Here is a 57,671-nt window from a genome sequence, read left to right as displayed (position 1 = left end):
ATTCCTTATGTTCATTAATAAAGTTTATTAATTCCTCTTTATCCAATCAAGGTTCCTCCCTTTTACAATTCACTTTTATCTATTTGCTTACATCTCCAATATTTACTTCTAAAGTTGTCATATTGCTTTTTTAATACAGAATCATTTCTAAAGCTCCCACCATTCTCCACCAAACCATGCAAAATTTTATTATATTCATCATGCATACTTGAAGGAATTTCTACCATTGATCCTGGCTCTCTTTGGATTAAATGATGAAGCTCTATAACCGTTCCATCTTTCCAAATTGGTGCTCTTCCTTTTTTCATTAATTGAAAATTTGTCATGCCAGTATCAGGATCGATTCTCTTATAATCGATATCAATCCTTTGAAAAACCCGTCTACTAATATCTCTTTCTTCTCCATTAACCTTTGTTGTTCCAGTATACTCCACAGCTTTATAGTTTTTATACTCTTTACCCGTACCCTTACCAACCTCATCACCCTTCCCCACCACTATCCTCGAAATCTGTTCCTTCGCTTCCTGGAACGCTTCCCGGACGGTCGTGCGGTAGGCACCGACTCCAGCGAGCTGGACTTGGAGGTTCATCGGGATAGGCACGTCGCCGATCTTCTTGACAACGTTGTCGAACCAGACTTTCGTTGTGGCGAGCGGGCCGACGACGATGTCATCGTAGACTTTCTCGAAGGCCTGGCGGACCTTTCCTGTGTCGAGGACGTTTTTGATCGCCATGAAAACCTTCTGGTCCTTGGCGAGAATCGGGAAATCGAGAAATCGACCTTGGATCCCGCCTTGCCTGCCTTCGCTCCGGCAACGGCGACTTTCCCTCCCACTCCGACTGCTTTTGCCGGTGGAAAAATCGATAGACCCAGCATAATAGCGGCCAGTGTCTTGTCCCCGGCTGAGAGTTTCCCCCCTGTCACCGGATCATATTCGCCAGTGAGCCGCAGAAGGTCGTACCAGCCCAGCATCTCAAGCAGGAAGTTGCCGGCTTTCCCGGACATCTTCCGGTCAGCTTCTGCCATTTTCGCTGCCGTCAGCTTGATCAGCCGCTGGGCATCGTCGAGCTTGCTTTTATATCGCTTAACAGAATACTGGGGTTTTCATTTTCACAATAAGAAACCTTGAAAGGCACTTTGCCAAACAAGGTTTTATAATATTCACATTATATTTTGGGAATATCAACTTCTTCTCCTGGGGATTTATTAATAAGAACATCAGGGAGGTTCGGGTTATTCTTTTTCAACTTATACTTTTGAATTTTTGTTAATTTAGGGTCAAAGGAGATATTCTTTGATTGAAATTCTAATTTGATAAGTTTATTATAAATTTTACTCAAAAAATCTTTCCAATCCTCTAATGACGATCTGGAAACTTCATCTGGGTTTTCCAACAAACGATAACCATCGGCATAATGAAACATTAGTAAACCCGTTCCTAAATCACAAGCCTCGTTTTTTAAAATAACTGTTGGTACATTAAATCCATTATTCCAATTATAATTTGCAGCAAAATAATGGAGTAATAAAGAGTTGTCTGTATTCGTTAACTGGCTTATTATATAATTTTCATCTGAATTGTATAGTGACTGTTCAAGCAAAATAATATCTTTCTTATCCATTAAGAACTTACCTCCCTTGTATATGAGTATCATGCTTAAAAGCATGCTTCTACATTATACATGGAGATTCGACATTATTATTTTCTGGCTCTCTAGCCTGCAATCAGTGGCTCAATCTTATGCATTGTTTAGCTCAAATCTTTGCACAGGTGGTTCATTTTATCTGCAATATTCAGCTTTTTTCGTTCGTCCAAGTATTAAAACGCTACTCCATGATGGTAACACCTTCAAAAGCTATGAATTTAAGTAAAGAATTATCCAATGTCGTCCAAAGTTGAAATTTCCACAAAAAAACAAAAACATCTGTTGCCTAATAAGACAATCAAGTGTTTATAGTTAATTCTGTACCATACTCCCGAATATTACTGAACTGGTCCCATAAATTCAGTAATAATAAGAATATGTTCCTTCAGTTTGACTTTTTTTAGATTCTCTACTTTTTCTGCTCCACCTAAACCTAATAGAGGTGTATAACCGAAGCACTCATCATAATCCAACTCACTATATTGTTTAAGGGCTTCGGGATAAGGTTGCCAAGACAAATCTTCATCTTTAAATTCCAAATCATTAATATTTTGAAAGAAAAATTCAAATGTAAACATAATTGTCTTTACCACACCATACCTGTAATTAAGTAGTCTAACATATCCATCTGACCAAATAACTAGATCACCCATCCCTGTAGCAAACAACACAACTGAATCCTTGTATCTTTGACTACTCTCCCCCAAAATCTCTTTAAATTCCTCTGGATTTACACTTTTAAAATACCCTTGCATAAATGTACCAAATCCATAATTACTCCATAAATCTATAATTTCATTTGGTACCAGTTGCCTATATTTTTCAATGATTTCACTCACAACTTTATTATGCAATTTAAAATCTTTTAAGTATTTTTCCATTTAAACTCCTCCCACTAATATGTTAATTTCACATTCAAATAAGTATTTTTTAGTTGTTCTGGTGTCATACTTTTTGCTAATTCCTTGATTTGTTCATCAACAATATCAATCCTATACCGCCATTGACTACCTATTGATGAATTTATTCTCTTATCTCCCAAACCTCCTATTACTTCTGCTGGATAGGCTACACTTAGTTGGACAGAAAAAATAAGGTCAAGTAGACTACAGATAATACATTTGAGGAGAAACTACTATGACTAAGAAAAAACGCCGGACATTTACTCCGGAATTCAAACAACAGATATTCAACTTTTCACCCTCCCGTTACATAAATTTTAATTTTCGTAACGCTTTTTTGACGAATAGCGAGTATTATACGACCGTTTCTAGTAAAAATACAACCCAAATTTATAAGTCAAAGCAGTATTAGAAACAGTCTTACACATTACCCATTGTTATCGCCACGAGCTTTGTCATTCTCGTTAGTTTGTTAGCTATTCCATGTTATAGCACCCTTGCCATGTAAAATGTCATCTCGCCCATTTCTCGTTCTTGTTCGTTTCTCTAAGTATTAAAACGATACTCCATGACGGTAAAACCATTATGAGCTCTCGATTCTCATACAGGTCATTTTCTTTTTCTCTCACTCAATATCAGCTGATTTAATCTAAAGCAAAGAAAAAAAACTTGAAAGGCATTTAGCCAATCAAGGTTATAGAATTCATTTAAACTTTCTAATATCTTTTAAGAGCATTATGGAAACCTCATTAATCAAACTTTCAATTAGCTGTTACTATCTCTTTCTTCTATGAATTCTAAAAATGATTCTTGCAGTTCTCCTTCTGTATCAATAGAGTCAAGCAGTAATTTAGGTTCTAACGAACAATCATTTAAAGTTGAACTTCCATCAATTACTCCTAGCATGTTTGATATGGTATCAATCATGGTTTGTTCAATAATCCTCATTAATGTATCTTTATTTTCTTCAGTTAAACTGTCGTAAAAACCAATAGCTTTTTTCCAATAATCATCTGTTTTAGGAGTAACATTCATTGTTTCATACAAGTCTTTATATAGTTGAAGGTTTTCTTTAACGATAGACTCATAAAGCGATTTAACAAAAATATCATTCATTTTACTTCCTCATTTCTGGATACATTTTTTTGTTTAATACAATAAGTTCTTTTAAAGCAGAATTCGGTATGTCATTATAGACTCTTCTAAGTTCCCTAATATCTCTTGCCAATAACTGTCTAGGATTATCTATTCCTTTTGTACTTCTAGAAACTATTCCATTAGGTCCTTTAATGGTGTGCCCCACCTTTGGAACATTAATTGCAGGTGCCGTATTTAAATCATAATTATCTACTAATTTCTTCATTGCTGCCTTCTGTCCTGCATGATGGGCATCAAGTCCTTCTACTCCTTTAATATCTTTATATGCTCCAACTTGATATTTACCCGTACCCTTACCAACCTCATCACTCTTCCCCGCCACTATCCCCGAAATCTGTTCCTTCGCTTCCTGGAACGCTTCCCGGACGGTCGTGCGGTAGGCGCCGACTCCGGCGAGCTGGACTTGCAGGTTCATTGGAATTGGCAGGTCGCCGATTCTCTTGACGACCTTGTCAAACCAGACCTTGGTTGCGGCTAACGGGCCGACGACAACATCATCGTAGACCTTCTTGAAGGCCGGGCGGACCTTTCCGGTGTCGAGGACGTTCTTGATCGACATGAAAACCTTCGGGTCTTTGGCGAACATCGGGAAATCGACCTTTGAACCTGCTTTTCCTGCCTTGGTTCCCGCAACAGCGACCTTCCCGCCAACCCCAACGGCTTTTGCTGGCGGGAAAATCGATAGCCCCAGCATAATAGCGGCCAGTGTCTTGTCACCGGCTGAGAGTTTCTCCCCTGTCACCGGGTCGTATTCGCCAGTGAGCCGCAGGAGGTCGTACCAGCCCAGCAGCTCAAGCAGGAAGTTGCCGGCTTTCCCGGACATCTTCCGGTCTGCCTCTGCCATTTTCGCTGCCGTCAGCTTGATCAGCCGCTGGGCATCGTCGAGCTTGCTTTTATATCGCTTAACGGAATACTTGAAATCCGCCTCGAGGTTATGTATATGGTCTGGCACCGCACCAGGGAAATTGGCGAGCAGGGAGTTGAAGTGCAGGTTGATCGCCCGCAGCGCATGGTCGCATTCCTGTTCCGCCTTCACGATTTGCTTAGCGAATGCTTCCAGCTCGTCCACCTTGATCTGAACCCGACTCATCGCAGTGCCTCCGCCTGGTCCTGCAGCCTGCGGATTTCCTGGGTGATCGCATTCATCAGGTCGTTACCTACAGTATAGGACTTGTTCCCCTCTACCTTCAAATCTCCCGCAATCTGTTCATATGCCTGGCGTGTCTCCCCCTGCCAGGTCGGCGCATGGCAGCCATGCGCTGCGCGATAAAGGTTCTTCGCATCCTCCAGCCGCTCCATCGCCTGCCGGACATTCTTCCTGTATCCCTCCAGCACATGGATTTTCATCAGCAGCTTCTGCCTTTTTGCTTTCCGTTCAAGCTCTTCAGCTAACTTCAACTCCAAAATATCCCCTCCCATTCCGACTTTATTCACCCAAAATAGTACCAAATAATGGGTATAGAGTAATCCGACGGAAGTAACAAATTTCCAAGTTCCCTTCGACAAACTTCGAGTCGCAATGAAAAGGTACCAGATTGTTTAAGCAGAATGAAGGATAGTGGGTTAATGTTCCTGCTTTATCACCATTCCAGTTTTATGGGATGAAAGCGTATTTATTGGCTCCTAAATCATGTTGTCTGTGAACCTATTTAAAAGAAACATTCTTCAAACGTTTTCCCTGTAATACAGAATTTAGCATACTAGCGAAATCGTCCCGGAACACCGAAACCTCCACTTGAGACCGGTGAGAAATTGGTCTCTTTTACAAGAGAAGCACGAGAACCGTCCCCTTGCTTCCTAAAAAATTTCTATTAAACAAACGAAGTGGTACGCGATGGCGTACCACTTCGTTTGTTTAAAGGTGATAGCTTTGGCTTATAGTCAAGAGGAATTGGGTGTAAGCAATGGCAGAGAATCGGGTGGTCATCAATATAAATAAATTGCTCAATGAATATAATATCTCTTTACGAGAATTATCCCGGCTTACAGACATCCGCCATGCAACGTTAAGCGAACTGGCGAACAATAAAAGGAAAAGCATCTATTATGATCACATCAAACGAATTAGCGATGCACTAAACATTACAGACATCCGGAAAATCATCGATCTGGAACCCGTACATAATGAAGATGATTGAATTTCCATTAAACCCAAACAAAGGTGAATAGAATGAAAACAGCCGACTACCTCTCCTGGGACGTTATACAATTCAATAACGAATACGGCGATGAAATTGAAATGGACATCATCCGATATCCGAACGAATACCAGATCACCGTAAATATTTGTGACGAGAAACCACCGTACAGAGACATTACCGCCACCGCCACACATCCAAGAAGCAAAAAACATGCTGCCAAGAAGGCTATGTTACAGCTATATAAAACAGCCTATCCAACTTTATTCGAACATAAATAAGCCCGCTATGTTGTTAACAGCGGGCTTATTACCTGTTGTGGAACAATTGCGAAACAAAATTTTTCGGGTGGTGACAGGCACCGTTTTCTAATATATAATTTGGCATTTTAGCGAAGTCATCCCGGAACCTCCACTGAGAAATTGGTCTCTTTTACAAGAAAAGGTGGATTTGATATTGCGGTGGGCCTATGCGGCGGAAGTGCACTGGGCCTGGTCAAGCTGGTCTCAGTGTTGGCCGATCACGAAGGACCGGCTGCCGACTATTTGAAACTGACCGGTACTAAGAAAGTGGAGAAAAAGGGCTTGCCTAAGATTCTCATTCCTACGACATCGAGAACAGGTTCGGAAGTGACCAATATCTCTGTGCTTTCACTAGAAACAAAACTAGAAACAACCAAAGATGTCATCACACATAATCATTTGTTTGCAGATGTCGCCATTGTCGATCCCGAATTGACCTTGTCTGTCTCTCCACGGGTTACAGCCTCCACTAGCATTGATGCACTGACACATGCCGTAGAAGCATACGTATCAGTGAATGCAAGCCCCGCTTCAGATGGGTTTGCCCTTCAGGCAATCCGATTGATTGCAAGATCCCTGCGCAGGGCGGTGGAAGAAGGAGGCGACAAGCAGGCACGGATTGGCACTGAGCAAAGGAAGCTATATCGCCGGGCTAGACTTCTTTAATACTGGAGTCGCCGGGGTGCATGCACTTGCGTACCCTCTTGGCGGCCAATTCCCCTTAACGCATAGCGAATCAAATTCAGGCCTTTTACCATATTTTATGGGCTACATTCGGAACAACTGCCAAACAAGGAGGGCTGACCTCTTAAATGCACTCGGAGGGAATTCAAACTTCCTTTCCGATGAAGAAGCCTCCTATAAGTGTGTGGAAGAACTGGAACGTCTGGTAAAAGACGTAGGAATTCTAGCAACACATTCAGAATTCAACATACCTGAATCAGCTCTTGAAAGCCTGACACAGGATGGAGAAAAACAGAAAAGACTGTTAGCCAGGATTCCACTTTCGTTGGAAAAAGAAGATATGATAGAGATTATTGAGCAGCTTTTGAGGGAAGAGTGACCGAACCTAAAGCAGTAACAACGCATACAACAAATTAGGGTTAAAAAGGGATCATTCCATTTATATTTTATTAGGCTCAAGCTTGATATTTCAGGCTTTATCGCCAACCCATAACACTACAAAAATAAGTGTTATGGTCACTTATTCCAATACCCTTGGCGGCGCAGTTGTTCCAATGGCTACACATGATAGGCACAAGAAATACAAAAAATTCCAATCGCACTAGAGAAAAAAAGCTTTGCCGCATTAAGCAAATTGCCTTTTTTCAGTTTACAGGCAACCCGTTTTTCTTTTGAAGTTCTTTATGCTCCTTTCCCAGTCCACCGGATAATGGCCTTACATTCTCTAAGTTTTTTTCATTATGAAAACACTTGTATACCTAATAATCTCAATGAAAATAATAATTATCACACCCCCAATCAAAAAAGTCATTCCTGAGAAAGAAGTAAATGATATCAATATACCCAGTAATACTAAATAGCTATAGTGGTAAACCGTTTTTGCTTTCGAAAATAGAGTTTCAATAAAATAAATAAAAGTCCCCCACAAAAAGGAAATCACCATAACTCCTAACCAAGAAAAATTAATATAGGCTTCTGTATAGAAATCTGGTGGTGCTGTAAAACCGGTATCATCTTTAAATACTAGTTGATAGAAAGTTACCGGAAAACTGGGAAAAGGGCCAGGTAAATATGCTAATAAATTTTGAATCCACGTCCAACCATAATAATAACTAACTTCAGAAGGAAAAATAGTATAAGATAAGAATGGAACAAGCGCATTACCTAAAAAGATTCTATTATATAAATCAATTACTCCCATCCAAATATTGGTCATTAATGTTTCTCCCTCTACAGTATTCCTACCTAAGAGAACGGAGGTGAAAATTCCAAGACTTACTGTTATTATTATGATTTTTCTTAAAGTTAAATTCAGCTTTTTCTTATCTATTTTTAAATAAGAAAAATAAATAACCAATCCCATTAAAGCATACATTAGTGGCCACCTTTGACCAGATATAATTAAAAGAAATAGAGCAATTACAACCATCAGTTTTGCCACTTTGTATTCTTTTACATAAAACAAGTTTAAACTAATACAAACAGGGAGACCAAAGTACCTTAAAGTTTGAAAGAATCCTTGTAAAGGAATATATGCTGCATCAGGATTTATATATATATTTCTAGAAACACGGTAAGAATTTAAAGTTCCCGTTTGGAAACCATACGTTAACATGTCTTTTATAGCCTTAAATAAAGGTACATAACCTAATAGGACAAAATATAAAGATACAAAAAAATAAACAATCATAGAAATAAGTACTATACTTGAATAGCTATCTTTTTTTAGTTGAGGAGAATATAACATTGTCTTTTTACTTTTCTTCAAAAAAAACACTAGCAAATAAGCTATATTAACTATCAAGAGCCCTATAGAGCTTACCAAAACCGGTATATATGCTTCTGAAATATGTTTTTGTTCTAAATATAATGAATAAAAACCAATATTAATGAATAAAATTGAAATACAAGTAAATAAAAAAACCAAAGTAACTCTACCCATTTTTTTATTTAAATAAAATGAGATAACTAGTGAATATAATAATGTTGTATAGAAAAATAAAGAAACCAAATGAGTTCCTCCCTCTATATGTAAAACTACTTTAGAAATTCATCAAAAAAATTCAACCTTTTTCTCTCTTTATAATCATTAAAAATATATTGTAATCCTTCTTTTCGTACCTTAATATGATGTGACTGTTCAATGAATTTCTTAATAGTATCAATATTATTAATTACATTATTTTCCGTATTAGGTAATTGTAATAAATAGTTTGGTTGTTTGTTCACAAAATCACTATCTATATAACCTATAATTGTTGGAAGTCCATATTTCAGATACTCCCTTGTTTTTAGAGGACAAGCTTCATTCATTTCTTTTCGATGAAGAGCTAAAGTTCCAATTGCTACATCACTTCTTTTTAATATTTTCACATACTCGTCTTTCGTAAGATAACCATACTGCTTTAAATTTGATGGTGGATTTTCAATTTCCTTAGTACCTATTACATGAAAGTCAAAACTTGGAAGATTTTTCGCAATAAAATGTATCTTGTCTAATCCATGCCATGATTGATTAGGAGACCCCATAAAGACCACTTCAAGTCGATCTTTACATTTATTCTCTAATGATCTACCAACAAATGGGGAATCAACGCCATTGGGTATAGTTATAATTTTTTTGTTGTATTTGGAAAACTTCCTTTTTAGCTCTTCAGTTACAGAAACAAACCCCTCAACGTTTCTCAGTAGTAACTCCCTAGTTATCAGATGAAAACACCTTATTGGAAAGGACATTTGAACCTTACTTTCTTTTACATCATCTGAGTTAATTTCAACAATAGTAAGGTGTTTTTTTGCCATCGTGTAAAATTTCCTACTGAAAAGATAAAATCTAAAATAGACTATATCTGGTTTCCAATCCCTTATAGAATCAATTCCATTAGTCGATAATACAAATTGAACTCTATTTTTATACTTAATTACTTTATAATCAATTCTGTTAAACATTGAATTTATTTCTTTATTAGAAAAATAAAATAATTTAACTTTATGTCCTTCATTAATCCAGCACGTTATCTGATTTAATATTTTTTTAGAGACTCCGTGTTCTTTATCTAATCCCTCTGCCACTACATAAGCAATATTCATCTTAACACCTCTAAATCTCCCTTTTCTTTATAACATTTAACTGTTCCTCAACCAAGTAAGAATTGATACAGTTTGCACCATTTTTTATTCCATTAATATACCTCTTAAATTTAACCATGCGCGACCAGTCAAATGGGTGATTAAAATAGTCATATATCATTTTTAATTTAATTATATTATTAAAAATAATTTCATTTTTTATTATATATTTCTTAGGAGCTTCTATTAATTTTTTATTTGTTTGCTTATTATGATTTATATTTTCATTCTCTATATTTGTGAATTCCTTATTGAAATACTCTTTAAAAATAATTTTATTCATTTTATACTCAAGCGGAACATTGATCCATAAATATAGTATTTCTTTTTCCCATAACGGTAGGCACCATTGGTAATTTAAATGCTCATATGCTCTGACTGAATTACAAATAAACTTTGCATGCCTTTCACGTACTTCCCATTGATAAAAAAAATCTTCTGCTTTTCCCTTTATATTTACCTTATCAAACGATTCAGATATTTTATTTTTTAATTTATCTTTAAATTTCATATTATTTTTATAATTCCAATTCCATAAAGAATAATGTTTTTTTATCAAAGCCATCGTAATATCTTCAACATCTTTATGATCCTTTGGATAACCTGAAAAGGACAACATCGAGGTATGACCGGGAATAATCACGGAATCTTCTGGAATTAATCCTTTTGTTTTAAGTTCGTATACTGCCATATGGTCTTGTATATGAACCAAGGAAGTAAGCCCATTACCAGTGTTGAAATACTCTTTTCCTTTTTGACTATTGCACCATTTAGTCCATTTTTTTTTGGTATATGGTACAAAGTGCCAAACATAATTTAAGGACTGAGCCATTTCTTTCGACTTCTTTACTTCCCAGTTTCCAGTTTTGCCATAGGTAAAACATATTACATTATGGTAACCTAAACGATTTAACATTATTGCAATTATACGAGAATCATATCCTCCGCTTAATGGTAAAACGGCTGTGCGTCCATTAAGATTTTTTATTAAACGTTTAAATACATGTATAAGATTACTATCTATTGATTCCATAAGTTCACTTTTATTATAGTTAAGTTGATTTTCACTAAAGTAATCAATATAATATTTAACTTCTATAATATTTTTTTGACGGTTATAAATTAAGTATTCTCCTGCTTCTAGTTGCTTAATTTTTGTATATAAAGTCTCTCTACCAGTTACATACCCAGTCATTAAAAATTCTGCAGAAGATAAAATATCCATATCATCATCACAAAGTTGATCTCTTATCCAATTAGCATCGTCACTTAAAAATGCATTTCCATTTTCAATACAATAATATAAAGGGAACATCCTTAAATGATCTACTGCAGCATATACGTACTCCTCTTCTTCATAAACTAATGAAAAAAATTGATTATTATTCTTTAGAAATGATTCAAATCGCTTAATACTATCCTTTACTTCGGTCTTTTGAAATTCTTGATGTATAAAACCTTTAATTAAAACACCATTATGATTTTCCCATGAAAACCCTCTATTATTCTTTAGAAATATTTCCAATTTATATACTCCCTTAACAAGTAATAATACTGATATAAAAAGAATAAAATAAAAATTTCACTAACACCTATAAGATCATGATCCTTAGTAAGGAGGAAAAAACTAACCCAATCATAATAACAAAAAGAGTATACGTTATAGATTTGTTATAAGGTATCTCTACTAGTTTTAAAATATATACGCAATGCCAAAACCAAAAAATGATGCCGCTTACTGCAAATAATAAAACCGTAATAAAGGCATCTTTAAATATTAACGCTCCAATAAATAAAGAAAGAATTCTACTAATGAATATAGATATATTAAACAACAAAAGTGTTCCTTCTTTCTCCATAACAGTAAATAATAATGAAAGTGGTGAAGATACAAATACTAAAAGTAGCCATATACTAAGTAGTCTGGCATACTCACCAGCAGGCAGCCATGCTTCTCCAAACAAGAAAGAAAATATGATGTCTCCGAATCCAAAAACGATGGATATCGGAATTATTCCGATATTTAATAAGGCTTTATAAGATTGATATGTCATCTGTTTTAATTTTAATGGATCAATATTCCTTAAATTTGAAGATGCTTGAAAAAAAACTTGACCTATTGCATTTCCTAAAACCGTCATAGGCATTTTTAGGGTCCGATGTGCAAGTGAATACCAACCAACAATAGTACTGGAAAAAAAAGCCGATAAAATAAAAATCGGAAGTTGTGATGATGCATTGTTCAATAAAGCTGACCAAACTGATATCTTTGGGAATTGATCGTATCTCTTTGCCAATGTCTTCATTTTATTAGTTTCTATAAAAGACATTGATATTTTATCACTTCTAGTACTGCTAATACCTAACCTTATTGTAGCTATTAATTGCCCAATCATATGTCCTATTATCAAGCCAAAAGCTCCATTCTTGGCAAATCCCAAAAATATATTTGTAGTACCTGTTGTAGCAGTTTGTAAAACTCTATTAACAGCTAGTCTATGATAGTTTTGATATCGGCTAGACCAATAATTTAAGGACTGATATATTCCACTAAGAAAAAGTGAAAATGGTACAAAATAAAGCCATGGATAGATATTTTTATTACCAAGTGTATACGCAATATCTCTACCCCAAATTAATATTATTAATAAAATTATTAAGCTTAACACAGTTGATATGATTACAGAGAGAACCAACAGATTAATAGCATCTTTTTTTTCTTTTGGTAACATTATTGCTAGTTCATATCTTCCTGAAACTGCCACAGAAATTATTGACGTAATTGATAAGAATAAAGCAAATAATCCAAAATCATCAGGAGTGTATAGTCTCGTTAAAATTGGTGAAATCGCAACAGGAATCGCTTGTGCAATTGTTGTACCAGTTATTAAGGTTAAAATACTCTTTAAGTAACTATTTTTAAAATTCACTTTCAAATAAGAAGCGTCCCTTCGTATTTTTCTACTTCAAATTTAATTACTTAAATCAATTGTTATTATGAATCAAAAAACAGAAGCATTTGACTAAATTTTTTTACGTTATACCCACAATAAAAAGAAGAAGTATATATTTGTTACTCTTATATATTTCCATATATTTTCTCTATTTTTTTTAAAACACTATCAAGAGAATAACTATAAATCTTTTTATAATTTGATTTCCCAAATTTTGTTCTCAATTCATTGGAAGTATAAAGTTTTAAGATAGATTTAGAAAAGCCTTCTATATCATGAGGTTCTACTAAGTAACCATTTTGTCCATCGGTAATTAAATCAGAATTTCCTCTAATGTTAGAACAAACCACTGGTAACCCAGAGGCCATGGCTTCCATTAAAGCCACTGATAAACCTTCTCTATATGAGGGAAAAACAAAAACATCTGCGATCTTACATAAATCAATTATATCTTTTCGAAACCCTAATAACTTAACTTGGTTTTGTAAATTTAAATCTTTTATTAATTTTTCCAAATACCGTTCTTGTTGACCTTGTCCTGTAATTATATAAAAGATATTAGAAACTTTAATCCTCGCTAGAGCTTTTATAACTGTTTCATGATTCTTATTTTTATTTAACTCCCCCACCGAAATTAATAGAAAAGAATTTTCTGGCACACCAATATCATCGAGCTTATCATGTTTATCAACAACTATTTTATTGAACCTTTTGATATTTAATCCAACACCCGGGATATACATAACTTTTTTTCTGACTTTAAATGACTTGCTTGCTCTTTCATAATCCTCTTTATTTATAGTTATTAATACGTCTGTATACCTTGATAATAACCATTCAATTGGATAATATATTATCCAATTTTTAAAGGGTGCTCCTTTAAAAAAGTGGAAACCATGTGCTGTGTATAATACTTTTACATTTTTAATATTTTTGCAAGCGAGCCTAACACATACTGATGCAACTGGTGTATGTGTATGAACTAAATCATATCCTCTATCTTTTATAAGTTTTTTTAGTTCTTTATAAGCAAAATAGTTTTGCTTTTTAATAGGAGAGCGTTTAAATCCTAAGTTGTAAACTTTGCATCCTAATTTTAATAACTCTGGATCTATATCCTGTTCAATATTAAAAGCTACATCAACTTGGTGTCCTAGTTGTAATAACAACCTAATATGGGGAATTAAAAACGCATTTACTGTATTTGAAATTGTAGTTACATATAAAATTTTCATTGTTACTTCCCCATTTCCTATTGTATCTTTCTTGAAGGAACGCCAACATAAACCCCTGGTTCAGATATATCCTCAACAACAATAGAACCAGCACCTATTTGGCAACCGCAAGTAATATTTATATTATTACTTACAACACTACCAATTCCCAACCACGATCCTTTCCCAACATAAACTCTTCCTGCTAAATGAGCACCTGGGGAAATATGAACAAAATTTTCAATATTATTATCGTGGTCAATTGTAGAGCTGGTGTTAATAATGCAACTTTTTCCGATTTTAGTACAACAGTTAATTACTGCTCCTGCCACTACAGCTGTTCCATTACCTATTTCCACTTGATTTCCGATTACAGCATTCGGGTGAATTAATACAGGAATAGTAGCCTCTACTGTTTCCAACATTTCATGAATCCTTTGTCTTGTAGCATTATTACCAATACCAACAAAAATTTCGTACTCATCTATATATTTAAAAACTTTATCTGAAGTTCCAATGACTTTTAACCCCATAGATGATTTGATACTTCGATCATCATCAAGGAATTCAACGGTTTTCCATTTATTCATTTTTAAAGCTATATCAGCACAAACCTTCCCATGGCCACTCGCACCAATAATTAAAAGTTTTTCTTTCATAACTTTAAACTCTCCTGATTAGTTCCTTTAAAAGGATCCATTGTAGCTGCTGTTTCTGAGTTAATGCCCTCTCTAACAAATACTTTTTTAATGGTCAAAAAAATGATTTTCCAATCTTCAATAAAACTCACGTGATTTACGTACTGTACATCGAGGTCAAATTTTTCTTCCCAGCTAATCGCATTCCTTCCACTAACCTGTGCCAATCCAGATAATCCTGGTCTTACTATATGGCGCTTCTTTTGATGAGCATTATATAATGGTAGATACTGTACCAACAAAGGTCTTGGACCAACAATGGACATATCTCCTTTTAAGATATTAAAAAGTTCTGGTAACTCATCAAGAGATGTTGAACGTAGGAATCGGCCAAACTTTGTCAACCTCATACTATCTGGAAGCAACTCTCCATTTTCATCCTTCTTATCTGTCATTGTCCGAAACTTATACATCGTAAAGACCTTTTCATTTAACCCAGGTCTTTGTTGTTTAAATAAAATGGGACTGCCGAGTTTCGTTCGAACAAGGATTGCAACTACTAAAAATATAGGACTAAGCACTATAATAGCAATAGTAGCCAGTAAAAAATCCATTGGCCGCTTAAAATATCTCCTATAAACTCCGCCTTTCACAGGTTTCATTGTTTTTTCCACAACCCCTTAATAATCGTACAAACTCTCTCCAAATCCCTATCCGTCATCTTCGTATCAGATGGCAAACATACACCATTTTCAAACAACTTCTCCGATACATCCGTTCCGATAAAATCATATTTCTCAAAGAACGGTTGCAAATGCATCGGTTTCCAAATTGGCCGTGATTCGATATTCTCTTTTTCAAGAGCGTCCATTACATCAATTGGTCGTATCTTACCAGTCAAAGTCATAGAGCTTAGCCAATAATTCGGTTCATTCCATTCATTACTAGGCATGAACTTAACACCCTCAAGTCCACCAAGTTCTTTTTTATAAAACTCAAATATATATCGCTTCTTCTCAACTCTCTTATCTAATACCTTAAGCTGTCCTCGTCCAATTCCAGCAACTACATTGCTCATCCGGTAATTGAACCCTAACTCGCTATGTTGGTAATGCCTTGCTTGATCCCTGGATTGAGTAGCCCAAAACCTTACTTTAGCAATTCGTTCTTCATTATTGGAAACGAGCATTCCACCACCGGAAGTAGTGATGATTTTATTTCCATTAAAAGAAAAAATGCCATAATCCCCAAATGTCCCAGTATGTCCACCTTTATAGTAAGTCCCTAAAGACTCAGCGGCATCTTCAATCACCGCTACATTGTGTTTCTTACAAATCTCCATAATCTTGTCCATATCTGCAGACAGGCCATAAAGATGAACAACAATAACTGCTTTTACTTCTGGATACTTATCAAATGCTTCTTCCAACGCCTTAGGGCTCATGTTCCATGTTTCATAATCGCTGTCTATAAATACGGGGATGGCATTCTGATATATGATTGGGTTGGCAGTTGCTGAGAAGGTAAGCGTTGGACAGAAGACAATATCTCCTTCGCCCACTCCTGCTGCTTTGAGAGCCATATGGATAGCAGCAGTTCCGGAAGAAAGCGCAGCAGCCGCTTTCGACCCAACTTTGTCAGCCAATTCCCTTTCAAATCCATTTACGTTTTCTCCAAGTGGCGCGATCCAGTTTGTATCAAAAGCTTCCTTTATATACTGCATTTCATACCCTTCATCGCTCATATGTGGTGATGAAAGAAATATTCTCTCTTTCGCTTTTGTTGTCTCCATCTTTAACTCTTCCTTCCATTGATAAGTTCATTCTTTAGTAATTAGGACATCGTTAGAAATCAGTTTCCAACATCCAACCATCTGCTAATTACTAAATGGTTTTGTTGAACCATATGAATTGAATATAAATAACCGCCCCAGATCCACTCCAATTCCGAATGGACCAGGGCGATTCTATTTAATGTTTCATTTTACTTTCGATTCTTCTATCATTGCTAAGTACGGAAGACCATCATTTATGGAACTTTCCTCCTTAGAATTTGGTTTCATTCTATCATTTCGCTACCAAAAAAACGTGATTCTTCTTCCGATTCGCCAAATTGATCACATACTCTTTCAACTGCGATGCGTTGAAGTTCTCGAATCTCTGTAGCAAGAATTCAATTTCTTCCTCCTGCTGCAGAACGGCTTTGCCGACAAAGATTTTCGGGAAGATTGGCTCTGGATGGATCTCATTTTCATTCAGCAGCTCTTCGAACATCTTCTCTCCCGGCCGTAATCCGGAATAGCTGATCCCGATTTCTTCTATTGTATAGCCTGACAGCCTGATCAAGTTCTTGGCCAGGTCGGTGATCTTGACTGGTTCGCCCATGTCGAGGACGAAGATTTCGCCTCCGCGGGCAAGTGATCCTGCCTGGATGACAAGCCTGGATGCTTCCGGAATCGTCATGAAGTATCGCGTCATATCCGGGTGCGTGACCGTGACGGGTCCGCCGGCCTGGATTTGCTTTTTGAATAAAGGAATGACGCTGCCCCGGCTTCCGAGCACGTTTCCGAACCGGACGGCGACGAATTTCGTCTTGCTGTGCTGGGCAAGCGTCTGGATGATCATTTCCGCGATTCGCTTTGTCGACCCCATCACATTCGTTGGGTTCACTGCCTTATCGGAGGAAATTAATACAAACGTGCCGACACCATAGGTTTCAGCTGCCTCGGCGACGTTCTTCGTGCCAAACACATTATTCTTCACCGCTTCGCGCGGATTGTATTCCATTAAAGGCACATGCTTATGCGCTGCCGCATGGTAGACGACATCCGGCCTATGCTCTTCCATGATTTCGAACATCCGCTCCCGGTCCTGGATATCGCCGATGACCGGAATGATTTCAATTTCCTGGCCAAATCGGTTGCGGAGCTCCATATCGATGGAATAGATGCTGTTCTCGCCATGCCCGACGAGGACGATTTTTTGCGGACCGAACTGGCAGATCTGGCGGCAGATTTCCGATCCGATCGATCCGCCAGCCCCGGTTACGAGTACCGTCTTGCCAGTGACATAGCCAGAAATGCCGGCGATATCAAGCTGGATTGGTTCGCGCCCTAACAGGTCCTCTACCTCGACATCGCGGAATTGGCTGACCGGCACCTTGCCAAGCATGACATCTTCGATATTCGGCATGATCTGGGTCTGGATTTTTGTTTTTGAACACTCTTCAAAGATCCTTGTCAGTTCCTTTTTGGTCAGCGACGGGATCGCGATGACAATCTTATCAATATGGTACTTTTCCACCGCAATGTTGATGCCCCTGCTTGTCCCCACTACCGGAATGCCATGGATCCGGAGTTTGTACTTGCTCAGGTCATCATCGATGAAAGCAGCAGGCGTCAATCCCAGTTTCGGATTGGTCAGCAGCTGCCTGGCGACGAGCGTGCCAGCCTGGCCGGCACCGATGATCAGCACTCTTTCATCAGAAACTTGTACCTTGCCTATAAAGCGGCCGCGGTTGATCCGCCACCAGAAGCGGGATCCGCCGATCATCAGGATCATCATCATCCAGGTGGTGAAAAGCACCCTTCCATATACAATGTAGCCCATCAAATACTGGAACATCGCCAGAAGAATGACAGAAAGGGTGACGGCCTTTGTGATGCTGATCAATTCACCGACACTCGCGTATTCCCACGCTTTGTTGTAAAGCTGGAACATGGAAGCAAACAAATGATGGAATAAAAACAGAAAAAGCCCACTGGCGAGAATCTTTTCATAACTAAATGTTTCAACCGATGGATGAAGCGGTACATAGCTTAGATAGACTGCGGCCATCACAATCAGTGAATCGATTCCTGCCAGCAGCAGCAACCGTTTGTGATACGACATCCATATCCCCCTCTTTGAATTGGTATTTCCATGGGTAAAATAAATATCTAACGAAAACACACGCCCTGTGACACATGCTTTCATTAGATATCTATTTCTTAGTGATTTCAGTTTTTTAATAAATGAATGGGCATCTAACCCGCCCTCACACCATGCTATCGACAACGGGCGTGTCTAAGGCTGCTTTTCCGGGCAACCCACAGCATGATCGAGTGCCTCCATGGGTAACGGGTCAGGAGGCATCGCCGGTCAGATTCCATCTGACAACCATTGTTTTACTCCGGTGCGACTAGAAAAACCCAAGGAATTTTTTCTTTTTGACTTTGGCTGGCACATCCTTGAATATATTGCTCCCCTCGACGAGCAACTCGGCATTTTCCTGGAAGAAATAAACCATATCAGTACCATATCTGGTATCAAGGTGATCAAATGCCTGTTGCATATAAAAGCTCCTTTTACCCAAGTTATGTGCATCAGATGCAATAAAATGTACTAGGTTCGCTTCTACCAATTGTTCAGAAAAGTTCTTGATTTTCTTTCCGAATATTCCGGCAATACTGGAGGCAGTAAGCTGTCCAAGAGCTCCTTTCTCTATCAAAGCGTACAAAAGGTCCGGACGCTCAAAAATCTCCTGGTTCCTTTCCGGATGGACAATGATCGGTATGAGCCCCCGAAGCTGCAGTTCATATAGCATTTTCTCTGTATATCTTGGAACATGGCCAGCAGGGAGTTCGACAAATACATATTGCGTTCCATTGAGCGGTAGGATTTCTCCTTTTTCATAACCTTTTACCATCTCGCCATGAATGGCCGATTCCTGGCCGGCAAGAACCTCAATGGCTATTTCTTCAGCCTTTAGCCTTGAATTCAGTTCATTCACTTTGTTCTCTATCAGATGTTTTGGATTTTTATACCGCCCATTCATATGATGGGGAGTGGCAATGATTGTCCTAATCCCTTCCCGGACTGCCTCCCTGGCCAGATCCAGGCTTTCTTCCACGGTTCGGGCTCCATCATCAATTCCCGGAAGAATGTGACAATGTATATCAATCATTCCGCACACCCCTTTCATATTTTTGTCATTTCATTAGGTCTTTTACCATATTACCACCCCCCTATCAATACCGTAAAGGGTGTAAAATGTCGAATTGTGTCTATCTATCTATAAAATTCCATGAGTTTAACTGTTGGCATAGTAATAGTAATAATTTGTATCACTTAACTTCTTATTGTTCAGTACGGCACCAATTATTTTCCCTTTCGAAGCCACAAGGAGTTCCTTCGCTTTGATGGCAGCTTCTGTTTCAGTCTTGCCGCTGGAAACGACAAGAATGGTGCCATCGCATTTATTTGATAAAATTTGAGCATCGGTAACAGCTAATGCTGGCGGTGTATCGAAGATAACAACATCAAATTGTTCCCCCACCATCTTAATGAACGTTTCCATTGCTACAGAACCTAGGAGTTCAGAGGGATTTGGGGGAACTGGACCACTAGGCAGCAAAGACAAACCTGAAATGTTTGTCTCGGCAATTGCTTCATCTAAAGGAATTTGGCGGGTCAGTACACTTGTAAATCCAAAAGTGTTCGTCAGATTGAAGGTGTAGTGCACTGTAGGCTTTCTTAAATCAGCATCCACAAGCAGTACATTCCGCCCTTGCTGTGCAAATACGACGGAAAGATTTGCGGCGATTGTCGACTTTCCCTCCCCTGGACCCGTAGAAGTAACCATGATGGTTTTCATCTCTTTATCAATCGACGCAAACTGTATATTTGTCCTGATTGTCCGGAATTGTTCCGAAACAGGTGATTTGGGATTATGCGCTGTGATCAGTTTGCGGCGATTATCCATCACTTTTTTTTTCGTTTTTTTCTTAAGAACCAATTGACTCACCTCTTACTCTTGCATTTCTTGCGCTACGGTTTCTTTCCCGGGAGTCTAGGAGTGAATCATCTATTGTCGCGATGACACCCAAGACTGGTAAGCCTAATGTTTTTTCAATGTCCTGCTCATTTTTGACCGTGTTGTCGAAGTATTCCAATAAGAATGCGAGGCCAACTCCAGCCATCAAGCCCACGACCATCGCAATCGCGATGTTGAGCATCGGCTTTGGCTTGATCGGGGATTGTCCATCCGTTACCGTTGCTGTCGCCAGGATGCTGACGTTGTCGACATTCATGATATCCGCGATTTCTTCCTTGAATACCTTCGCCGTGGTGTTGGCAATCTTCGCGGCACGGTTCGCATCCTGATCCTGTACCGAAATATTGACGACCTGTGAATCCTTTTCGCTGCCGACTGTTATCTTTTCATTCAATTGGGCTGCGGTCATATCGAGATTCATTTCTTTGATGACCAGATCTAAAATCGCTGGGCTTTTGATGATGACATTATACGTATTGATCAATTGGAGGTTTGTCTGCAATTCACCTGGATTGTAGGTTGTCTGGTCTGATTTGGATTGGTTGACGAGAATTTGTGTCGAAGCCTGGTAGATTGGCGTTAAAAAGAAGAAGCTGACAATCCCGCTGACCATAACCGCTGTCAATGTAATCGCCAGAATTAAGAGCATCCGTTTTTTCAATGTTTCCAGTAATTCTTTTAAACTTATTGTCTCTTCCATTACGTCCTCCCTATGTATGTGAATAAGAAACCTTTTGAGTATTATAATAGCATAAAAGCTTGTAAATTTTGCCGCATCTTGTCATAATTTTAGTTAAATTGAAATCTTTACCTGATATATTACATTAAAACTTATTCTTCGCCATTTTTGTACTTGTTTTGTAAAATGGAATTATTTACATAGGTATCCGGGGAGTGTCATCTTCTATGAAGAGGTTGTTCATGATTTTTTTCGCGCTGTCGTGCGCTGCCGTATTATTCTTTGGCAATCAGCACTGGAAGGAAAAAGTACAGGTGAAAGGGATTCCTGCAAATGGGGATCTCGAAGAAGGGACAAACGCAGGAATAGTTGAAGGGAAAGGGAGGGCGGCTTCAGACGGGGTTTTGAAGTATGCAGGTCACTGGCCTGTTGAAGCACAGGAAAACTTTCAGATGGCCGTGGAAGAAGGGCAGCCATTCCATATTTTAATTGCCGGTTCCCCTGCGATTGGGTCCGGTTCGGAAGGAACAGCTTCCCTGCTTAAGGCAGAGTTGGAAAAAGCGTATAGGAATAGCGTCATGGTAACGGCGAAAAGCTATGATGTAACCTCCAGGCAGGCGGTGGAACAAGAGGTACATGAAGAACTGGCAGCCGAACAGGCAGATTTGATTTTGCTTGAGCCTTTTATCCTAAAGGATAACGGGTACGTTACGAATGAACAGGCGGCTGTCCATATGACGGAAATGATTGAGGCAATCAAGAAGGAAAATCCGAAGGCGGTCGTGATTTTACAGCCAGCCAATCCTCTGTCGAAGGCGCGGTATTATCCACTGCAGGTTGAAGCGTTGAAGGAATATGCGGACACGAATGGAATCCCGTTTCTGGACCACTGGCAGGCTTGGCCGGTTGAGGATGAAAACAGCATGAGGGCATTGCTGCTGGACGGGGACCCAGCGTATCCAAATGAAGCGGGAAACCAAATATGGGCTGAATATTTGATTGATTATTTCATTCCTAAATAAAACTGGCGGCCGGATTAGACGGGCCGCCAGTTTTTTCATCGCTTGCTGTGTATGATTTTATCAAGGAAGTCCAGTACTTCCTTTCGCAGTTCCTCATTCTGGAGAGCGAACTCGATTGTCGTCTTGATGAAGCCAGCCTTGTCGCCGATGTCATACCTTTTCCCTTCGAATTCATAGGCGAAGACACGCTGGATTTGGTTCAGTTTCTGGATGGCATCCGTTAGCTGGATTTCGCCGCCTGCTCCGGTCTCCATTTGATCGAGGAACATGAAGATTTCCGGTGTCAGGATGTAGCGGCCGATGATGGCCAGGTTCGATGGGGCTGTGCCTGGCTCCGGTTTTTCGACAAGGTTCCCGACCTGGTAACGCCGGCCTTCCTGGCTGGTTGGCTCGATGATTCCATAGCGGTGGGTTTCTTTTTCGGGGATTGCCTGGACACCGATGACGGTCGATCGTGTCGTTTCAAATTGGTCAAGGAGTTGCTTCAGGCAGGGTGTCCCGCTCTGGACAAGATCATCTCCCAATAGCACGGCAAATGGTTCATCATCGATGAAATTGCGGGCACACCAGATCGCATGGCCAAGTCCTTTCGGCTCTTTCTGGCGAATATAGTGGATATCAGCCAGGTTTGTCGAGTAGCGTACCTTATCGAGCAGTTCGATTTTCCCTTTTTCAATCAGGTTCATTTCAAGCTCCGGGGCATAATCGAAGTGATCTTCAATCGCGCGCTTCCCTTTGCCGGTCACGATGATGATGTCCTCGATCCCTGAAGCGATCGCTTCCTCAACTATGTACTGGATCGCCGGCTTGTCTACGATTGGGAGCATCTCCTTCGGCATTGCTTTTGTCGCCGGTAAAAACCTTGTTCCCAGACCTGCCGCCGGGATGATCGCCTTCGTTATTTTTTTCATCCATTGGACCTCCCTTGAACAAAAGTGCCTCTTGCTATTTTATTCAAACGAAAAGCTGTTTATCACAAAAGGGATCGACCGGGATAAAAATACAAAGAGCAAATGGGTTTGTCCCTTTCCGGATTCCCATTTGCCCTTTTTTATTTCACTGGATTATTCTTCAATTCACTTGTCAGGTCATCCAAAATCTTCTGCACAGTTATTTCTTTTTCCGTTAGGCCTTTTTCATAGGCTCTTTTTAAAACGTCAAAAAAGTGTTCTTGATTGAGTCCGGTCTGAAGAATATCTTGTTCCACTGGCAAGAACCTCCCTTATTCAACAATAAATTCATTCTATCCGAATCTATTACGATTGTAAATCCATTCCCAACTATCTTTCTACTGATTTCAGTGAAAATGTCAATATTTTGTTATATTTTGTCTTGATAGGTATTAAATCCTAGACTAGTATGCTACACTTATGATAGATTACTTTACTAATTTTTAGGAGCTGAATCGATTTGAAAAAGAAAGTCGCTGCTTATGCCACTGTAGCCCTGCTTGCGTCGAATTCTTTTGCCGCAAGTGCCTCCGCGATGTCATATACAGTCCAGAAGGGCGATACCCTTTACAAAATCGCCCAGAAAAATCAGACGAGCGTTGATGCCCTTAAAAAGCTGAACAATTTATCCTCTGATATAATTTATGTGAATCAGACGCTTGAGGTCACACCAAAAGTTCCCGCGGCAAACAGCTCAGCCAAGCCCACAGCAGCGAAACCAGCGAATACATACACTGTCGTCAGCGGGGATACGTTGATCCAAATTGCCAACAGGCATCAAATATCCCTCGCCGAGCTTATGTCCTGGAACAATATCAAGGGCCACATCATTCATCCCGGGCAGAAACTGGTAGTCTCAAAGGGCGGTTCCCAACAGGACGCCGGCCAGCCGACAGCGCCTGCTCCAGCACCTGCACCTGTGCCAGCCCCGGCTGCAAAGCCAAAACCGGCAAGCGGGACAACAACCTATACTGTGAAAGCCGGCGATACGCTGTCGAAAATCGGCCTGCAGTATTCCGTGACTGTCCAGGAGCTTAAAGCCCTGAACAATCTTAAATCAGATCTGATTTACGTCGGTCAGACACTGAAGGTTTCCGGAAGCAGCAAGCCGGTAAGCAAGCCTGCCAAGCCATCGGCACCAGCCAGTTCAAGCGTCGTCGATCAGGCATACAGCCTCCTGGGCGTCCCTTACGAATGGGCTGGGAACACTCCTAGCGGTTTTGATTGCAGCGGATTCATCTATTATGCATACAATCAGTCCGGCAAGCAGATTGGCCGGTACTCGTCCGATGGGTATTTCAACCGCTCTTACTATATTGATCAGCCTAAGCCTGGCGACCTTGTCTTTTTTGCCAATACGTATAAACCAGGCATTTCCCATATGGGGATTTACGTCGGGAATAATGAATTCATCCACGCAAGCTCATCAGGCGGTGTGATGAAGAGCAATCTCGATAACTCTTATTATAAAAGCCACTTCGACAGCTTCAAGCGATTCTATTAAAAGAAAAGGCGCCAAATCGGCGCCTTTTCTCTATTCCACTGGAATCAAAACGTTAAACATGTTGGGAAATCGGTCGTTCCATAAAGAAGACCAAATCGGTCGCGATTTGGTCTCCAAGTTTTTATTCTATTTTTACTTAATGTGTCCATTCAGCTGCTGTTCCGTCGTTGTCGATACCGACCCTGTGCCGCCGACGATATAAATGTTGTCGATCGCAGACTGGTTGTTTTGCAGGAATGTATTGACCTTTGCTTCCAGTTTAGCGGATGTTGTCAACAGGATTGGTCCTTCATGGAAGTTTGCCAGCGGAGCGCCTGATAATGCATCCGGGAAGATATCGCCGCGGACGACTGTCAGTGTATCGAGGCCGAAGCCAAGATTCTTCACTCCGAACTTCGCGACATTGATGCCCACTTCATAACGGTCTTTGCCGCCGATCCTCTCAACGTAAGCACCGCTGCGAAGCTGCTTGATTTTTGTGATGACACTATCATTTACAGTAGCAGGCCCGCCTACCACAATATAATTTTTGATATTCGGATGGTTCTTGATGAAGGCCTGGATAGCGTCCGGGATGGTCTTGTCTTTTACCAGCAGGATTGGCATCCCAGTCGGCCCAGCGATCGTTGAAGCGGAAAGAGCATCCGGGAAGACCATGCCGCTTGCGATGATGGCTGTATCTGAACCTGAATTGGCCGCTACCCGTTTCGCTGTGTCTGCGGAAACGACAAACCGGTCTTTTCCGCCGATCCGTTCGATGCTCGTTACTCCCAGGCTTCTAAGCTGGCTTTCAACGGTTGTCGATACTGACCCGGTGCCGCCAAGGATGATGGCCCGCTCCGCTCCAAGCCTTGAAACCTGGTTCTTGATGTCGGTTGGCAGTCCTTTTGTTGCTGTTAGCAGGACAGGAGCACCTTCCATTGCCGCCAGTGGCCCGCCGGATAACGCATCCGGGTACAGGTCGCCGCGGGAAATCACGATTGTGCCCGTATTGAAGAATTTATTGAATTCCTTGCTGACACCTGCGGATACCGCGTATCTGTCCTTGCCGGCGATTCTTGCCACGCCTGGAAGTGTCACATAGTGATCAGAAAAGACTGCATTGCCAGTAGCTTCAAAGGCAGAAACTTGGATAGCGTTCAAACCTTTGTCAAGGGTGATGCTCTTGCTGAAAGTTCCAGGCCCTTCTATTGGATCATAGATTGTACTATTTTTTTCAATTCCAATAGACTCGGCATCGGTTGTTCCTTTTACCGCAAACGTTGTCGAAGAACCCTTAGGAAGGCGGAGCTCACTCGCGTTTGGAGATGTCATAGTCAATGCCGGCAGGGTTGTGTCCGGCCCGGAGACAAAGTTGCCTTTCAGCTCAAAACTATAGTTCGACATGGATACATCATAGCTCGTTACTAACATCGAATAGTTTCCGGCAGGAATGTTAAAAGATTTATCGGACACAGGCTGGACATCTTCACCTGTGGCATTATTGAAAATATATAAGTCTATCTCAGAAGAAGCGTGATCAGTCAGGGTAAACTCCCCGCCTGCGGAATCGAAATTATACACGTGAGTGTGGTAGAAATCCACTTTTCCAGAATAAACGGCGGATGAAATTGCAAGAGCTGAGAAACTCTTCTGTTGCTCTGCAGCTGGCTTGAAATCGTTGTTTTGCAGGCTTGTGATGATTTGCTGTTTCTTCATTTCCTTTTGGGCATCTGTCGGTTCCAGGGTGTTCCCTTCCGCAAATGCTGCCGGGCTAAAGACAAGGGATGTCATCAGTGCTGCCGATGCAAGCGTCGAATAGAACTTTGTCAATGGTTTCAAATCTTTCCGCTCCTCTATGAAATTATTCAGTCCTTCCTCATTTTAATCAGAAAATTTAGGAAAGTAATGAGTAATTGGGACTATAAATATTGTACTCTATCTAGGGAATGTTTACCATTTCTATTTTAGGGAGTTTTTGAAAAAAATCAGTGCTAGATTCCAACTTTTTGGTTTCCTATTTCGTCTAAATATTGATAATGGCCCTGGGAGGTGATCATATGGACCGAAATGAAACGATTAAGATGTTGATGGAGGAATATGGAACCGCTGTGCTTCATCTTGCCTACTCGTATGTAAGGAATCGGGAGACTGCCGAGGATTTGACTCAGGAAATATTTTTCAAATGCTTCGAGAGACTTGATACCTTCCAGGGAAATTCAGCCATCCAGACATGGCTTTACCGGATTGCGGCAAACCACTGCAAGGATTATCTGAAGAGCTGGTACCACCGGAAAATGCATGTTTCCGATTATCTGTTGTCATTTTTCAAAAGCACTCAAGCAGGGCCTGAGGATCAATGCGTACAGGAAGATGAAAAAAGCGAATTGCAGCATGCTTTGTTCCAGCTGCCGGTCAAATACAGGGAGGTCATCTTTCTATATTATTTCCAGGAATGCAGTCAAAAGGAAATCAGTGATATTTGCGGTTTGAACCTGAACACCGTTAAGACGAGGCTTGTTCGGGCAAGGGAACTGTTAAAGGAGATCCTGGAGGAAGGGAGGTTTGAATATGGAGGACCGATTGAAAAAACTAAAGAGCGAAATGCTGGCGGATGAGCTGGCTGATTTTGAGTTCACAGAAAAGATGCGGGATGGGGTCATGCGGAAAATAGATGGGCGTACTCCGGCAGGCAGGAAGAAAATGCATAGATTCCAGCGATTTGTTCCGATTGGCTTGAGCATAGCTTTTTTCAGCATCTTTGCCGCGGGCATCTATTGGCTGGTTTTCACTGACAATAACATGAATCCCGGACAGGAAACCCCTCCAGAGCAGACTGTCCCGGATAAGGAAAAGGAGCCAAAGCCTGAGTTGGTGTTCCCAACTTATGTTCCTGCTCCATATGTCTTCAAACATACTCGCACGGATGGGGAACTCTATCAACATATCTATGTGAACCCTGAGGCTGAGGGCGATTCTTTTAGCTATGGCATGCGTAAAGGAAAGGGAACCGGGGGAACCGGGGATTTGCAGCTGGCTGCGGATTTGACGGGACAGTATGCCGCTGTGGATCAGGCGACCTCCTATGTTTCCTGGGAAGAGGAAGGCTATATTCACACCGTCGAGCAAAAAGGGGAAATGAGCAAGCTTGAATTATTGAAAATTGTCGACTCGATTCTGACGGCTAAAGGCTATGACTCCCTGCTTGCCGGGGAAATCGAGAAGCTGGAGGCCGAGCAGGAAGTGGCGGAAGAACCGCCGGGCAAAGAGGAACCTGCGGAGGAAACGCCTGCAAATGAAGAACCTGCAGACGACACGCCGGCCAAAGTGGAAGGTACAGTACCAGAATGGACAGCTGATGACGCGATTGCATTGCTCTCGCAGTACAAAAAAATCACCGTTAACCCGGAATATGAATCAGACAGCATGAAATTCAGGACCATTGCCACCAAGGATGAATATTATGAGCAATTCGCAGGCGTGATGACAAAGGAAGCCGCCGCGAAGGTCTTTGACCATCGGATCAAGGAAGAAGAGGATGGCCTCTATACAGTCCCGACGGAATACCCGCTGTTCTTTTCAACATCCGACCCGTATGAATTTTCTAAAACAGGCAAAGAACAATACACCTTGACGCAAAAAAACACATCCGAACTATATAGCCCGGCTGTTTTGAGAGTCGTGTTCAGCTGGGATGGACAAAGATGGATCATTACCGATTTAAGCTGGTGAGAACACCAGCTTTTTTATTGTTTGGCTGGAACAGGAAGCTATCTTCGAAATAAGACTATCCCCCCTACATTAATTCCTTCATTTATCGGGACCTGGCACAAGGTCAGATCTGTCAGGAACATTTAGTCCGCAAGATGAAAGGAAGCAGGATGGCTTCCTTTTTTGTGGTCAGGTCTTAGGATCGCATTTACTCAGTTCTTCTATTTTTCATGGAACAATGCTGAGAACATGAAACTTGCGGCCAAGGGTCACTAGACCCGCCTGCCGGGTTTGGAACAAGCTGGTCTAAAGCAACCATTTCTAATTGGTCTCGTTGGATTGAATTGTTCTTCGATAGCATCTTTATCACCTCAAGCGTTATATGTATCTATTTAAAAAAGACTTATGTTTAGTTCCACGCTAAATTTAGAAGTCCTGTTGATGGAGTGGAAGGCGCGTAGACTCCTGCGGGATCAGCTGGACAGGTGAGACCCCGCCGCAGGCGCCAACGGCGACGGTGAGGCTCACCCCGCCGGCCCCGTGGAAAGCGAAGCGCCTGGAATGGAAATCAACAGCTCCATTCCAGCACCAGCAAAAAAAAGACTGTAGACAAACACGATTTCCATCGAGTTTGTCTACAGTCTGAGAGGAAGCCGTCCGGCTCCCTTTTTTTAATCCTGCTCCTAATGTGAAGCAGGAGAACCGTCCCCGTGCTTCATTTGAAGAAGGCGACGATGATGTGTTTGAGGATGTTGCGTTTGGTTTCTTGGTTGAATGGCATTTGGTTGATGGTGCTTGGTTTGGCTTTGCTGAAGAATGGGCTGTTTTCTTGCTGGATTTGTTCGGGCTTGCGGACGATGAGTTCGCTTGGTTTGGCGCCTTTGGAGATTTCGACTTTTCCGGCCTGTTCCATGCCTTTTTTGATTTTTCGTTTTTCGACTTCGCCTTTTTCGTTCAGTACATAAATGTAGTGGTTTTTCTTGCCCTTCTCGATTGCTCTTGCCGGTACGGTGGCTGCGTTAAGCACTTTGTCAGTAACGATTGTGACGTCGACATGGGCGCCTTTGATGATTTCCTCATTTTCTTCGTCAAGCTGGACTTCGAACGGGAAGTTGCTTTCCTCTTTAACGGATGGGTCCTTTTCTGGGAAGGCGGCGATCTTTGTCAGCGTTCCGGCTGCCTTTTTCTTGATCAAATCAGATTTTATATAGGCTTCCATGCCTTCCTCTACCTTTTTGAGGTCCCTTTCGGTAAAAGTCCCTTCTACCTTCGGCTTGTCACTGATGATTGTGACGATTGGATTTTTCAGGTCATAATTGATCTTTTTGACCGTTCCGTCCACGTCGCTGTTGATGCCCAGCTGATCGCCGCTATTATGGGATCTAATCGTTTCATCGTATTTTTGGATTTCCGCCATGATCCGGCCTTTCTCCAGCTGCTTGTCGTAGATTTCTTTTTCTATCGAAACCTTGACAAGTTCATTGGAAGAAGAACCTGAATCGATTGTCCCGTCTCCTGTTACCGGGGTGCTGCTATCTGATGTCGAAGAGGAAACGGACTGGAGATATAGGAGCTGCTGGATTTGTTCATCGATTAGCGTGGCCTCCCTGACAAGCTGGCTTTTTTCCACTTCGAGCTTGGTCTTGTCCGTTGCTACATTTTCAGATGCATACTCGTAGAGCGGGCTGCCGCTGTTGACTTGATCCCCTTCTTTGACAAGGAATTTCTTGAAGCCTCCAGGATTGTCATTGTAATAAACGTAATGCTCTTCCGCAGGCGTGACCACCCCGGAAGCTTTCAGCGTTTCTGTCAACTTCTCCTTGCCGATTGCTTCCCATTTAGTGATATACGAGGAACGGACGGCTTTGCTGTCGTCCTTCAGGGCCAGGTATAAATTAGCCGAAACAAAAAGAATTCCTGCTGATAAAAGAATAGCTGTTTTCTTTTTCATCGCTTACACCCCTCTTACAAAATCTTCTCAAATTGAATAAATGAAAACAGCGCGGCAAAGATCCAAATGATCAGATTGATGCCGAGGACCATCGAAAGGATGATTCTTGGGGATTTCTCGGTCAGCATCTTCAAATACTTGTATTCTATGAAAATCGCCCAAATTTTAAACAGTGTGATGGATGCAAAAAAGTAGATGAGGAAATCATTCCCGGTCAGGTACTGGGCGATGATGCCAAGCGAGAACGGCGATGAAACCTGCGTCAATCCAAGCAAGAGAGCGAGCGGGATCACAATCAATTTTTCCAAAAGGAAGATAGGCAGCACAAACAATTGGACAGAAACAAGCTTCTTCAGATCAAGGTCTGATAATGTCCAGAAGAACAAGGCTGGCAGAAAAATCATCACAGCGCCGAACACAAGGCCGAGCAATGTTTGCCCTCCCATGAACAGGAGCTTATGCATTTCATATTCATCCCGGGAGATCGCTGTCAGTTTTTTCGATAGGTATTCCGATCCTATGCCAAAATAGGCGCTGAACCCAAAGACGAGCCCGCTCAGCAGGATCAAGAGCGTTGCTTTTTTCCATACGCCGGCGACTTCCTCGGAATCTCTCAATTTATATGTATAATTTGGATACTGAAACAGCCCGCGAAGCACTTCTACTCTATTATCCATTGCCAGTCCCCCATGAATGTTGTTACCTCTATTTTATACGAAATATAGAAGATATTGAAATTATAACCAGCAGTTTTTATCAAACAGTTTTCTGTGTTTTTATCTGGTACAAGCATCCCCACTCCTCGAAGAGCGGATTTTTGGGTATAATAAAAGAATATGTTTTTTTAATTTTATCACCATTACGGAGCCGTGGATGTCGTTTTTAGGCGATGGTTATGAACAATCCATGACTTTTCAATATGTGGATAGGAAAAATCGAACGGTGAACGGGGGAACGATTGTGGCTGTCATACCGGAGAACCAGGCACCCATATTAAAAGCAGCTGCCGCAAAATTGAATAAGATGTTGAAGCCAGAGGCCGAGGAGGATGCGCGACTTGTCCAGAAGGGACTGATGCTGTACCGGCAAGGGACGGTCCATCATCTGAAATATATGGTGAATTCGATTTGGGCAACGGTCCAGGACGTAACGCCTGTCCGCGTCTATGTAAGTGCGGCGGACCCGGAGGAAAGCAGCTGTACCTGTCCGGCTGATTCATTTTGCCGCCACCGGGTGGCCGCGTTCTTCCAGGCGTATGCCGAGGTTGGCAGTGTTTCTGGCTGGGTCGAGGAATGGCGCCGTCCGGCGAAGGAGCAGCTGAGCGCGGAACAGTGGGGGCTGCAAAGGGCGAAGGACCTGGTGAAGAAGTCCTCCCGCAGCAGCCATAATTACGAGGAGTGGAAGGCTTCTTTTTCCGAAAGCTTCCGGGAAATCATGAAGGGCCAGGGGCCACCGAAGCCTTATATCGTTCCAGGGCTGTTCCGCACCTACCTCCGCCGTGTCGAGGCGACTGCTCCGATTGAGCCGATCTGGAAGAATCTATATATGATGGCAGCAGCGGTGTCTTCCTTCCATTTGCTTTCGCGGCTGGCCGCTGAACTGGAGCATCCCGAGGAGACGCTGGAGCGATACTATCAGCCGCTGTTCGAGGATCTCTTCCATGATGCCGAGGATTATGTAGATCGCCTCGCGTTCAGGTCCCTTCCATTCTCGTTTGATGGCTTCATCGAGAAAATGAAGAATGACTCTGTCGGACTGACGGCACCTGGTTTGGCAGGCGGCTATGAACGGATCGACCTGTATCGCCTGCTGTGGGAAAAATTATTCAAAAACCAGGACTGGCGTGAGGAGGAGCTGGAACGGCTGGAAGCATTCGGTGATGGAAAGCGGGATATCATCGAGGAAATCGCCCTTGTCCATCAGCTTATTTTAGCAAAACGGGACCAGGAAGCAGTGAGGAGATTCGCCTCGCTTCCCGCTGAAACGCTGCCGTTCTTGTTTTATTGGATTGAAGGCTTCCAGCTGCAGCGGGAGTGGAGCCGAATGGCACCGTTTATTGAATACACGGTCCAGCAGCTCCGCCAATACTTGAAGCACCTCGGTGACTATTACACTGCAAAAAAATTCACCCGCTTCGCCCTGAAGCTGATTGGAGCCTATACAAACGAAACTGGCCGCAGCGAGCTGTATGACCGGGCACTGGCCCAGACCATGCCATACAGTTTCTATGAATACGAGGAATCGCTATTCGATAAGGGCCAGTACGAGCAATGGAGCGAGCTGCAATCCTACTTCGGATTTGAGTACAATTCGATCGCAAACGACCGGATCAAGGTGCTCCAAAAGGAAGCACCCGAGGTCCTGATCCCTCTGTACCACCAGATGATCGCTGACCTCATCAGGATGAAAAACCGCAGCAGCTACCGCCAGGCAGCCCGCCTGCTGAAAAAGCTGCGGACCATTTATAAAAAATTGAAACGCCTCCCTGAATGGGAAGCATTCTTCGATCAATTGCTGGCAAGAACAAAACGGCTGCGCGCCTTCCATGAAGAATGCCAGCGCAGCAAGCTGATTGAAGTGGAATAAAGGCTGGACTGGCGCCTGGCCTTAGGTGTAACCAGGCTTTTATTGAGTGTGGGACTGGGTACTCACGAGCTTTTAGCAAGTGTCGGAATGTTCCTGATGAGCTTTAATTGATTGGGGACTTTCCGTTGATGAAGCGATGCTTTTTTGAATGGGATACTCTTGGAGTGGCGCTTTTAGACGTGTGCAAGAATTCAATGAAGCAATGCTTTTAGCGAGTGGGAGGATTCCCTGAAGCTGCGCTTTTGACGAATGGGATGTGGGTCCGTTATGAAGCGGTGCTTTTATCCAATGGGAAGGTTACCGGGCCGGACTTCTTGCCACTGCATTGCTGCGGTAAAGCTTGAACTTGCTGGTGCTCAGGTACCTTTTCTATCAAGGAGGTGTGGACCATGCTTGAGATTAAGCAGATCATGATAAATGTCTGGCCGGTTGCGGATGGCCGTTATTTTTTGTATGGCCAGGATTTCGATGGTGATGACTTGAATTTGGCTGAGTGGCGGAAGCTGTTGTTTTTCCGCCATAAGGAAAGCTTTTACGGGACAATGGTCGATGATGATAAGTGGGCTGGAATGGAAGGCGTGACCGTTAGTGCTTGGCAGCTTGTGACCTTGTTTGGGGAGGAAAGCTTCAACCGTCTTGTTGAGTGGGAATGGGATGAAGCTGGGGACATATGTTTGTCGACTGCCCACGCGATTCTGGATGCGATTAACGCAAGGGAATGGCATCCTGATTTTTCCCAGCTTGATAGCGAGGAGTTCCGCTGGGCCCTGCCTGCGAGCGTGCTTGCGGAATTCCATCAGCCGTTCTGGGAGGAAAAAATCAAGGTGAAGAATGAGGATGTGACCGTCCGTGATTTTGTAGCGGATTTGTTCCATCAGGCCCTTGAGGCGTATTTCCATGAAAATGAGACAATGAGATACCTGCTTGGCGACAAGCTTGATGTCCTGCGGAAAAAGCAGCTTTCTCCCCAGCAGCTGGCCGCTTACTTTGACGAGGACCGCTGGCTTGAGTGGCTTGGCCTGCGTGAAAATCCGGCGCCATTCACGATTGGCCTCCATCTCGAAGAGCCTGAGGATGGCTTTGGTGACTGGAATCTCGGGTTATTTTTACGGAGCAAACAGGACCCTGCAATGCTGGCGGATGCCCGTGACTATGGGAGCTATCCTGCCGGCTGGGATGATTTCAGCGATAGGGTCGAGCAGGAAGAAAGCAGGCTTGCCGCCATTTTCCCCTGGCTTGAAGACGATGGGCGGCTGAAATCGAACCTGAGCGAAGATGAGGCATGGATGTTCTTGACCGAGGCAAGCGAAACGTTGATCGCGCTCGGAATCGAAATTCTTCTTCCTTCATGGTGGGAAGCGGTCAAGCATGCGAACCTGAAGGTAAAAGCCCGTTTGAAAAACCAGACTGGCTACCGGCGTTCGTTTGTCGGCTTGAATGCGATGCTTGATTATGACTGGCGCTTTTCAATGAATGGAGTCGACCTCAGCGAGGAGGAGTTCCAGCGCCTCGTCAATGAAAAGCGGCGGCTTGTCTATTTGAAGGGCCGCTGGATCAAGCTTGACCACAGCTTTATCCGCCAAATCCAGGATTTGATGAAGAAAGCCGACCAGGAAGGGCTGCATATCCGCGATTTGCTGCAGCAGGAGCTTACGGAGGAGAATGGTGAAGATGGCGAGGAGCTTGACGATCCGCGGGTGTTCGCAAAAATCCAGATCGAGCTGAACCGACACTGGAAGCAGATGATGAAGCAGTTGTCAGAAACAAAGGAAATCCCGGAGTCTCCGGTGCCTGCTGGACTGGCCGGCGAGCTGCGCCCGTACCAGAAGCTCGGGATGGATTGGCTCATGTTCCTGCGCAAGTATGGATTCGGCGCCCTGCTTGCCGATGATATGGGGCTGGGGAAAACAATCCAGCTGATTTCTTACCTGCTGGCTGTAAAAGAACAGGAAGGCGATGGGCATCCGGCGCTGATTATCTGCCCTACGTCGGTTCTTGGCAACTGGCAAAAGGAGATCGAACGGTTTGCGCCCGGTATGAAGGTCCATCTGCATTACGGGTCTTCCCGCCTGAAGGGGGAGGAATTCACCTCCGCCGCGATGGATGCTGATATCGTATTAACTTCGTATGGTTTGACGCACCTCGATTTTGAGGAGCTTGACAATGTTGAATGGAGCAGTGTCGCGATCGATGAAGCGCAGAACATCAAGAATGCGAATACGAAGCAATCGCGCGCGGTCCGCAAGCTGAAAGGCAAGCACCATATCGCGCTGACGGGAACGCCGATGGAAAACCGCCTGTCCGAGCTATGGTCGATTTTCGATTTTACGAACCGCGGCTATCTTGGCAGTGCCGGCCAGTTCCAAAAGCAATTCATCCTGCCGATCGAAAAAGAAGAGAAGAAGGAAAAAATCGGACAGCTGCAGGCGCTGATCAAGCCATTCCTGTTGCGACGGACGAAGAAGGATGAGGATGTCGCATTGAATCTGCCGGACAAGGTCGAGCAGAAGGAATACTGTCCTCTTACGGCGGAGCAGGCTTCGCTTTATGAGCAGCTCGTCAAGGACACCTTCGCGCAGATTGAAACATTATCTGGCTTTGAACGCAAAGGATTGATCCTGCAGCTGTTGAGCAGGCTGAAACAGCTGTGCAACCACCCTGCTCTTTACTTGAAAGAAGACAATCCAAAGCATCTGATCGACCGGTCCGCAAAGATGGAAAAAATGGCCGAGCTTGTTGGCGCTGTCCTTGATCAGGAGGAAAGCTGCATTATTTTTACCCAGTACATTGGCATGGGGGAAATGATCCAGACAGCGCTGAAAAAAGAATTCGGCATCGACGTCCCTTTCCTGAATGGCAGCCTGCCGAAGATGAAGCGCGATGAGCTGATTATGAGGTTCCAAAACCGTGAATTCCCTGTGTTCCTGTTGTCGCTGAAGGCTGGCGGAACCGGGCTGAACCTGACGGCAGCCAACCACGTTGTCCACTATGACCGCTGGTGGAACCCTGCGGTCGAGAACCAGGCAACTGACCGCGCCTACCGGATTGGGCAGAGCCGGTTCGTTCATGTTCACAAGCTGATCAGCACGGGTACTTTAGAGGAAAAAATCGATGCGATGCTCGAGAAAAAGCAGTCGCTGAACGACCAGATCATCCAGAGCGACAGCTGGATCACCGAGCTGTCGACTGAGGAATTGCATGAACTAGTATTTTTATCTTAAGGATAGGGCAGTGCCCCATGGGAAACGCGCCACATTTGGATGTTGAACATTCGTGGCGGCGCAGCCCATTGGGTGCTGCTTTTTTGTTTGAGTTGGGTTTTGTGAAGATTTTTTGATTGGGGGCGATTTCCATTTTAATCCAAGTCGCTGGATTAATCTGCTTTCGCGCTAGATTATTGCCGATTTCCGCTAGATTAATACGGTTCTGGCTGGATATTGCGGGTTCCCGCTGAATTACTGACGATATCCGCTAAATTGCTATTCGTATCCATTAATTTGTTGCTGGTGCCGGAATTTATTGCTGATTTCCGTTAATTTATTGCTCGAATTCGCTAAATCGCTAACCACATCCACTACACAATCTATAAAAACGCTAAATTCACCTCGGAAAGCATAAATTTTCTTCAGATTCCCCCACTTGATTTCAAGAGGCGTAAAATTTTTTGTCAGGAACGCTAGTCTAGCTTTTTCATCAACGGAAGCACACAAAAAAACCGGCTTATGGACCAAGCCGGCGTCTAAGTTTGAGGGTATATTGGAGATTGGGTATTGATTCTCTCTCTTGAAGTCTTCTTAAGAGGCTTTTTTCGAGGTGAGATTGTTAGTGTTTATGTTTTGGAATAGTCTTTTCTGCGGAAGCCGGAGGTGGGGTTGGGTGGTTCGGCGATGAAGGAATAGACGCGGTTGATTCTTTGTTCTTTGTGTGCGAGTTCGAGCTGGTGTATGCGTTTCATTAGTTCGTCGACCTTTTCATTTGTTTTTCCGGTCATTTTGATCAGGCTGACGAGCAGCTTTTCGAGCGATTCGCTTTCATTAGGCAAAGGGCAGTTCCTCCCTTTCTTCTGCCGGAGGGGTAGGATGCTCGCTTCCCTTCGGTTCAAAGGATTCCTTTTGTGGCTTCGAACTCAAGAAGCGCACACCTTCTGCGACCACTTCGGTGACGTAGACACGTCGCCCTTCCTGGTTTTCGTAATTCCTTGTCTGGATCCGGCCTGTCACACCGATAACCGATCCTTTCCTGCAGTAATTGACCGTGTTCTCTGCTGTCTTGTTCCATAATGTGCAATGGACAAAGTCAGCTTCGATTTCACCGTGCTGATTCTTATAGTGCCTGTTGACTGCAAGCGTGACATTCGATACGGCCTTGCCATCGGGCGTCCATTTCAGCTCGGGGTCCCTTGTCAGTCTCCCGACAAGTGTTACTTGATTGATCACCTTCTCAACTCCTTTCTACTTACACGCCCATTATATTCCTGCTTCATCCCCGCTGCAAAATGGCAAAATTAAACATTCCAGCAGGCAAACTGGCTGCTAGCGGAGATTTTTCAATTTGTAATTCAGTTTTAATCCGGCATCAGGAGACAAAATTCATTTTTGCTCATTGGCTGTATTTTTTTCGACAAAAATAGCAGCTGTTCGTTTTCTGGTGACTCTATGTTATAATTTGGACAAGTCATGCGGGAGGTGATGGACGATGAAGACGTTTAAATTGATTTCAATCCAGATTGTTGAAGATGACGCTTTAGTGGACATTGAAATGGAAGATGGCCTGATCATCAATAAGGAAGATGAAAATAGAACGTGGCTTGTTGAGGTATTTACCGACCAAAAGTATATCCCTTACTTTCAAGAGGCCTATGATAATGATAAGGAAATTGTCGTGCAGGTCGTCATCACGAAAAAGGAAAACGATCCCGCTGCTTTCAAAACCAAAGTGTGCGCAGTGAAGGAGCTTAAAAACAACCATGTGAGCATCCTGCTTACCGGGCATCTGACAAAGCCTAGGGGCGATTATCCTGAGTTGCTGCTGGAACATTTGATAGAGCAGGGCTTGACTGGCGAGCAGCTTTTAGATGAATTCAAGGAGAAGATGGTTTCGCGCCCGAAAGTACCAGTTGCGAAAAAAATATAGAACCGGCTCCAGCTATTCGGCTGGGGTTTTTTATTTAAAAGAAATTGGGCAGGAATGGCTCCTGCCCTTTTGTCCTACCTGTCTTTATTGTCTTCGTCGTTCATGTCAAGCCTGTCTTCGACTGGGTCTTCCCCTGGTGTGTTGTCATCCTCCATCAAGTCGCCGTCGTTATCCGTGTTGATGTCATTGTTGTCGTTGTTGTTATCGTCGATTATGCCGTCGTCATCGACATTTCCGTTGTTGTCATTATTATTGTCATTGAAGTTATCATTGTCTGCTGGATTATCGATGTTATTATTGTCGTTCGGCGGCGGCTCTTGATTGTCATTGGCGCATCCAGCAAGGAACATCGCAGACAGCAACGATCCACAAATGAGCATCATCAGCTTTTTCTTCATAAAAAAAGCCCCTTTCTGTTGGAAAAATTTTTAAGACCTGTTGCATGGTCTGCTGTTATGTTGCCCATCAATGTAAAAAACTTGCATGACAATGAAATTAATTTTGTATTTTTTGTCATTTAAAGAGGGGACTGAATCCTCCCAGGCAGCCGCCGAAGACATCGAAAAGCCGAACCATACAACCGGTTCGGCTCGTCAATTATTTTATTGCAAATGTGATTTCGGCTTCGCAGGCGACTTCGCCTTCAACGGTGGCGATCGCTTTACCTTTCCCGATTGGCCCTCTCAGCCTGGTCATTTCAACCTCTAGCCGAAGCTGGTCCCCCGGTTTCACCTGCCTTTTAAAACGGCAGTTGTCAATTCCGGCGAAGAAGCCGATCTTCCCGCGATTTTCTTCAAGCTTCAGGACGGCAACGGCCCCAACCTGCGCAAGGGCTTCAACAATCAGCACGCCTGGCATGACGGGATATTCCGGGAAATGACCGTTAAAGAACTCTTCATTGGCCGAAACGTTTTTAATGCCAACAGCTCTTTTGCCTTCTTCGATTTCGAGAATTTTATCAACGAGCAGGAATGGATAACGGTGGGGAATGATTTCTTTGATTTGGGTGATATCAAGCATCTTTTTAGTACCTCCTATTAATATTAGGTGCTTAATACCATTGTACTAAAAAGCGCAAACAAAAAGGAAGAAAAATATTCTTCCTTTGTTACTTCCTATCGTTGCAGCCACTCGGATTCGCTTTATGCCGATTCCAGGCTTTTTTGTAGGATTGCTGTATTTTTGATTCCGCCCCAGCACGTTTCGAGACTTTTTTTGAATGCTGCATGAACTATCACCGGGCGTCCACTGGTCGTAAATCGCCATGTTATCCCTATTAAAAAGAGGAAGAGCGGCCCCTTCCTCTAATCTAACATCTATTCTTTATCAACCAGATCTATAATATGGGTCCATGTTGATTTTTCAAATACATCTTTTGCTTTCCCGCCGCCCATCACGGCGTAGCCAAACATCGCTCCTAACACGATGCTTGCTCCGAGAAGGAGAATGACAATGATAATCCGAAGCCAGATCGGAATAAGGCGAACCCGGATTCTTTTCTTTTTTTCGCGCGACTGTTTCTCTTCTTTTACCTGGTCACGCGTCAATGCTTCTTGATTATTCTTGTTCAACGTCATTTCTTTCTTCCCTTCTTACCTGATTCCGTTCACCAGCCCGAGCATTTGGTCGGCAAGGGTGATGGACTTGGCGTGGAACTGGTATCCGCGCTGGACATTGATCAAGTCCGTCATTTCTTTGCTCATGTCAACATTGGATTGCTCGAGTGAACCCTGCTGGACCGAGATACGGTTCCTCTGAGGGCCCGTCAGCTGTGTTAATATCTGCTCTTCCGTTACCCCCAGGTCGGCCAGATTGTCAGGCAGCCCGAGGAGGTTCCCGCCTTTTTGCTCCAAAAATTGCGGTTTCTCTACTAATACTACACTAAGATTCACTGTCTGTGTTGTACCATTATAAAATTCAGCCGTGAATTGGCCAGTTTCGTTGATTTTGATGGTTTTTACGTTGCCAGCTATCGTGATCGGCTGTCCGCTTTCATTCAGGATTGCATGGCCATCGCTGTTGACAAGCATGGTTTCATTTTCCGAAACGGGAGATAAATAAAGCGCGCCATTCCTTGTCAGCCTCATATCGGTACCGCCTTTTTCATTTGGTACCATCACACGGTAAAACTGGCCCTCTGCCGTAAAAGCCGTATCAAGGTCGCGCCCCGTTGATTTGAGGCTTCCCTGCGCCAAATTCATTTGTACCTGTCCAAGCCTTGCACCTGTTCCCTGTCGGATATAAAAAGGGGTCATCCGGTTTTGCGGTTCGAGCCGGTCAATCGGCTGGTTGCGGAACTCCTGTACAAGCAAATCCGTGAAGGATGCCTCGCGCCGCTTGTAGCCAGCTGTATCGATATTGGCCAGGTTATGGCTGATGATGTCCATCTGCTTTTGCAGCTGGGACAATGTATTGGTTGCTGTAATCATTGTTCTGTTCATTTTATCCCTCAATCCCAGGACTGGGTCCTTGAATAGTGATCATCCAAAATGCGGGAGTCATTTTTCAACTAGCTTTTAGAGCCTGCCGATTTCATTCGCTGCTTTATCCATGCTGCGGTCGTATGCCTGGAGGATTTTCTGGTTGGCCTCGAAAGCTCGGTAAGCCGTCATCATATCGGTCATCGTCTTGCTGACATCGACATTCGATTGCTCAAGAAAACCTTGCTGCATCCTGAATCGCACGCCTGCTGCTTCGAAGGCATTCGGAAGCGGGGCGTTGTCTTCCGTCCGGAACAGGCCGTCGCCTTCTTTCTTCAATCGTAACGGATTGTTCGCAAAGCCGATTCCTAGAACCGCCCTTTCCCCTTTTTCTCCAGTCAGGACGCCGCCCTCACTGATGGTAAAACGGTCGCTTGAAAGCTGGATCCGATTCCCGGCTGTGTCGAGGATATAATGGCCGCTGCCTGTTGTTAAGAATCCCTGGCCATCGACGGTTAAATTCCCGTTCCGGGTATAGCCGGTCCCGCCATCAGGGTGACGGACAGTGAAGAACACCGAGCCATTTTCCGGCATTGTGATATCAAGAAGGGCAACGTCCGACTGCCTTCCTGTTTCACGCAAATCGCCCTGGATGAATTTCGGAATCGCTTCCTGCAGGTATACTCCTGTATTGATCCTGCCAACTTCTTTGTTGAACGGCAGGGTTAAGCCGTTTTCAGTCGGGACCCGCTCCTTATCGAAACGCTGGAGCAGCATTTCAGGGAAGGCTCTCATTGCGGCCTGGTCGGCTTTGTATCCCGGTGTATTTGCATTCGACATATTGTTTGTCAGCATCTCCGTCCTACGCTGCTGGGCGTACATTCCGGAAGCTGCTGTATAAAAACCTTTGAACATGTTTCCACCTCACTGGAAAACGAATAGGAAAATTTTTCACTACTCACTATTATAGAAAATATATCGGCTAGAAACATTAAATTTTTGCAGGAAAATGTAGGATTTTAAGTTTTATTTTCGAAAAAACGGGTATTTAACAAAAAAATCTGGGTTCTTGCGGAGATTTTCCCGTAAGAAATCCAGATTCCTTTGCGCCTTAACCTATCCTGCGGCGTTCAATGCGGTCGATATTGTCAAGCATCATGCCTGTACCGACAGCCACACAATCCATTGGATTGTCAGCAATCAGCACGGGAACCTTCAATTCTTCCATCAACAGCGTTTCGATGCCATGAAGCAAAGCGCCGCCGCCGGTCAAAATGACACCCCGGTCGATGATATCAGCGGATAATTCAGGCGGTGTCCGCTCCAGCACTGATTTTGCAGCGTGGACGATGACATCGATCGATTCTTTAAGTGCCTCTTGCACTTCTGCAGACCGTACAGTAATCGTTCTTGGCAATCCTGAGACCATATCACGTCCGCGGATTTCCATTTCTTCGTCACGTCCGCCCGGGAATACAGTGCCGATGTTGATTTTGATATTCTCGGCAGTACGCTCACCAATTAAAAGTTTATATTCACGTTTAATATAGTTTAATATCTCGAAATCGAACTTGTCACCAGCCATTTTTATAGAGGATGATGTGACGATATCGCCCATTGAAAGTACGGCAACATCAGTTGTTCCGCCACCGATGTCAACGACCATATTCCCGCTTGGCTGGAAAATATCCATGCCAGCGCCAATCGCCGCTACCTTCGGTTCTTCCTCAAGATAGATCTTCTTGCCGCCGCTCTTTTCGGCTGCTTCCCTGATTGCTTTTTGCTCAACGCTTGTAATGTTGGTCGGGCAGCAAATCAGGATTCTTGGTTTGGACAAGAAGCCTTTCACATTCAGTTTATTGACGAAATGCTTCAGCATCGATTCCGTTACATCGAAGTCAGCAATGACCCCATCCCTCAAAGGACGGATGGCCACGATATTTCCCGGCGTACGCCCTACCATCTTGCGGGCCTCCTCGCCGACAGCCAAAACCTTATTCGTGTTTTTATCGATCGCCACAACAGACGGTTCATTCAACACAATACCTCGGCCTTTAACATGAATCAATACATTGGCAGTTCCAAGGTCGATCCCAATATCCCTAGCTAACATTCTTCATTTTTCCTCCTTGATAAACAGCTGGCTGCGGCTGACTAACCCCGTTTTTTTCCAAGTGCTGAAAGCTCTTTTCGATCCAAATGATCCTGTTGTCTGAGTATTTCCAGACGCCGCCGCAATCTACGAACCATATTCTACCCTAATTGTTTATTTTATCATAAGTGTAGTAAATTAGTAACTGGTTGTTGAAAAATTTGGAGTAATTTGTTTCATTTTGTCTACAAGCGAAATTCCTGGATTCTTCTTGATAGGAGAAAAGTCGATGGAGGATGTTCTTATAATGAGCTCTTTACGCGTCAGCCGCCGTTTCCCTAATTGCGCTTATTCATTTTTCAAGAGCGCAAGGAGGATCGATAGAACGAGGCGAAAGCACCGGATATCAGCAATCCATCTTTCGCGCCAGACCATGTCGATGATGAACATGCTTTAGACAGCGGCGGGGTTTACAATGGCGGGGAGTAGGCCGGCAGAGTGGACCCTTCCTTGTTCATGATTGGCCGTCAAGGAACCGGCGTCGATGAAATAGGCGTTTCATGTTCCAAACGAGACTACAGGTTTATTCCAAGCTGCATCGTAGTGAAAAAAAGAGAAGGGATTATCTTATCCCTCTCGCTTGATATGAAAGCTTTCGCTCGGCGTCATCCAGCTTGGAAGCAGTAAAGTTAAGGTAGTTTATGACATTCCTGAGCTCATAGTCATTGCCCATTCTGAAATCAATGAAAGCGATTGAGAGTTTGTCGTCAAGCTCGGCCATTTTCCTTAAGGAATCCAGCCTGCTGTCGACCCGGTTAATTTTATGCTGGATGCTGCTAAGCCGTTCTGCTATCGCCCGTAAATGGCCTGTATTCACTTGAATCATCTCTCTAGCTCCACCTGTGACAGACTTCAGCCACTTTACAAAACCTGCGGTTGTTTTAGCCAGGAAGATTGTGACCTGCTCATTGACCATGTTTTTAAATTCAGCTAGTTTGGTAGCTGCCGCCCTAGCGGAAAGAACCATTTTTTCAAAGAGGTTGTCCATGAATGCATTGATTTGTGCATATATTTTTTGGGTAAATTGTTCAATTGCCATCATTGTATATTCACGAAGGGTAACGGCCATCGTCACAACCAAAATTGCTGCAGCAGCAATGGCAATCGCCTTAACTGTCACTACACCTGCCGCAAGCACAGCAGCCGGGGCAATCATGGTTAAAAGCAATGCGCCTTTCATTAGTCCTTCGAGATTAACCCTTCCATTTATCAAGGCAAACGTCGTTTCTACAAATCCTCCTAATACAGGATTAGGGAGAATCTGGAAACTTTTAGTCAAGTTTGAAACGAAGTGATTGGTGAAGTTTTTCAATTGGTAGTCTTTCCTTCTAAGAGTGCCGTCTTCTTTTACGGCCATATGTCTTAGCGCATGACTGTCCAATAAATATTTTATCGGATCAGACAAACGAAATATCCCTTCGGAAGTCTTCATATTTGTTTCAATGATAATTGGCTTAGTTGGATTATACATCAGTGAGCTTACAACATCATCTTCATTCTGAAACTCATATATTCTGCCTGCCAATTCATTTATTGGTTCTTCATGCTTATTCAAAAACTCCTTATTGAATCCTGGTGCATTAAATGTTCGAATTGCCCAAATTTTTTCCCGTATTTCCGGATCAGCCAGGAATGCCCCACTCAAGGCAACATTGCCGCCTAATGAATGCCCTGCCGATGAAATCACATCATATTTCTTCCCTATCCTGTTGTAGTACTCCATTGCATCTGCTTGCTGAATAGTAGGAACTTCATGCAGAGTATGAAAGTTATTATCCCAATCTGTATTTAAATGTTCAGGTTGATCAAATGGCTCGCTTCCACGCATGACAATCACCGCTTCTTTGTCAGTCGGCTCAATTGTATAGGCCACAAATCCGGAACTTTCGTTTTTATTTGTATAGTCTGCGATTTTCCAGTTGTAATATTTGGATGAGGGGTTTGATAAGAGCATAATACTATCTTTGTATTGATTGAAATCCTCTTCTGAAGAAAAACGCTCCTTTACAAGATCCCAATCAGCTGTTTTTTTTGGTAATAGTTAGCCAACTCACCAACGGTTAACGTTCCTTCTTCTAAATAAATCTGTTGGTTATTTGTTAACTCAATATACGACAAGTGAGAAAGTATGTTGTGTTCATTTTCACTAATTCTGTAGGGCATTTAATTACCCCCTGACTCATTTTCTTCTAAGTTTACTTTAATTTGCTCTAACGATTGTTCTTTTTTTGAATCTTCAATCAAAATAAAGGAATTTGTATAACTTCTTCCTTCAACTTCAAAATAATTATTAACTGAAGTAAGATCAGAATCAGACTTTGCTAACCTGTATTCATTTTCTATATTTCGGAAAATATCCTGGTGAATATAATAAACCCTGACCCCTGCATTTTGCACTCCCATAAACAGAAGGTCATCAGCAAACTGATCAATGTTTTGTGATTCTATATTTTTATCAACTTCCCGATCTCTTTTTGTGAAAATTTCCAACATAACATAAACGTCGGATTTTGATTGATGAATATATTCAGTTAATTTCATATTCTTTTCTTTTAATTTTTCATCCGGAAAGGATATCCCAGCTGAGCTTATATCGCTCTTCACCCAAACATCCTCACCAAAAACAGCCTTCGCCATCTCGAGAGCCTTTACATCCATCTTCTCGGACATCACTACATTCATGTAATCGTCCCAGACTTTATCGAGATCCTTGGTGACTTCCACTTTGAACTTTTTCTCCGGTGCTGTTTTTGGCGACACGATTGCCTTAAGTGTGTTGGTGGTCAAAGTCCCGTAACCGCCGCCGATTTTTTCGACCGTGAACTCTTCACCGTATTTTTCCTTTAGTGATTCTTCAATCCTTTCAGCAGCAGCCTTATCCTGGTCCTGGCAAGCTGCGGCTAGAATCATTGAAAAAATGCCCATAAAAATCAGCACCACCTTCGTTAATTTATTCATCTTCCCACTCCTACCCTAATAAACTCGATATAGCTTCTGCTATATTCCCTGGTATTTGCCTGAAATATCACGAAGTTTTGCTGAGCACCTTTCAGCTCCAATCCCTTTGCACTTTTTTAGATCATGTGCTGCTTGCTCAAGCTCCCTGGAAATTTTATTCAGCTCTGCAATGAAACCTTATTTCAATCCACTCCCATCCTTGACAGTTAGAATTTTGTACCCCAGCTAGCCATCCCTGTCTTTTGCAATAAGAAAAGTGAAGCACGAGAACCGTCCCCGTGCTTCACTTCTTGGTTATTCTTCTTGTGGAGCGGGGGAACCGTCTCCGTGCTTCCTTCTGCGTAGGGCCATGGTGGTGGCTGCGCCGATGAGTCCGATGATGCCTGCGATTGTGCCGCCGAGGAGTGGTTTGTTTTCGTATAGCTTGATGAGGGCTCCTTTTTCGACGATTTCAAATGGAATGGTGGTGGTTGTTTCGTTCCCTGCTTCGTCATATGCTTTTACTTTGATTTCGTACTTTTTGATTTCTGCAAGGGTCGTTTTGATCACCTTGTATCCATTTTCCTCTACGACCTCGCCATTGAAATCTTTTCCGTTGATTGTTACGGATTTCAGGACATCATTTGGGTTATCGAGACGGATGGCGATGTCCACTGGATCATGGTATTTCCCGCCTTTTTTGATGCCCTCGTACACGACCTTCGGGGCAGTCTTGTCAATGATGAACTCAACGCTCAGCTGCTGGATGTTGCCTGCCTTATCCTTGACCTCGAAGAACATGACATGCTTTCCTTCTTCCGTAATCAGCTCACCGGCTTCGTACGGCTTGCCGTCCAGCATCATCGCGATGATGTCATAGGCGCTCATGTCCTCGATCAGGAGCTCTGGCAATAGATCGGTATTGAAGTACTTATCCGAAATTGGCTCCTTGAATTTGATGATTGGTTTTGTTTTATCGATTGTGAAAACAATCGTCCTGGAAGTCACGTTTTTGGCAAGGTCTGTGACAACTGCCTTTAAAATGTAATCCTGTTCGTATTGAAGCTTCGTTCCATTTGCGAACGGCTTGCCATTCAATGTGACCGATGTCTTGCCCTTGTCGAGATGGACGTCTGAATACGTTACCGTTGGGGCGATATTCTTGTTGAAATAGCCATCCAGCACGCCCGTGATGCTCAAGAGCGGTTTTGTCGTATCGATTGTAAAGCTGATTTCAAGGGTGGATTCGTTGCCCGCCTTATCCCTTGCCAGTACCTTGTAGTTGTAGGCCATTTCCCTGACTGCCACCGGGATTTTGTTTTTCAGGTTCGGTCCATTGTTAAGGGTCGCTGAAACAATCATGTCCTCTGCTTCATCCAACGCGAATTCTGGAGTGAAGACTTCATTGATATATTCCCCATTTTTAATGACGCGGTTCTGTCCCTTGAACTTTGGCGTGATCACTGGTTTCGTCTTGTCGATTGTGAATTTCATTGTCTGGCTGTAGCTGTTGTCAGCCTTGTCAGTCGCTTCGACAAGAATAGTGTATTCGCCCTCGCCGCTAAAATTGTGGCTTAGTGACGCCGTATCGCCTTTGACATTGAAACCCCCGACCCCGTACGCACGGCCGTTTCTTGTGACAGATATTTTGTTTATATCAAGGTTCACATCCTTGATTGTCACGTTTACAGGCTTATCAACGTTATAGTAGGCATTATTCTCCACACCGGTAATCTGGATCGCTGGCTTCACTTTGTCGACAGTGAAGGTCATCTTCTTCGTTATCGGCCCATTTCCGGCTTTATCCTCCGCTGTTGCAAGGATGGTGTAAAGTCCATCCCTGGTAAAATTGTAGCCCAGCTTCGAGAGCTTTCCGCTGTTGGACCAGGTGCCGATATTGAACGGAGCACCATCTTTGGTTGCTGAAATGCTGACATTATTCGTTTGATAATTCAGCTCGTCGATTGAAATCGTTACGTTCCTACCAGTTGGATTGAACGAATTATTCTCGACTCCTTCAATTTTCACAACTGGATTGGTCTTGTCGATAATGAACGCGATCCTGTCATGCTTTTTGCTGTTCCCGGCCTTGTCGGTCGTGTTCAGGTCAATCACATAGCTGCCTTCCTGGGAGAAGGTGAAGTCCCTGGCTGCAGCGGTTTGGCTGATCCTTGCCAGAGCGCCAATGCTATATGGTTTGCCGTTGCGCTCAACCTTCAGATTGGTTTTCGACAGGTCCATATTGCGATCGGACACCCTCACGCTGACCGGCCTGTCGCTCCGGTAGTGGTCGTTGTCATCGACTCCGGTGATGCTTAGGTCTGGATCGATGTAGTCAAGGGTGAAGACAAGTGTCTTGGTATCACCCATATTTCCTGCAGCGTCTGTTGCTTTGACTGTAATCTCATACTCGCCGTCACGGTCAAAGTGATAGGATAACTCAGAAAGCTCCTTGTCGTTTTTCCATGCACCGATTGGAAAGCTTTCTTTCTTTCCATCGACATCCACTTTTCTCGTAACCTCGATTTCTACTTTGTTATTCGCATAGTTGTGCTCTTCGACTTCGATTTTTAGTTGCTTGTCATTCTTGTAGTAGGCACCATTTTTCACGCCAGTGATATCAATCTTTGGCTTGATGTTGTCGACGGTGAAGGAAAGCTTTTTTGCCGTCGCTTTATTTTTAGCGCGGTCTTCCGCTTCGACGATGATATGATAATCGCCATCCTTATTGAAGGTATGATTCAATTCAGATATTTCGCCTGTTTTATCCCAACCACCTAAATCATAAGGTTTTCCATCTTTTGTCGCTTTGATGGTCACTTTGTTGTGCTCGAAGTTATGCTCGGTTACCTTCACTTTGACAGACTTGCCCTTTTGAATGAAGTCACCTTCGGTTATATCCGTTACCAAATCAATAACCGGCCTTGTCCCATCGATTGTGAAGTTGATAGGGCCAAGTTCGCTTACATGCCCAAAGAGATCGGTGGTGGCCAACTTGATTTCATAATCGCCTTCGTCCTTGAAGCTTAACTTTTTGATCGCTTTCTTAAGCCCGCCTTTAGTTAAAATCTCCCACTCATCGTTTCCGATATCAAAAGGCTTCCCGTCTTTGAGGACTTCTAATTTCGTTTTTCCAAGAACGAAAGTTAAATCCTCGATCACTAATTCAAGATTTTCAAGCTCTTGATAGTGGCCTCCTTCTTCGACGCCCTTGATAAACAGCTGAGGCTTCGTGTTATCGATAGTGAATTTCACATCATTTTTGGTCGTTACACGTCCGGCTTTGTCTGTCGCTGTGATTTCGAAGGAATATTCGCCGTCTTCATCAAAAATATGTGTTGCGACAACATCTTTTCCAGTAATGGCAGACAACAAGGTTCCATTCCTGTAGACTTTCATGCTCGTATTCTTCCAGTCGATGTACCTGTCGGTTACATCAACCGTCAATTCATAAAATTTCTTTTTATCCTTGCCCTCTTTTTCAACAGCAGTCGCTGTGAGGATCGGATCGTTTTTATCAATGGTGAAAGTCACCGGTGGATGAGAACTCTTGCGATTCTTTCCATCTGTCGAGTTCAAGTCAACCGTATAGGTTCCTTCCCGGGTAAAATTGTGCGTGACGGATGCACTGAATAGATTGTGGACAAAATCACCGATTGGATATAGGTCTTTATCCTTTGTAACGGTAAGCTCGGCATTAACAATGCTTATATCTTTTACTGAGAAAGTCAGTTCCTTATCCGTCTTAAAATGCTTTCCGTCCACATCTTCCGAAATAGAGAGGATGGGGCCCTGTTTATCGATTTTAAAAGTAACGCTTTCCTGCTGGGCTTTATTGCCGGCCGCGTCCGTTGCGGCCAAGGTGACGGTATACTTCCCCTCGCCAGTAGTTTGATATTTGGCTTGTCCACCTTTCACTTCAACGGAGTCCGTTGTGACCTTGCCATCGATATCGGTCTTCTCAATCGTGAATTTGGCGCTGCCAAAATTCGGTTCATCAACCGTCGCGTTAACTTCTTTGTCGTTTTCATAAAATCCGCCCTCTTCCACATCCAGGATTGCTAGCTTTGGAGCAGTTTTGTCGGCAGTGAAGGTAAAGGAAGGCAAGGTATGTTCCACGCCCATTGCATGTTTTTCTCTGACCTTCACCTGAAATTTATATTCAGCATCACCTGGAGTTAGATAGTTTAGCGAGGCTTCCCAGTCTTTGGCAGGAAAGGTTTGGGTTTCGATATTTTCCCCGTCTTTAAAGACAGTGACGGTCGCACTGACGATCTTGATCTTGCTTGAAATTTCAAGATCAATACTGTCCGTCTTTGAAACTTCGCCATTCATAAGCTGTTTTCCGCCTGTTGAAACAGTCAATTCAGGGGCTTTCTTACGGATCGCAAAGTTCAACTGCTGCTGGGCGCTTTCATTCCCGGCCTTATCCGCTGCTTTTACGGTAAAAATGTACTCGCCATCCTCGCTAAAAGCATAAGACTTGTTCTTCGCTGTTCCCCAATCCCCAACTTTGTATGGACTGCCATTTCTCGAAACCGTAACATCAACCTTGTTGGAATCAAAATTCTCTTCGATGACTTCAACATTGATTTTGACATCCTTGTTTGTAAGAACGCCATTTTCCACACCCGTTAATTTTACATCGGGAGGGGTTGCATCACGGGTGATGCTGAATGTCTTGGTTCCCGCTTTCAGTTTCCATTGATCATCTTCCTTGAATGCGACTGTGATATTGAGCTTTCCATCTGCAGCAAAAGGGATGGAAACCTGGTATTTTCCAGCAAAATCAGTACCGCCTATTTTAACGTACTCAATATTGCCAACACTTTTGCCGTCATTCACAGCCGTAATGTCAAACGGCCGCTCAACATTCTGGCCTTGAAGCTTCGCCTTGTCAAAATCAGCACTGAGGTCGACAGTGAATGTGACAGGCTTGCTGCTTGTCTGCCACTCCTTATTGAATGATTCCGCCATGTTCCATTCCTGGCCCTGGAATACAATAATCTTGTCTACATTTGTTAATGTCGAAAGTGCCCTGTCATTAAACACCAATACAGACGCGATCAGCACTAACACAATCGGGATAACGACAGCCCATTTGCTGGCTGGGCGTTTTTTCTTTTTCCTTGGCTCGAGCATTTTTTTGATTCTCCTTTTATATGATGGTCTCCGAGTGGACGACCACGATATCCACTTGTTTTTTAAAGCGTGGTTCTTCTTCATGTGTGAGCACAGATGTTTCATTGAATTCGTCCAGTAATGTTGTCTCGTCGGGGTCGGCTGTCAGGACGGATGTTTCTCCCCAATCCTCCAGCATCGTTGTTTCTGCCGGGTGGCTTGGTGTCGTTCCTGGTGCCTGGTGCATCGATGATAAAAGGGTGGTCGGAGCGACTCCCTGTTTCTTGTTCTCGGTCAATAGAGCAGTCGGCTCGAAGCTTGCCTCGCTCATCAACGCAGTTGGTTCCACCGGCCCGCTTAGCATTTTCTCTGTAGGATCCACAGCATAGGCAACAGCCACTTCCAACTCAACGTTTTTGCGGACATTGATTTCCTTTGTGACCGGCTTCGTGCCCGTCGTTCCGTCCTTTCCTGGCTTCCTGCCTGCTCCAGGAAATTTGCGCCCGGTCAAATCAGTGATCACCTGTGGGATATTGAGTTTTACATAGACAAGGATGGCAACCACAAGCGCAATGGCCGCACCTGCCATGCCTCCGTAAAACATGATTTGATATTCCAATTTCTTCACTGCCTTCTGTTAGTGAATTTTTGAAGCAGGGGGACGGTTCTTCTGCTTCATGAAGCAGAAGAACCGTCCCCCTGCTTCGCCCCCTGCTTCGCCCCCTGCTTCGCCCCCTGCTTCGCCCCCTGCTTCGCCCCCTGCTTCGCCCCCTGCTTCGCCCCCTGCTTCGCCCCCTGCTTCGCCCCCTGCTTCGCCCCCTGCTTCGCCCCCTGCTTCGCCCCCTGCTTCGCCCCCTGCTTCGCTGCTTTATTTGATGTTGAGGTTTTGCATTCTTCTGGTTAGTTTTTTGTAGGCTTCGTTGTTGGCTGCGTCTTTTAGGTTGCTGGCTTTTTGGTAGATTGTTTTTGCCTGGGTGTAGTTGCGTTTGCTTTCTTCTTTGGCCTGTTCGATGTCGAGCAGGAGGTTGCCTAGTTTTACATGGGCGTTGATGCTTTCAGGGAACTTTTTCAGCGTGGTGTTGAATTGTTCTGCTGATCGTGAGAATTCTCCCATTTCCTGATAGATGACACCGATTCTGACAAGGATCTCTTCCTGGTCCTCCGCGTTCAGATCCAGCAGGTTGTTATAATGCTCGATTGCCATTTCGAAGTCATTGCGGGCACTTTCCTTATCGGCTGAGTTTACTCCGCGGCTGTAGTAGGCCTGGGCGATCTTCTGCTCGAACTCCATTTCATATTTGAATTGGAGCTGTTCGTTCTCCAGCTTGGCAAGCACATCCTTTGCTTTCTTGATGACGTCGATCGCCTGGGAGTTCGCTTCAGGAATCTGGCTTTTATAGGAAATATAGATATTGGCGAGAGAATTATAGTTATCGATCTTCTTTCGGTCATTTGGCAGCCCATCGTTGTATTGATAGAACGCCTGCAGGTCGCTGGCAAACTTCGTATAGTCGACATTCAGGCTGCTCATCGTCGTGGCAAGCGATTTGTAATATTGGGCATCCGGAAGTTCTTTTGCATCGACTTGCTGAAAGTATTTCAACGCGGAGTTGTAATCCCGCTTCACATCAAAATAGGTCATCCCCATCTTGAATAGCACTTCATCGTTCTTGTGGACCTGCCCGTATTTGTCTTGTATGTAGGATTCCAGCTTGGCGAGTCCGATGTCTGTCTCGTCCCTATTAATATATAAATCCAGTAAGTTGATATAGGCTTCAGGACGCTCGTTGTCTACTGTAGTAATCGCGTGCTCAAGCTTTGCGATCGCTTCGCTTTCCTTGCCGTCCATCAAGGATATGCCAGCCTGGTTGACGAGCTTCATATAATCCTTGAACTGTTCATTTTTCATGCTTTTATAGCCAAAAACGGATGTGGCTGAAAAGGAAAGGAACAGGATAGCCGGAATCAGGAACATCGAGAGCCTCTTCATGAGCATATTTTTATAGCCCTTCGTCAGCCTGTTGATGTGCTCCAGGTCATAGCTTAGCTCTTCGCAAATCTGGTAACGGTTGGCCGGCTCGGCCTGCGTACACTTGTTGATGATATGCTCGAGACCTTCGGGAAGGGATGAATCCCATTCGCGGATCGGCCTGATTTCAAACGGCGGCTCGCTCAGGTTTTTCCCGGTCACCAGGTGGTAAAGGGTAATGCCCAGGCTGTAGATGTCGGTCCTTGCATCCGTCTGCCTGCCAGAAATCTGCTCAGGCGCCGCGTAACCCTTTGTCCCGAGGTTGGTTGTGTCGGACAGGTTCTCGGTCTTGAATTCACGCGCGATTCCGAAGTCAATCAGCTTGATTTTTCCTTCAGGCGTCAGCATGACATTGTCGGGTTTCATATCACGGTAAATGATCGGATAGGGTTGGCGGGAATGGAGGTATCCCAGTACATCGCTCAGCTGCTTCGCCCATTCGATGACCTCTTTCGCAGGAATCTTGCCATCCCGCTTCAGCCGATCCTTCAGGGATTCCCCTTCGATATAGTCCATCACCACGTAAATGTCGCCTTCCGATTCGATGATGTCGTATATCTTTGGCAGCGAACCATGGTCGAGCTTTTTCAGCATGTTCGCTTCGACAACAAGGCTGTTGATCAGAAGCTCGTTGTTGCTGTTGCTGCGCTTGCGGATATCCTTTACCACCAGCGATTTGTTCAGCCGGTTGTCCATCGCCAGGTAGACAACGCTCATACCACCGCGTCCGATCTCCTTCAGTATTTCGTATCGATCATCAATGATTGTGCCTATTTTAATCAAGGTTACTCCCCCACTACATCACTTTCGTCAACAAGACCGAAATATTATCTGTTTCCTGGCGCTGTTTCACAAGCTCGACTAGTTCGACAATCTTATCCTTCATCCTTGTTTCATCGGGAAGATGGCGCGGATTCAGGTTGACATGTATTTCTTCTTCAGCGATTTCATGGTAAAAGCCATCGGTACAGAGCATATACAGGGTGCCGGCCCTCACTTCCCCGCTGGTAATCACGACATCGATCTTTTTCGTGGCGCCGACGCATTGGAGCAGCACGTTCCTGCGCGGGTCGATCCTCGCCTGTTCCGCGGTAATGTTGCCGCGCTTCAATTCCCTTTCCACCAGTGTCTGGTCTTCCGTCAGCTTTGTGATCCTGTCGTTGATGCTGTACGCCCTGCTGTCCCCGATCTGGATGATGAAGTAGCTGGAATAATGGATGAACAGCGCTGTAATCGTCGTCCCAAGTTTTGTATTCGAGGCTTCCCCGTATTGGATGATTTTTTCATTCAGCTCGCGGATACGTTCGGCCAAAGCTTTCGGAATTTCTTTTCCAGCCCCTTCTGTTTCGAGGATGTCCGGCAGTTCGTTATCGAACCAGTCTGAAAGGCCCCTTACAACCGTTGCGCTCGCCAGCTCTCCATGTGAAAGACCGCCCATGCCGTCACAGATAGCAAACAGGCCAATTTCTCCGTCCGGGGTCTTTGCTGTCTTCAGCAGCAATCCGTCCTGGTTCGTTTTTTTCTTGATTCCGATGTCGGTATAGTACGCCACTTGAAATGCCATTGTTGTTTCCTCCATTAATACAGCCTGAATATGAATTCTTCATTGGCCAGCTTGATCCTATCCTCATGCTTGATTTTGATCCGTTCCTTCGGTGATACCTTCACACCATTGACAAAGCTGCCATTTGTCGAATGATTGTCTTCAAAATAATATTCACCATCGTTTGAGATCAGGTGGGCATGGACCCTCCCGATCACTTTATTGTCAGAGGCGAAGTCCGCTCTCATCGGGTCACGGCCGATTTTGAAAAAATCCTTGGCAATCGTGATTTTTTCGTTTCTTCCGACCGCCAGCAAAAATGGCCTTGGCGTCGTGTGTCCGAGTGTTGTCGTGCCCTCTTCCTCGTCGTCAGGGAACACGCCAAGGACGGTCGTTCCCTCGTTTTCCTCATCCTGCTTGTGGTGGGAGAGAGCCGGCTGGATATTGATTGCTGTTGCCCCTAATGAAGCGGCGTCCTTCAGCAGCGAGTTGTTCTCATCTACCTCCGCCCGCGTGATTCGCTTGTAATTGACTTCTTCCTCGATTTCCAGCTTCCGTCCAGTTTTGACATCCTTCTTTTGGCTGCTATATTCAGAGGTCAGGACTCCATTTTCAAGGCTCGTCTTGACATTGTGAATTTCGCTTCCTGGGCTGTAAAAATGAGGCTGTATAGCCGGTGTTGCTGTTTCTGCCTTCGGCTCGCTTTCCGGAAGGCCTGATTCCGTTTTGAACAATTGCTCCGGAAGCTTCGTCGGCTTCATAAGCAGGCTGTCCGATTCGGCTGCGATTTCGTTCAATTTCTCCAGCAGTCCTGCTGGTGTGATCTCCCCGGCTTCAGCAAGGTAATTATGGAACTTGACGAAAAAGGAAGGATCACCGTTTCCATCATATGGAGCCGAATACAGCAATTCTTTTAGAAAGTCTTTAAGTGATACCTTTTCAAAAACATTATTTTTTAAAGGAAGGTAGATAAAAACTAATCTATTTGAAAAATTATCAATAAAGATTTGCTGCTGGCTGAACACGAAATTCGCAGGATCCAGGCCGTTTTGCTCTGCATCCGCCAGCGTCTCGGCAATGTTCAGGAAGCTGCTGTACAACTTCTCCTTCGTCGCGGTAGTGGAATTCCAATATTCAAGTGTCACATCGGAAATCAGGTCATAACGCAGGTAGCAGCAATCACCCTCAAGCAGCGCAGCACACGGAAGAACCCCCGGAATCCGGCTTCCCCTCAGCTGCTCCACTTGCCCAGCGTCAATCTCCTCCTTGCTCCCCGCCTCAAAATAAAGAAACTTTGAGATGCCATAGCTTTCTAATTTCAGTTCCACATATTTGATCATTGCGTTTCGACTCCAATTTTTGAATTTATGCGTGATTTGATTCATTTTTGCTGATGAAATCCGCTCAACGTTTCCGCAAAAGGTCAGGTTTTTGCAGTTGTTAGCTTTTTTTATTGAAAATATCGTTTTTTTCCATTGTGACTGGGTATCTCACCAATAAGAGCTTCCTAGTTGAACCGGTTTAATCCCAGGTGAGCGCGGTTTTATCCCTGTTGAGTGCGGTTTAATCCCTGTTGAGTGCGGTTAATCCCTGTTGAACCGGTTAATCCCTGTTGAGCACAGTTTAATCCCTGTTGAACGCAGGTTAATCCCTGTTGAGCGCGATTTAATCCCTGTTGAGACCGGTTTAATCCCTGTTGAGCGCTTTTTAATCCCTGTTGAGCGCGGTTAATCCCTGTTGGGCGCAGGTTTATCCCAGTTGGGACCGGGTTAATCCCTGTTGAACGCTTTTTAATCCCTGTTGAGCGCGATTTTATCCCTGTTGGGACCGGTTTAATCCCTGTTGAGCGCGATTTAATCCCTGTTGGGACCGATTTAATCCCTGTTGAGACCGGTTTAATCCCTGTTGAGCGCAGGTTTATCCCTGTTGAGTGCGGTTTAATCCCAGTTGAACCGGTTAATCCCTGTTGAGCACAGTTTAATCCCTGTTGAGACCGGTTTAATCCCTGTTGAGTGCAGGTTTATCCCTGTTGAGTGCAGTTTAATCCCTGTTGAGTGCGGTTTAATCCCTGTTGAGCGCGGTTAATCCCTGTTGGGCACAGTTTAATCCCAGTTGGGACCGGTTTAATCCCTGTTGAGCGCAGGTTAATCCCTGTTGAGACCGGTTTAATCCCTGTTGGGCACAGTTTAATCCCAGTTGGGACCGGTCTAATCCCTGTTGAGCGCGGTTAATCCCAGTTGAACCGGTTAATCCCTGTTGAGCACAGTTTAATCCCTGTTGAGACCGGTTTAATCCCTGTTGAGTGCGGTTTAATCCCTGTTGGCCCCTTTTTGAGTTGGGTTACCGCAGCCGCACTTTTCAATGGGCTGGGACCGTTCCTGAGGGAGCGATTTTAAAGGAAGGGCAAACTGCGCATGCTGCTTGCCCCCCTACCCCTCTTACTTGAAAGAACTTGCGTTGTTGTTGATGGCTGTTTCAGCCGTGTTGTAGTTGGTGACGGTGTTATCCAGGAACTTGGCATAACTGTCGACTACTTGGCGGTACTCTTCGAAACGTGGAGCAAGTGCGTTGAATTTACCCCTGATGGTTTCAGAAGAATCAGAATTCCAGGAAGATGAAAGGGAGTTCATGTCCTTCTTGATTTCTTCTAGTCTTGTAGACAATTGCTGGTTCAGGTTGCGGATTTGGCCCGCGGTTTTGCTGACCTCGCCAAGCGAGATTTTGATTCCTTCTCCTGCCAATGTATTTCACCTCCTGCGTTATGTGATGGATTAGTTGCTTAATCGCTTAGCTTGGTTGATTACCTCTGATTGAGTGTCGCGGTATGTCTTGGCACTCATTTTCAGGAAATCAGAGTATTGTCTCATCAAGGTGGTCATCTTGTGGAAATCATCCATGAAGCCTTTGATTTGAGAGACGTATGCCATGTTATCGGTTCCCTGCCAAGCAGAGCCCATTGCTTCGACCTCTGTGTATAGGGCCTTGTAGGTTCTTTCATAGTCAGCTGCCTGCTGTTCAATCCTGCTTGCGGTAGTTTCAAGTTTCCCTGGTTCTACCATGATGGATCTCGCCATTCGTATCACCTCCTTTATAGCGGGTTTTATATGAACTCTTGTAAAAGAGGAATCTTTTACAAAAGAGCCATAGGTATTAGATTCTTCTCATTTGATTGCTTACATATCGGTATTTTTCCGCGGAGTTCCGCAAACCGGAAGCGCATTTAACGGAACCGATGCCTTTGAATTCATGGCCGATGCCTTGTGCGATTCCTTCGAGTTCCCTGGCGATCGCGTTCGCTTCCGTTGCGATTCTATTAATCTTGCTTTTCACTTTAGGGTTCATAGTCCCAGCCTCCTATTCGTTCGCAGGATTCC

53 protein-coding genes and 2 pseudogenes (1 of these 55 cut by a window edge) are annotated in these 57,671 nt (G+C 43.7%); 10 read left to right on the top strand and 45 right to left on the bottom strand.

Annotated features, from left to right (window positions below; translation table 11 throughout):
• The 9 genes and pseudogenes from JJQ88_RS04315 to JJQ88_RS04275 all read right to left on the bottom strand — a co-directional run.
• On the bottom strand, positions 1-46 hold the beginning of the coding sequence (locus tag JJQ88_RS04315) for an SMI1/KNR4 family protein (RefSeq protein ID WP_210364503.1). Its footprint begins 404 nt before the window's first position; the window shows 46 of its 450 coding nt (coding positions 1-46); its start codon is at positions 44-46; its stop codon lies off the left edge, out of view.
• A 16-nt stretch (positions 47-62) separates the two neighbouring features.
• Positions 63-494 (bottom strand): HNH/ENDO VII family nuclease, encoded by a 432-nt coding sequence (locus JJQ88_RS04310; protein ID WP_349237094.1) that lies wholly within the window; start codon positions 492-494, stop codon positions 63-65.
• 92 nt (positions 495-586) lie between these two features.
• Positions 587-1,027: a pre-toxin TG domain-containing protein gene (locus JJQ88_RS04305; RefSeq protein ID WP_210364502.1), complete on the bottom strand. Its 441-nt coding sequence runs from the start codon at positions 1,025-1,027 to the stop codon at positions 587-589.
• A gap of 140 nt (positions 1,028-1,167) precedes the next feature.
• A complete protein-coding gene (locus tag JJQ88_RS04300) occupies positions 1,168-1,623 on the bottom strand; it encodes a DUF4274 domain-containing protein (protein WP_210364501.1) in 456 nt (151 codons plus the stop codon).
• 362 nt (positions 1,624-1,985) lie between these two features.
• A complete protein-coding gene (locus JJQ88_RS04295; protein ID WP_210364500.1) occupies positions 1,986-2,528 on the bottom strand; it encodes a T6SS immunity protein Tdi1 domain-containing protein in 543 nt (180 codons plus the stop codon).
• Between the two features lie 14 nt (positions 2,529-2,542).
• Positions 2,543-2,704, bottom strand: a pseudogene (locus JJQ88_RS04290) (polymorphic toxin type 15 domain-containing protein); the annotation flags it as partial.
• A gap of 610 nt (positions 2,705-3,314) precedes the next feature.
• Entirely contained in the window at positions 3,315-3,665 is a 351-nt protein-coding gene (locus JJQ88_RS04285) for a transposase (protein WP_210364498.1), read from the bottom strand.
• 1 nt (position 3,666) lies between these two features.
• Positions 3,667-4,797 (bottom strand): pre-toxin TG domain-containing protein, encoded by a 1,131-nt coding sequence (locus JJQ88_RS04280; RefSeq protein WP_210364497.1) that lies wholly within the window; start codon positions 4,795-4,797, stop codon positions 3,667-3,669.
• Positions 4,794-5,111: a DUF5082 family protein gene (locus tag JJQ88_RS04275; RefSeq protein ID WP_210364496.1), complete on the bottom strand. Its 318-nt coding sequence runs from the start codon at positions 5,109-5,111 to the stop codon at positions 4,794-4,796. The genes JJQ88_RS04280 and JJQ88_RS04275 overlap by 4 nt, the downstream gene beginning before the upstream one ends.
• Positions 5,112-5,611: 500 nt before the next feature.
• On the opposite strand from JJQ88_RS04275, the gene JJQ88_RS04270 reads away from it, so the two are divergent.
• From JJQ88_RS04270 to JJQ88_RS04260, 3 genes and pseudogenes are all read left to right on the top strand, one after another.
• On the top strand, positions 5,612-5,845 hold the full coding sequence (locus JJQ88_RS04270; protein ID WP_210364495.1) for a helix-turn-helix domain-containing protein: 234 nt from the start codon (positions 5,612-5,614) through the stop codon (positions 5,843-5,845).
• Positions 5,846-5,877: 32 nt separating this feature from the next.
• Positions 5,878-6,126, top strand: a complete 249-nt coding sequence (locus JJQ88_RS04265) for a hypothetical protein (RefSeq protein WP_210364494.1) — start codon at positions 5,878-5,880, stop codon at positions 6,124-6,126.
• Positions 6,127-6,241: 115 nt separating this feature from the next.
• Positions 6,242-7,248 (top strand): annotated as a pseudogene (locus tag JJQ88_RS04260) (iron-containing alcohol dehydrogenase); the annotation flags it as partial.
• Between the two features lie 307 nt (positions 7,249-7,555).
• Here JJQ88_RS04260 and JJQ88_RS04255 read toward each other — a convergent pair.
• From JJQ88_RS04255 to JJQ88_RS04200, 12 genes are all read right to left on the bottom strand, one after another.
• The gene (locus JJQ88_RS04255) at positions 7,556-8,842 is read right to left on the bottom strand and encodes an O-antigen polymerase (RefSeq protein ID WP_210364493.1); all 1,287 of its coding nucleotides are present in this window, start codon (positions 8,840-8,842) and stop codon (positions 7,556-7,558) included.
• Between the two features lie 26 nt (positions 8,843-8,868).
• Positions 8,869-9,921 (bottom strand): glycosyltransferase family protein, encoded by a 1,053-nt coding sequence (locus JJQ88_RS04250; protein WP_210364492.1) that lies wholly within the window; start codon positions 9,919-9,921, stop codon positions 8,869-8,871.
• A gap of 10 nt (positions 9,922-9,931) precedes the next feature.
• Positions 9,932-11,485, bottom strand: a complete 1,554-nt coding sequence (locus tag JJQ88_RS04245; protein WP_210364491.1) for an asparagine synthase-related protein — start codon at positions 11,483-11,485, stop codon at positions 9,932-9,934.
• A gap of 67 nt (positions 11,486-11,552) precedes the next feature.
• The gene (locus JJQ88_RS04240) at positions 11,553-12,890 is read right to left on the bottom strand and encodes an oligosaccharide flippase family protein (protein ID WP_349237097.1); all 1,338 of its coding nucleotides are present in this window, start codon (positions 12,888-12,890) and stop codon (positions 11,553-11,555) included.
• 149 nt (positions 12,891-13,039) lie between these two features.
• Positions 13,040-14,149 (bottom strand): glycosyltransferase family 4 protein, encoded by a 1,110-nt coding sequence (locus tag JJQ88_RS04235; RefSeq protein ID WP_210364489.1) that lies wholly within the window; start codon positions 14,147-14,149, stop codon positions 13,040-13,042.
• Between the two features lie 17 nt (positions 14,150-14,166).
• The gene (locus tag JJQ88_RS04230; protein WP_210364488.1) at positions 14,167-14,787 is read right to left on the bottom strand and encodes an acetyltransferase; all 621 of its coding nucleotides are present in this window, start codon (positions 14,785-14,787) and stop codon (positions 14,167-14,169) included.
• Positions 14,784-15,428 (bottom strand): sugar transferase, encoded by a 645-nt coding sequence (locus JJQ88_RS04225; protein ID WP_210364524.1) that lies wholly within the window; start codon positions 15,426-15,428, stop codon positions 14,784-14,786. The genes JJQ88_RS04230 and JJQ88_RS04225 overlap by 4 nt, the downstream gene beginning before the upstream one ends.
• Positions 15,425-16,558 (bottom strand): DegT/DnrJ/EryC1/StrS family aminotransferase, encoded by a 1,134-nt coding sequence (locus tag JJQ88_RS04220; RefSeq protein WP_210364487.1) that lies wholly within the window; start codon positions 16,556-16,558, stop codon positions 15,425-15,427. The genes JJQ88_RS04225 and JJQ88_RS04220 overlap by 4 nt, the downstream gene beginning before the upstream one ends.
• Before the next feature lie 274 nt (positions 16,559-16,832).
• Positions 16,833-18,656, bottom strand: coding sequence for a polysaccharide biosynthesis protein (locus JJQ88_RS04215; RefSeq protein ID WP_210364486.1), 1,824 nt, complete (start codon positions 18,654-18,656; stop codon positions 16,833-16,835).
• A gap of 289 nt (positions 18,657-18,945) precedes the next feature.
• The gene (locus JJQ88_RS04210; RefSeq protein ID WP_210364485.1) at positions 18,946-19,710 is read right to left on the bottom strand and encodes a tyrosine-protein phosphatase; all 765 of its coding nucleotides are present in this window, start codon (positions 19,708-19,710) and stop codon (positions 18,946-18,948) included.
• Positions 19,711-19,836: 126 nt separating this feature from the next.
• Positions 19,837-20,541 (bottom strand): CpsD/CapB family tyrosine-protein kinase, encoded by a 705-nt coding sequence (locus JJQ88_RS04205; protein WP_481748278.1) that lies wholly within the window; start codon positions 20,539-20,541, stop codon positions 19,837-19,839.
• Complete coding sequence (locus tag JJQ88_RS04200) at positions 20,531-21,280, bottom strand: YveK family protein (protein WP_210364484.1); 750 nt, start codon at positions 21,278-21,280, stop codon at positions 20,531-20,533. Before JJQ88_RS04200 ends, JJQ88_RS04205 begins: the two co-directional genes overlap by 11 nt.
• A gap of 221 nt (positions 21,281-21,501) precedes the next feature.
• Between JJQ88_RS04200 and JJQ88_RS04195 the strand changes: the two genes are divergently transcribed.
• The gene (locus tag JJQ88_RS04195; RefSeq protein WP_210364483.1) at positions 21,502-22,281 is read left to right on the top strand and encodes an SGNH/GDSL hydrolase family protein; all 780 of its coding nucleotides are present in this window, start codon (positions 21,502-21,504) and stop codon (positions 22,279-22,281) included.
• A 35-nt stretch (positions 22,282-22,316) separates the two neighbouring features.
• On the opposite strand, the gene galU is transcribed toward JJQ88_RS04195, so the two are convergent.
• Positions 22,317-23,192 (bottom strand): UTP--glucose-1-phosphate uridylyltransferase GalU, encoded by an 876-nt coding sequence (galU, locus tag JJQ88_RS04190; protein WP_210364482.1) that lies wholly within the window; start codon positions 23,190-23,192, stop codon positions 22,317-22,319.
• Positions 23,193-23,332: 140 nt separating this feature from the next.
• Positions 23,333-23,488 (bottom strand): YwzD family small protein, encoded by a 156-nt coding sequence (locus JJQ88_RS04185; protein WP_210364481.1) that lies wholly within the window; start codon positions 23,486-23,488, stop codon positions 23,333-23,335.
• Positions 23,489-23,691: 203 nt separating this feature from the next.
• On the opposite strand from JJQ88_RS04185, the gene JJQ88_RS04180 reads away from it, so the two are divergent.
• Positions 23,692-24,735, top strand: a complete 1,044-nt coding sequence (locus JJQ88_RS04180; protein WP_210364480.1) for a C40 family peptidase — start codon at positions 23,692-23,694, stop codon at positions 24,733-24,735.
• Positions 24,736-24,867: 132 nt separating this feature from the next.
• Here the strand turns inward: JJQ88_RS04180 and JJQ88_RS04175 are convergent, their stop codons facing one another.
• Positions 24,868-26,556, bottom strand: a complete 1,689-nt coding sequence (locus JJQ88_RS04175; RefSeq protein ID WP_210364479.1) for a cell wall-binding repeat-containing protein — start codon at positions 26,554-26,556, stop codon at positions 24,868-24,870.
• Between the two features lie 218 nt (positions 26,557-26,774).
• On the opposite strand from JJQ88_RS04175, the gene JJQ88_RS04170 reads away from it, so the two are divergent.
• A complete protein-coding gene (locus tag JJQ88_RS04170; RefSeq protein ID WP_210364478.1) occupies positions 26,775-27,332 on the top strand; it encodes a sigma-70 family RNA polymerase sigma factor in 558 nt (185 codons plus the stop codon).
• Positions 27,286-28,446, top strand: coding sequence for a DUF4367 domain-containing protein (locus JJQ88_RS04165; protein ID WP_210364477.1), 1,161 nt, complete (start codon positions 27,286-27,288; stop codon positions 28,444-28,446). Before JJQ88_RS04170 ends, JJQ88_RS04165 begins: the two co-directional genes overlap by 47 nt.
• Positions 28,447-29,140: 694 nt before the next feature.
• On the opposite strand, the gene JJQ88_RS04160 is transcribed toward JJQ88_RS04165, so the two are convergent.
• Positions 29,141-30,376 carry an efflux RND transporter periplasmic adaptor subunit gene (locus tag JJQ88_RS04160; RefSeq protein WP_210364476.1) on the bottom strand — a complete coding sequence of 412 codons (1,236 nt, stop codon included), beginning with the start codon at positions 30,374-30,376 and terminating at the stop codon, positions 29,141-29,143.
• 14 nt (positions 30,377-30,390) lie between these two features.
• Positions 30,391-31,053 (bottom strand): hypothetical protein, encoded by a 663-nt coding sequence (locus JJQ88_RS04155; protein ID WP_210364475.1) that lies wholly within the window; start codon positions 31,051-31,053, stop codon positions 30,391-30,393.
• Between the two features lie 196 nt (positions 31,054-31,249).
• On the opposite strand from JJQ88_RS04155, the gene JJQ88_RS04150 reads away from it, so the two are divergent.
• Positions 31,250-32,962: an SWIM zinc finger family protein gene (locus JJQ88_RS04150; RefSeq protein ID WP_210364474.1), complete on the top strand. Its 1,713-nt coding sequence runs from the start codon at positions 31,250-31,252 to the stop codon at positions 32,960-32,962.
• 389 nt (positions 32,963-33,351) lie between these two features.
• Complete coding sequence (locus tag JJQ88_RS04145) at positions 33,352-36,183, top strand: DEAD/DEAH box helicase (RefSeq protein ID WP_210364473.1); 2,832 nt, start codon at positions 33,352-33,354, stop codon at positions 36,181-36,183.
• 608 nt (positions 36,184-36,791) lie between these two features.
• Here JJQ88_RS04145 and JJQ88_RS04140 read toward each other — a convergent pair.
• Both JJQ88_RS04140 and ssb read right to left on the bottom strand, forming a co-directional pair.
• Positions 36,792-37,004 (bottom strand): hypothetical protein, encoded by a 213-nt coding sequence (locus tag JJQ88_RS04140; RefSeq protein ID WP_210364527.1) that lies wholly within the window; start codon positions 37,002-37,004, stop codon positions 36,792-36,794.
• On the bottom strand, positions 36,997-37,398 hold the full coding sequence (ssb, locus tag JJQ88_RS04135; RefSeq protein WP_210364472.1) for a single-stranded DNA-binding protein: 402 nt from the start codon (positions 37,396-37,398) through the stop codon (positions 36,997-36,999). Before ssb ends, JJQ88_RS04140 begins: the two co-directional genes overlap by 8 nt.
• A 259-nt stretch (positions 37,399-37,657) precedes the next feature.
• Here ssb and JJQ88_RS04130 point away from each other — a divergent pair, with 259 nt between their 5' ends.
• The gene (locus tag JJQ88_RS04130) at positions 37,658-38,095 is read left to right on the top strand and encodes a YwpF family protein (protein WP_210364471.1); all 438 of its coding nucleotides are present in this window, start codon (positions 37,658-37,660) and stop codon (positions 38,093-38,095) included.
• A gap of 74 nt (positions 38,096-38,169) precedes the next feature.
• On the opposite strand, the gene JJQ88_RS04125 is transcribed toward JJQ88_RS04130, so the two are convergent.
• From JJQ88_RS04125 to JJQ88_RS04045, 17 genes are all read right to left on the bottom strand, one after another.
• Positions 38,170-38,493, bottom strand: coding sequence for a hypothetical protein (locus JJQ88_RS04125; RefSeq protein WP_210364470.1), 324 nt, complete (start codon positions 38,491-38,493; stop codon positions 38,170-38,172).
• A gap of 199 nt (positions 38,494-38,692) precedes the next feature.
• A complete protein-coding gene (gene fabZ, locus JJQ88_RS04120) occupies positions 38,693-39,115 on the bottom strand; it encodes a 3-hydroxyacyl-ACP dehydratase FabZ (protein WP_210364469.1) in 423 nt (140 codons plus the stop codon).
• Positions 39,116-39,411: 296 nt separating this feature from the next.
• Positions 39,412-39,672, bottom strand: a complete 261-nt coding sequence (locus JJQ88_RS04115; protein ID WP_210364468.1) for a DNA-directed RNA polymerase subunit beta — start codon at positions 39,670-39,672, stop codon at positions 39,412-39,414.
• 15 nt (positions 39,673-39,687) lie between these two features.
• Positions 39,688-40,536: a flagellar hook-basal body protein gene (locus JJQ88_RS04110; protein WP_210364467.1), complete on the bottom strand. Its 849-nt coding sequence runs from the start codon at positions 40,534-40,536 to the stop codon at positions 39,688-39,690.
• Positions 40,537-40,611: 75 nt separating this feature from the next.
• On the bottom strand, positions 40,612-41,430 hold the full coding sequence (locus tag JJQ88_RS04105; RefSeq protein WP_210364466.1) for a flagellar hook-basal body protein: 819 nt from the start codon (positions 41,428-41,430) through the stop codon (positions 40,612-40,614).
• A 196-nt stretch (positions 41,431-41,626) separates the two neighbouring features.
• Positions 41,627-42,628: a rod shape-determining protein gene (gene mreB / locus JJQ88_RS04100; RefSeq protein ID WP_210364465.1), complete on the bottom strand. Its 1,002-nt coding sequence runs from the start codon at positions 42,626-42,628 to the stop codon at positions 41,627-41,629.
• A 601-nt stretch (positions 42,629-43,229) separates the two neighbouring features.
• Positions 43,230-44,621, bottom strand: coding sequence for an Mbeg1-like protein (locus tag JJQ88_RS04095; RefSeq protein WP_210364464.1), 1,392 nt, complete (start codon positions 44,619-44,621; stop codon positions 43,230-43,232).
• A 50-nt stretch (positions 44,622-44,671) separates the two neighbouring features.
• Entirely contained in the window at positions 44,672-44,830 is a 159-nt protein-coding gene (locus JJQ88_RS04090) for a hypothetical protein (RefSeq protein ID WP_210364463.1), read from the bottom strand.
• A complete protein-coding gene (locus tag JJQ88_RS04085; RefSeq protein WP_210364462.1) occupies positions 44,831-45,625 on the bottom strand; it encodes a hypothetical protein in 795 nt (264 codons plus the stop codon).
• Positions 45,626-45,919: 294 nt separating this feature from the next.
• Positions 45,920-50,746: an Ig-like domain-containing protein gene (locus tag JJQ88_RS04080; protein ID WP_210364461.1), complete on the bottom strand. Its 4,827-nt coding sequence runs from the start codon at positions 50,744-50,746 to the stop codon at positions 45,920-45,922.
• 16 nt (positions 50,747-50,762) lie between these two features.
• Positions 50,763-51,353 carry a hypothetical protein gene (locus JJQ88_RS04075; RefSeq protein WP_210364460.1) on the bottom strand — a complete coding sequence of 197 codons (591 nt, stop codon included), beginning with the start codon at positions 51,351-51,353 and terminating at the stop codon, positions 50,763-50,765.
• Positions 51,354-51,593: 240 nt separating this feature from the next.
• Positions 51,594-53,537: a serine/threonine-protein kinase gene (locus JJQ88_RS04070; protein ID WP_210364459.1), complete on the bottom strand. Its 1,944-nt coding sequence runs from the start codon at positions 53,535-53,537 to the stop codon at positions 51,594-51,596.
• Positions 53,538-53,550: 13 nt separating this feature from the next.
• Positions 53,551-54,318, bottom strand: a complete 768-nt coding sequence (locus tag JJQ88_RS04065; protein ID WP_210364458.1) for a PP2C family protein-serine/threonine phosphatase — start codon at positions 54,316-54,318, stop codon at positions 53,551-53,553.
• 14 nt (positions 54,319-54,332) lie between these two features.
• Positions 54,333-55,637, bottom strand: coding sequence for an FHA domain-containing protein (locus JJQ88_RS04060; RefSeq protein WP_210364457.1), 1,305 nt, complete (start codon positions 55,635-55,637; stop codon positions 54,333-54,335).
• Between the two features lie 1,098 nt (positions 55,638-56,735).
• Positions 56,736-57,038, bottom strand: coding sequence for a pore-forming ESAT-6 family protein (locus tag JJQ88_RS04055; protein ID WP_210364456.1), 303 nt, complete (start codon positions 57,036-57,038; stop codon positions 56,736-56,738).
• Positions 57,039-57,068: 30 nt separating this feature from the next.
• Complete coding sequence (locus JJQ88_RS04050) at positions 57,069-57,371, bottom strand: WXG100 family type VII secretion target (RefSeq protein ID WP_210364455.1); 303 nt, start codon at positions 57,369-57,371, stop codon at positions 57,069-57,071.
• Positions 57,372-57,447: 76 nt separating this feature from the next.
• The gene (locus JJQ88_RS04045) at positions 57,448-57,639 is read right to left on the bottom strand and encodes a hypothetical protein (RefSeq protein WP_210364454.1); all 192 of its coding nucleotides are present in this window, start codon (positions 57,637-57,639) and stop codon (positions 57,448-57,450) included.
• Between the last annotated feature and the right edge of the window lie 32 nt (positions 57,640-57,671).

The organism is Bacillus sp. REN3 (assembly GCF_017912555.1).
Taxonomy (GTDB): Bacteria; Bacillota; Bacilli; order Bacillales; family Cytobacillaceae; genus Mesobacillus.
This window is presented reverse-complemented; position numbering and strand designations above follow the sequence as displayed.

Bases quoted from the DNA above. Each gene is read 5' to 3' on its own strand.
- JJQ88_RS04305 (WP_210364502.1), bottom strand. From the start codon at position 1,027: ATGGCAGAAGCTGACCGGAAGATGTCCGGGAAAGCCGGCAACTTCCTG.
- JJQ88_RS04300 (WP_210364501.1), bottom strand. From the start codon at position 1,623: ATGGATAAGAAAGATATTATTTTGCTTGAACAGTCACTATACAATTCA.
- JJQ88_RS04295 (WP_210364500.1), bottom strand. From the start codon at position 2,528: ATGGAAAAATACTTAAAAGATTTTAAATTGCATAATAAAGTTGTGAGT.
- JJQ88_RS04285 (WP_210364498.1), bottom strand. From the start codon at position 3,665: ATGAATGATATTTTTGTTAAATCGCTTTATGAGTCTATCGTTAAAGAA.
- JJQ88_RS04280 (WP_210364497.1), bottom strand. From the start codon at position 4,797: ATGAGTCGGGTTCAGATCAAGGTGGACGAGCTGGAAGCATTCGCTAAG.
- JJQ88_RS04270 (WP_210364495.1), top strand. From the start codon at position 5,612: ATGGCAGAGAATCGGGTGGTCATCAATATAAATAAATTGCTCAATGAA.
- JJQ88_RS04265 (WP_210364494.1), top strand. From the start codon at position 5,878: ATGAAAACAGCCGACTACCTCTCCTGGGACGTTATACAATTCAATAAC.
- JJQ88_RS04250 (WP_210364492.1), bottom strand. From the start codon at position 9,921: ATGAATATTGCTTATGTAGTGGCAGAGGGATTAGATAAAGAACACGGA.
- JJQ88_RS04235 (WP_210364489.1), bottom strand. From the start codon at position 14,149: ATGAAAATTTTATATGTAACTACAATTTCAAATACAGTAAATGCGTTT.
- JJQ88_RS04230 (WP_210364488.1), bottom strand. From the start codon at position 14,787: ATGAAAGAAAAACTTTTAATTATTGGTGCGAGTGGCCATGGGAAGGTT.
- JJQ88_RS04225 (WP_210364524.1), bottom strand. From the start codon at position 15,428: ATGAAACCTGTGAAAGGCGGAGTTTATAGGAGATATTTTAAGCGGCCA.
- JJQ88_RS04220 (WP_210364487.1), bottom strand. From the start codon at position 16,558: ATGGAGACAACAAAAGCGAAAGAGAGAATATTTCTTTCATCACCACAT.
- JJQ88_RS04215 (WP_210364486.1), bottom strand. From the start codon at position 18,656: ATGTCGTATCACAAACGGTTGCTGCTGCTGGCAGGAATCGATTCACTG.
- JJQ88_RS04210 (WP_210364485.1), bottom strand. From the start codon at position 19,710: ATGATTGATATACATTGTCACATTCTTCCGGGAATTGATGATGGAGCC.
- JJQ88_RS04200 (WP_210364484.1), bottom strand. From the start codon at position 21,280: ATGGAAGAGACAATAAGTTTAAAAGAATTACTGGAAACATTGAAAAAA.
- JJQ88_RS04195 (WP_210364483.1), top strand. From the start codon at position 21,502: ATGATTTTTTTCGCGCTGTCGTGCGCTGCCGTATTATTCTTTGGCAAT.
- galU (WP_210364482.1), bottom strand. From the start codon at position 23,192: ATGAAAAAAATAACGAAGGCGATCATCCCGGCGGCAGGTCTGGGAACA.
- JJQ88_RS04170 (WP_210364478.1), top strand. From the start codon at position 26,775: ATGGACCGAAATGAAACGATTAAGATGTTGATGGAGGAATATGGAACC.
- JJQ88_RS04165 (WP_210364477.1), top strand. From the start codon at position 27,286: ATGGAGGACCGATTGAAAAAACTAAAGAGCGAAATGCTGGCGGATGAG.
- JJQ88_RS04160 (WP_210364476.1), bottom strand. From the start codon at position 30,376: ATGAAAAAGAAAACAGCTATTCTTTTATCAGCAGGAATTCTTTTTGTT.
- JJQ88_RS04155 (WP_210364475.1), bottom strand. From the start codon at position 31,053: ATGGATAATAGAGTAGAAGTGCTTCGCGGGCTGTTTCAGTATCCAAAT.
- JJQ88_RS04150 (WP_210364474.1), top strand. From the start codon at position 31,250: ATGTCGTTTTTAGGCGATGGTTATGAACAATCCATGACTTTTCAATAT.
- JJQ88_RS04145 (WP_210364473.1), top strand. From the start codon at position 33,352: ATGCTTGAGATTAAGCAGATCATGATAAATGTCTGGCCGGTTGCGGAT.
- JJQ88_RS04130 (WP_210364471.1), top strand. From the start codon at position 37,658: ATGAAGACGTTTAAATTGATTTCAATCCAGATTGTTGAAGATGACGCT.
- JJQ88_RS04125 (WP_210364470.1), bottom strand. From the start codon at position 38,493: ATGAAGAAAAAGCTGATGATGCTCATTTGTGGATCGTTGCTGTCTGCG.
- fabZ (WP_210364469.1), bottom strand. From the start codon at position 39,115: ATGCTTGATATCACCCAAATCAAAGAAATCATTCCCCACCGTTATCCA.
- JJQ88_RS04115 (WP_210364468.1), bottom strand. From the start codon at position 39,672: ATGACGTTGAACAAGAATAATCAAGAAGCATTGACGCGTGACCAGGTA.
- JJQ88_RS04110 (WP_210364467.1), bottom strand. From the start codon at position 40,536: ATGAACAGAACAATGATTACAGCAACCAATACATTGTCCCAGCTGCAA.
- JJQ88_RS04105 (WP_210364466.1), bottom strand. From the start codon at position 41,430: ATGTTCAAAGGTTTTTATACAGCAGCTTCCGGAATGTACGCCCAGCAG.
- mreB (WP_210364465.1), bottom strand. From the start codon at position 42,628: ATGTTAGCTAGGGATATTGGGATCGACCTTGGAACTGCCAATGTATTG.
- JJQ88_RS04095 (WP_210364464.1), bottom strand. From the start codon at position 44,621: ATGCTCTTATCAAACCCCTCATCCAAATATTACAACTGGAAAATCGCA.
- JJQ88_RS04090 (WP_210364463.1), bottom strand. From the start codon at position 44,830: ATGCCCTACAGAATTAGTGAAAATGAACACAACATACTTTCTCACTTG.
- JJQ88_RS04085 (WP_210364462.1), bottom strand. From the start codon at position 45,625: ATGAATAAATTAACGAAGGTGGTGCTGATTTTTATGGGCATTTTTTCA.
- JJQ88_RS04080 (WP_210364461.1), bottom strand. From the start codon at position 50,746: ATGCTCGAGCCAAGGAAAAAGAAAAAACGCCCAGCCAGCAAATGGGCT.
- JJQ88_RS04065 (WP_210364458.1), bottom strand. From the start codon at position 54,318: ATGGCATTTCAAGTGGCGTACTATACCGACATCGGAATCAAGAAAAAA.
- JJQ88_RS04060 (WP_210364457.1), bottom strand. From the start codon at position 55,637: ATGATCAAATATGTGGAACTGAAATTAGAAAGCTATGGCATCTCAAAG.
- JJQ88_RS04050 (WP_210364455.1), bottom strand. From the start codon at position 57,371: ATGGCGAGATCCATCATGGTAGAACCAGGGAAACTTGAAACTACCGCA.
- JJQ88_RS04045 (WP_210364454.1), bottom strand. From the start codon at position 57,639: ATGAACCCTAAAGTGAAAAGCAAGATTAATAGAATCGCAACGGAAGCG.